Origin of the sequence: Eudoraea algarum (assembly GCF_050589645.1) — a bacterium.
Lineage (GTDB): Bacteria > Bacteroidota > Bacteroidia > Flavobacteriales > Flavobacteriaceae > JBNGOQ01.
This window is the reverse complement of record NZ_JBNGOQ010000001.1, coordinates 972,050-1,012,426: the sequence shown is the minus strand read 5'-3', so window position 1 is coordinate 1,012,426 and position 40,377 is coordinate 972,050. Positions and strand designations below refer to the sequence as shown.

Genomic DNA, 40,377 nt, shown 5'->3' with positions numbered 1-40,377 from the left:
GTTCCGCCCTGCGGAAGTCGCGGTGCGGACAAGCGAAAGCTTCGTCAGCATTCGAATCCCGTTTTTCGCTCATTATCCACGTTCTACCAAGGGTAGAAAGTCTGCTCGAGTGGTGGAATTGGTAGACACGTTGGACTTAAAATCCAATGGCCATTGCGGCCGTGCGGGTTCAAGTCCCGCCTCGAGTACAACGAGAGAAGCTCTTACGACAGTAAGGGCTTTTTTTGTGGAACGGAGTGGAACAAAAAGGGACTTGTGTTCCCTGCCGCCAACGGCGGTACCCGCCTCGAGTACACCCTCGCAGTGCTTCGGTGCACGCGATACAGATGAATGCAAAAGTCAAAGCCCATGCTTTGACTTTTTTTGTTTTGAGCGCTTGTTAAATTTTTTTTATCGGTTTCGGTCAAGACTCAAACCTTAAGTACAACGAGAGAAGCTCTTACGACAGTAAGGGCTTTTTTTGTGGAACGGAGTGGAACAAAAAGGGACTTGTGTCCACTGCCGCCAAAGGCGGTACCCGCCTCGAGTACACCCTCGCAGTGCTTCGTAAATGTGGTTCGGACAAGAACATAGGATTTGTTATCTTAGAGGAACAAGGCAAGCACTATGAAAACCGCCAACGTATACATATTACTTTTCGATGGATTCTCCGACTGGGAAATCGCCTATTTAACGCCCGAATTAAATAAAAGCGAAAAGTCTACGGTCAAATTTTTTACTGTGCATGCCCCGGAAGTCACCTCCATGGGTGGATTACGGGTGAGATCCGATCTATTGTTGGAGCAGCTGGGAATCGAAGCAGTTTCAGCGCTTGTACTCCCGGGCGGAACGGCATGGGAAAAAAACGAAATTGTGGGAATTGATGCGTTGGTAGAACGGCTCAATGCGGCCAACAAAACCATTGCTGCCATATGTGCGGCCACCACGTTCTTGGGGCAACGTGGCTATTTGGACCACATTGGTCATACCAGCAACGACCTCAACTATTTAAAGGCCGCGGCCCCCCATTACCAGGGAGAAAAAAAGTACAAAAATATCCCCGCCATCACCGATGGGAACATCATCTCCGCCAATGGAACCGCTCCCCAAGAATTTGCTCGGGAGCTTTTTATAAAACTCAATATCTATGATCAAAAAGAAGCCGAAAAGTGGTTTCAACTTTTCAAACACGGTATTTGGACGGAAGAATAGCATGCGTAGCTATGTCATTCTTGCCTTCTCTATGCTGCTCTTCGGTAGTTCCAGCCTTTGTCCCCAGGAGCCATCCAAAGTTTCTGTCGATCCCCTTACTGTGAGGAATGCGCATTCCATGGTCTATCATGTGCAGGAGGCCAGCATTTATCTTTTCGCCGGGGCCGATGAACGCGAGGTGAAATCCGACCTATGGGTTTTGGAAAGCGCTAATTGGCAAAAGGTGTCCGTAGAAAATGCACCGCAGCCACGGACCTTTGCCGCCATGGCCTATGACCCACAGGAAAACAGGATCCTCCTCTTCGGTGGTAGCAAAGTCCTATTCGGGAAGGAGGCTAGCTCGAAAAATCTATATAATGACACCTGGCAGTTTAAGGATGGGAGTTGGCAAAAAATACCTACGGAAAATGCTCCAACGGTCAGGGCAGAAGCTTCCATGGTGTACGATGTAGAACGACAAAGAATGGTGCTGTTCGGGGGCTATACCATCCAGGAAGGCAACTATATAAAACTTGGGGATACCTGGGAATTTTACGAGGATAATTGGCATTTGGCCTCGGAGAACGGACCCTCTGCAAGACATGGTGTGGTCATGGCCTATGACCCGGAGATCAAATCCGTGACCCTTTTTGGTGGCAGTACGGTAGACAAGCAGTATGGCCCGTTAAAGGGAGAGACCTGGATTTGGAAGGGAGATAGTTGGGATAAACTGGCCGTTGAACAACCTCCGGGCATGTTCAACGCTTGCATGGCTTATGATACAGACCAAAAGCGATTGCTTCGCTTTGGGGGATGGAACGGAAAATCCAGGACCGATGAAACCTGGGCGTTTCAAAACAATACCTGGACACCCTTACAAACGGAAACCGGCCCCAGTCCCAGAAATCACAGTGGCATGGTCTACGATGAAAAAAACAAAAGAATGCTCCTCTTTGGCGGTCATGACGGAAAAAACGTCTTTGGTGATATGTGGGAGTTCAGCAATAATGCGTGGCAAAACATAACAACGACCAAGCCCCTAAAACGCGTAAAAAATGGGCATTGAGCGGCACCAAATAAACCCGAGTCACATTAAAATACTTGTTGGCGCGGATTTACAATCCGTGCCACAGTCTGACCTTCATTGCCTTCCTAGCATATATAAAAAGAAAAACCACAGCTCCAACTTGGGAGGTCATTGCTTTCGTATCATTATCGCACGGATTATAAATCCGCGCTCTCGGGTTCATGGCTGTGGGGCTGTTAGACATGACGACCACATACATTTCCAACTGCGATAGGAGAAATCATCCTTCTTGATCCCCGCAACCGCCTAAAGGTGTTGTGGTACAGACAGAGTGGGAGATACCAAATTAAAGCAACCAGTACCTCCTATTTTGACCCGAAATCTGTATAAAACGAGATGACAAAAAAAGTAGGATTAATCGGATAGATTTGTTATATTTGAAAGACTGGAAATTTGAACAATCAGTCTATAATCCTCCCCAAAATTCAATATAGTGAAACTAAAATTACCCAAAAACAAGACCATGCTGACTCTTTTACTTTTATTAACTACTGCTATTGGTGGTTCCATTACCATCTTGAGTGTTTATGCCCTTACCAATGTACATGACGATGTGATTGCAAAAGAACATCCTGACAAGGGCGTTGAATCTGAAGAAACAACCAGTCAAGAAGCCCGCAGTTAATCGCGAAAGACCAGTTTGGAAGAAAATTGTTGATAGGATCATAGAAGGCCTACTCAGCTAGCTATGGCCATAAATTAATGTATCGGGCCACTTCCGAGATCGAAACTCGGCCCTCCGCCCCCTTTAAACTTCTGTTAAACCATACAATAAATGGCCATTTTTTGTAGTTTTGTATGCAAATGAAAGCTATCCTTCATAAAATAGCAGCTTTTACCATGGCACTGATCGTGCTCTGTTCTACCATGTCGTTTGCTGTGGATATGCACTATTGCGGGGACCATTTGGTCGATTTTAGCTTTACGGACACCGTGGATACCTGCATGATGAAGGCCAATATGCCCAAACCTTCGGGTGAATGTGCCGCAATGGCTATGGAAATGGACTGTTGTACGGACATTGAAGTCGTAATCGAAGGTCAGGACGACTTAAAGATTTCTTTGGACCAGCTTTCCCTAGATCAACAGCAATTTCTCGTTGCTTTTACCTATACCTATCTGCAACACTTTGAGGGCTATGACGAAAATGTTGTTCCCTATACCGATTACAATCCCCCTCCTCTGATACGGGACGTGCAGATCCTAGATCAGACCTTCCTCATTTGATGTTAAACATTGGACACCTGAGCCCAACAGCCATCGCTGTTCTTGGGCCAAACCTGTTTTTGTACCGTTTTGGCCTAGCCAATTTCCAACTGTTTAACAATCATTCATATGCTCAACAAAGGCATTAAATTTCTTATCGAGAACAAACTGGTAGCCCTCCTGATGCTCCTCCTTTTTGTGGGCTGGGGTACCGTTAACGCACCCTTCAACTGGGATACGGGCTTCTTGCCCAGTAATCCTGTGGCGGTGGATGCCATCCCCGATATTGGCGAAAATCAACAGATCGTTTTCACCCAATGGCCGGGGCGCTCTCCCCAGGATATCGAAGACCAGATCTCCTATCCCCTCACCTCCTCCCTACTGGGCATTCCAGGGGTACGGACCGTACGGAGTTCCTCCATGTTCGGCTTCTCCAGCATCTACATCATTTTTGAGGAAGGGGTAGAATTCTACTGGAGCCGCAGCCGAATCCTGGAAAAGTTGAACTCGTTACCCAGCGGTCTTTTGCCCGATGGCGTACAGCCCACCCTGGGGCCGGATGCCACCGGATTGGGACAGATTTTCTGGTACACCCTGGAAGGTAGGGACCAGGAAGGAAAGGTTACCGGAGGCTGGGACTTACAGGAACTGCGCAGCACACAGGACTACTACGTGAAGTACGCCCTGTCAGGAGCGAGCGGTGTTTCCGAGGTAGCTTCTATCGGGGGCTTTGTGCAGGAGTACCAAATAGATGTAGATCCCGAATTGATGAAGCAGTATAACATTGGCCTACATCAGGTGGTCAGGGCCGTTAAACAGAGTAATCGGGATATCGGGGCACAGACCTTGGAAATCAATCAGGCGGAATACCTGGTGCGGGGGCTGGGTTATGTAAAATCCCTGGAGGACATCAAAAATACCGTGGTTGCCTCGGAGGAATACACTTCTATCCGGGTGAAAGACATTGCCAAGGTTTCCCTGGGCCCTGCGGTGCGTCGTGGTATTCTGGACAAGGAAGGTGCCGAAGTCGTGGGAGGGGTCGTTGTTGCCCGGTATGGGGCCAATCCCTTGGAGGTTATCAACAACGTAAAGGACAAGATTGTGGAACTCAGTGCCGGACTGCCGTCCAAAACCCTGGCCGATGGCCGTACCTCCCAACTGACCGTAGTGCCGTTTTACGACCGAACAGAACTTATACAGGAAACTCTGGGAACGCTCAATGACGCCCTGACCTTTGAAATACTCATCACCGTCTTGGTCATTGTCCTTATGGTATTCAACCTTAGGGCGTCCGTGCTGATCTCCGGCTTGCTCCCTGTTGCGGTATTGATGGTCTTTATCGCCATGAAACTCTTTGGGGTAGACGCCAACATCGTTGCGCTTTCCGGAATCGCAATCGCTATCGGGACCATGGTGGACGTGGGGGTCATACTCTCCGAAAACATCATTCGGCATCTGGACGAGAACAAGGACAAACTTCCGATAAACACGGTGGTGTACAATGCATCGGCGGAGGTATCCGGTGCCATCCTGACCGCAGTACTCACCACCATCATCAGTTTTATCCCGGTATTTACCATGATCGGGGCCGAAGGCAAACTCTTCCGCCCCCTGGCCTTTACCAAGACCTTTGCGCTCACCGCATCCATCATCGTGGCCCTATTCCTGATACCTCCCTTTGCGGCCTATCTTTTCCGGAAGAAAAAGGGTAAAAACATGGGAGGAACTGTGCTGAACGGTTTATTTATCATTCTCGGAATCCTGGGGATGGTGTATGGTTACTGGCTGGGATTGGTCCTTGTGGCCTTTGGTATCGTAGGCCTGCTTAAAAATTCGGTGGTGGCGTCGCAGTTACGCATAGACTTTGTACTGTCCGATAAACGGGCCAACCGGGTCAATATGCTCGTTTCCGTAGTGACCATCGTACTGCTTTTGGCGACCTATTGGCGGCCCTTGGGCTTTGACCGGAGCATTCCTATCAACTTAATATTTGTAGGGGGGATCTGTTTTATATTGTTGGCAGTTTTCACGCTCTTTAGAAAATACTATACACAGATCCTGCAATGGGCCCTGCAAAACAAATTGCTGTTCCTTTCCATTCCCACACTTTTGGTGGTCTTTGGTGTGATGATCATGCGGAATACGGGCAAGGAGTTCATGCCGGCCCTGAACGAGGGTTCCTTCCTGCTGATGCCCACTTCCCTGCCCCATGCCGGGGTAGCCGAAAACAAACGGGTGCTGCAGCAGTTGGACATGGCCGTGGCCAGCATTCCGGAAATTGAAACGGTAGTGGGCAAGGCCGGACGTACCGAATCGGCCCTGGATCCCGCCCCCCTATCCATGTACGAAAACCTGATCCAGTACAAATCGGAGTACATGCGGAACGAAGCGGGGAAACGCCAGCGCTTTCAGGTGGACGAAAATGGCCTTTTTGTACTGAAGGATGGCGGTCTGCTCCTAAATCCAAATGCCCAGGTGCCCAACAACATTTTGGAAAGTCAAAGGGAAAACATCTCCACGACCTTCCCGGTGTCCGGTGGGAAACTGATTCCGGACGCCAATGGCGAATACTTCCGTAACTGGCGGCCCGAAATCCAATCGCCCAACGATATCTGGAACGAAATCGTGCGCGTTACACGCCTGCCGGGGGTCACCTCCGCACCCAAATTACAGCCCATTGAGACGCGACTGGTGATGCTGCAAACAGGGATGCGGGCACCCATGGGTATCAAGGTAAAGGGTCAAGACCTGGCACAGATCGAAGCTTTTGGCCTTGCCCTTGAGGAAATCTTGAAGGAAGTGGACGGTGTAAAGGACGAAGCCGTATTTGCCGATAGGATCGTAGGCAAACCCTATCTCCTTATCGATATTGACCGAGAGGCCCTGGCCCGGTACGGTATCCTTATCGAAGATGTGCAACAAGTACTGGAAGTCGCCATTGGGGGTATGACCCTGACCCAGACTGTTGAGGGCCGGGAACGTTATGGGGTACGGGTGCGCTACCCCAGGGAACTCCGGGAAAACCCGACCGACATCAAGAACATCTACGTGCCCGTGGCCAAAGGCAGTCCTGTTCCCTTAAGTGAACTCGTTAGCCTGCGCTATGAACAGGGACCGCAGGTCATTAAAAGTGAGGATACCTTTTTGGTGGGCTATGTGCTTTTTGATAAGCTAAGCGGTTATGCGGAAGTGGATGTGGTGGAAAATGCCCAAGCCTTGATCCAACAAAGAATAGATCAAGGGCAATTGGTAGTCCCAAAAGGTATTAACTATCAATTCACGGGAACCTATGAAAACCAGTTGCGGGCAGAAAAGACACTCACTATGGTAGTACCCTTGGCCCTATTGATCATCTTTCTGATCCTGTACTTCCAATTCCGTTCCGTGGCTACCTCCTTGATGGTATTCTCGGGCATTGCGGTGGCTTTTGCGGGCGGTTTTCTGATGATTTGGTGCTATGGCCAGGATTGGTTCCTAAATTTTGGCTTCTTCGGGGAAAACCTCCGGGAGCTGTTCCAGATGCATCCCATTAACCTAAGTGTGGCCGTATGGGTCGGTTTTATTGCCCTTTTTGGTATTGCTACCGATGATGGGGTGATCATGGCCACCTACCTGCGCCAGACCTTTGACCGGAACAGGCCAAAAACCTTGGAAAGCATTCGCGCGTCGGTCGTAGAGGCCGGTGAAAAGCGCATCAGGCCCTGTTTGATGACCACGGCAACGACGCTCTTGGCCTTGTTGCCCGTACTGACCTCCACCGGACGGGGCAGTGATATTATGATACCTATGGCCATTCCCTCCTTTGGCGGCATGCTCATCGCCCTCATTACCTTATTGGTGGTGCCCGTGCTGTACAGTTGGAAAAACGAATGGCAACTTAAAAGTGAAAATCGATGAAGAAAATACTGAACATAGCAGTGGCGTTGTTGTTATGCAACGCTACCCAGGCCCAAAGCCTGGAAGCGTACCTACAGGAGGCGGAAGCCAATAATCCTGAGGTACAGGCCTTTGAAATCCGGTACAACATCGCCAAGGAAAAAGTAAAGGAATCCCAAGCGCTGCCCAACACGGAAGTGAGTGCGGGACTGTTCGTCAGTGAACCGGAAACACGTACCGGCGCACAAAAAGCTCGGTTCTCCGTGAAACAGATGCTGCCCTGGTTCGGGACCATTACGGCGAGGGAAAACTATGCGACTTCCCTGGCCGAGGTGGACTATCTGGACATTGCGATCACCAAACGGAAATTGCGGCTATCTGTGTCCCAATCGTACTACAAGCTCTATGCCATCAAGGAAATACAGGAGGCCCTGGAAGAAAACATCCAGCTCCTGAAAACCTTTGAACAATTGGCATTGACCTCAGTGGAGGTTGGCAATGCCTCGGCAGTGGATGTGCTCCGCCTACAAATCCGCCAGAACGAACTGCAAGAGCAGAAAGCTATTTTGGCGCAGGAACAATTCGCGGAAAGCCGTGCGTTCAACAACTTGCTGAACCGAGATGAAGTCCTGGCCATTGCAGTCGTAGATAGTTTATTGATTACCGAAGATTTCCCACAGGCAAGCACAACACTCGGGCTGCATCCCGAACTGGAAAAGTACGATCGCCTGTACGAATCCGTCGCCCAGTCCGAACTCCTGAACCAAAAGGAGGCCAATCCCAACCTTGGCTTTGGGCTGGACTATATCCCTGTGGCGGACAGGGCCGGGCTCAATTTTAGCGATAACGGCAAGGATATTTTCATGCCAGCGGTTTCCCTCTCCATCCCCATCTTTAATACCAAGTACAAATCCCGATCCATACAGCACAAAATGCAGCAGGAAGAAATAAACGCACAAAGGGAACATCGTAGAAACCTCCTGGAAACGGTGCTCCATAATGCCATTGCTGGTCGCGAGGCAGCAAGGATAAAGCATCGTACCCAGTCGGTCAACCTAAAGCAGGCCAGGGATGCCGAGGAAATCCTGGTCAAGAATTATGAGACCGGCACTATCGATTTCAACGATGTGCTGGACATTCAGGAACTACAGTTAAAGTTCCAGATGAACCAAATAGAGGCCGTTAAAAACTTTTACGGACAAACGGCGGCCATCAACTATCTCACGGATCAATACTGAAATGAATTCAGTACAGATAAAAACGGAATACAATTATTTTAAACCCGATAATTCAATTAAATTCAATACCTATGAACCTAAGAAAAATGAAATTCACGTTTACATACAACTATTTGGCCATTGGAACAATCCTGGTCCTGGCCTCCTGTGGGCAGCAAAAGCACAAACAAGAGGCAGAAAAAACAGCGCCGCAAACCATTGCTGTCGCGGATGCCTCCTTTTCGGACGAAAGGGCCGGAAAAGTTTTCCATGATTACCAACAATTGCGAAAGGCCCTGGTGCGTTCCCAGGCCGATGAAGTACTAACGGCAGCCGGAAAGCTTGGAAGCAGTCTACCTGAAGAACAGGTGGAAATGAAGTCCATGGCATTGGCCATGGCCGATGCAGCGGATATTGAAAAGCAACGCGCCTTGTTTTCCGATCTTACCGCAGCGATAGAGCCCTTGTTCGCGGAATCCCTTTCGGAGGGAAGCATCTACAAACAATTCTGCCCCATGGCCTTTGAAGGCAAGGGCGGGTATTGGATCTCCGATGTGCAGGAAATCCGGAACCCGTATTACGGGGATAAGATGCTGAAATGTGGTAGCGTTGTGGAAACCCTAACAAACTAAGATGACACAGCACACCTATCACATACACGGAATGAGCTGTAAGGGTTGCAGCAATCACGTAGAGCAAACGCTCTCCCAAGTGGCGGGTGTGTCCAAGGTGTCCGTAGACCTGGAAAAGGCGGAAGCCACCATAGAAATGGAAGCCGCCATCCCCCTTGACAAGTTCCGGGAAGCCCTGGAAAACCATGGGGGCCGGTACAGTATCCACGAACTTGGGGAACACCACCACACTTCCAAAAAACAAGCAGACGAACCTAAGGGCAAGGGAACGGGAACCTTTTACTGTCCCATGCACTGCGAGGGCGATACCACCTACGACCGTCCGGGGGACTGCCCCGTCTGTGGTATGGATCTGGTGGAAGAACAAAATTTATCGGCTACAACTTCAGTGCAATGGACCTGTCCCATGCATCCCGAAATCGTTAAGGACCAAGCGGGAAGCTGTCCCATATGTGGCATGGATCTGGTGCCCATGGAACCCAGTCTTTCCGCCGAGGAGAAGACCTACAGAAAGTTGTTGAAGAAGTTTTGGATCGCCGTGGCCTTTACCCTGCCCATCTTTTTGATAGCGATGTCCGAAATGCTGGCCCATAATCCGCTTTATGACCTCCTAGATCAAAACACCTGGAACTGGGTGCAGTTTGGGCTTTCCCTTCCGGTAGTGTTCCACGCTACCTGGATGTTCTTTGAACGGGCCTACCGAAGTATCAAGACCTGGAACCTCAATATGTTCACCCTTATCGGTATCGGGGCGGGCGTGGCCTGGCTCTTTAGCATTTTCGGGCTGTTTTTTCCCGATTTCTTCCCGGCACAGTTCAAAACCGCATCGGGCAGTGTACACGTGTATTTCGAAGCGGCCGCGGTCATTCTCACCCTAGTCCTTATGGGACAGGTGCTGGAAGCACGGGCACACGGTAAAACGAATTCCGCGGTAAAGGAATTGTTGAAACTGGCCCCCAACACCGCCATACGAATCAAGGAGGGTGTGGAAGAGGAAATTGGTCTGGACCAAATCGTCCTGGGCGATATCCTTCGGGTAAAACCAGGGGACAAGATCCCCGTAGACGGTGTGCTGACGGAAGGGCACAGTGCTGTGGACGAATCCATGATCACGGGCGAACCCATTCCGGTGGACAAATCCGAAGGGGATAGGGTCAGCAGTGGTACCATCAACGGCAACAGCTCCTTTTTGATGCGGGCCGAAAAGATAGGATCGGATACGCTGCTTTCCCAAATTATCCATATGGTGAACGAAGCCAGTCGAAGTAGGGCGCCCATCCAAAATCTAGCGGACAAGGTATCGGCCTACTTTGTGCCCATAGTGGTGCTTATCGCTGTGGTCACTTTTGGGGTTTGGGCCCTTTGGGGACCTGAACCGGCCTATGTCTACGCCCTGGTCAATGCCATTGCGGTCTTGATCATTGCCTGCCCCTGCGCTTTGGGGCTGGCCACCCCCATGTCTGTGATGGTAGGTGTTGGCAAGGGTGCACAGCACGGGGTATTGATCAAAAATGCCGAGGCGTTGGAGAAAATGCATACGGTGGACACCCTGATCGTGGATAAAACGGGAACCCTAACAGAGGGCAGGCCTACGGTGGAAACCATAGATGCGACTGACGGTTCCCTGTCGGAAAAGGAGGTGCTTCAATACATCGTATCCTTGAACCAATTGAGCGAACATCCACTGGCCCAGGCCACGGTAAACTATGGAAGGGAACAGGGAATTGAACCTTTAAAGGCAGATGGCTTCCATGCCATTACCGGAAAAGGTGTAGCGGGAAATGTAAACGGGAAAAAGATTTTCTTGGGGAACGATAAAATGATGGAAGATACTGGAGCCACTACACCCGAAACCCTAAGGAAAAAGGCCCAGAACTATCAAAAGCAGGGCAAGACGGTCTCCTTTTTGTCCGTTGCCGGTGAAACGGTGGGCCTAGTGGTCATCAGTGACAAAATCAAGGAAAGCAGCAGAAGGGCCATTGCCGAGCTGCAGCGGAAAGGCATTGACGTCATTATGCTTACAGGCGACAATTCGGACACGGCCAAGGCGGTCGCCGATGAATTGAAACTGACCCATTTTAAGGCGGGCATGCTTCCGGCGGATAAATTAATGGAGGTCGAAAAACTCCAGGCCAACGGAAAGGTGGTCGCCATGGCGGGGGACGGTATCAACGACGCCCCGGCCCTGGCCAAAAGTGACGTAGGCATTGCCATGGGCACGGGAACCGATGTGGCCATTGAAAGCGCTACTATAACCTTGGTGAAAGGGGATCTGCAGGGCATTGTAAAGGCGAGGAACTTAAGTGACAAGGTGTTGAAGAACATTAAGCAGAACTTATTTTTTGCCCTTGTTTACAACACCCTTGGGGTGCCGATCGCGGCGGGCGTGCTGTTCCCCTTTTTCGGAATATTGCTTTCCCCTATGATCGCGGCCGCGGCCATGAGTTTTAGCTCGGTCTCGGTCATTGCCAATGCCTTGAGGTTACGTACAACAGCAATTGAATAAATAAAATATTTCATATCATGAAGAAGAACGTTTTATACAGCATTATTGCAGCAATCGTAGGGCTGCTGGCCGGGTATCTGATTTTCGGGGATACTTCCGATGGGGCTTCGGCCGAGGAACACGACCACGGCCAGGAAATGGCATCGGGCCAGATGTGGACCTGCTCCATGCACCCACAGATCATGCAGCCAGAACCGGGCGATTGCCCCATTTGTGCCATGGATCTGATCCCTGCCGCCTCCAGCGATGACGGGCTGGCCAAAGATCAGTTTAAAATGACGGAAAACGCCATGGCTTTGGCCGATATACAAACCACCGTGGTGGGCAGTGGATCAGTGGGGAGCAATTCGCTAAAGCTTTCAGGAAAAATAGCTGAAAATGTGGATGAAATGGCCACCCAACCGGCACATTTTAATGGGCGGATCGATAAGCTGTTCATCAAGACCCTGGGCGAAAAGGTCCATATGGGTCAGGCCATAGCCCAGATTTATTCTCCTGAACTGGTCGCGGCCCAGCAAGAATTGATCACGGCCTATCGGTTGAAGGATTCCCAACCCGAACTCTACGCAGCGGTCAGGAACAAGTTTAGGAACTGGAAGATCCCCGATTCGCAACTGTCCCAAATAGAGGCCTCGGGCAAGGTACAAACGGCCTTTACCATATATGCCCATGTTTCCGGGGTGGTCAGCGAAATCATGGTCTCCGAAGGGGCCCACATTGCCGATGGCCATCCCATTTTCAAAGTAGCCGACTTAAGGACGGTCTGGGCGGTTTTTGATGCCTACGAGAACCAAGTGGGGCGCCTAAAGAAAGGGGAGGAAATCGATATGGTGTTAAACTCCTATCCCGATAAAAAATACAAAGCCAAGATTTCCTTCATCAATCCTGTGCTAAATTCAGCTACCAGGACGATCGAAGTCAGGGCCGTATTGAAGAATAGCGAAGGACAGTTAAAACCCGGTATGTTCGTAGCGGGTACCTTGGCGGTGGCTCCCGATACGGCAACGACTACCCTGATCATTCCGGAAAGTGCCGTTCTTTGGACGGGTAAAAGGTCGGTGGTCTACGTGAAGGTAGATGCCGATGAACCTACCTTTGAAATGCGGGAAGTAAGCCTGGGCGATGCCCTTGATGGGGGGTATAGCATAGTGTCTGGCTTGGAAAACGGGGATGAAATTGTGACGCACGGCACCTTTACCGTGGATGCCGCGGCACAACTGAAGGGTAAAAAATCCATGATGAACAAGGAAGGTGGGCAAACGACGACCGGTCATGAAGGGCATGAAGGTGTGGAATAGATTCCTCGCAGGCCCGGTATTTGGATATTCTTTAAAAATCCGCCAAAGATGTATTTAAAATTTGCCAGGGATTTATTTTAAATCTGCCAGAGATAGGGTTTGAATCTGCCAGAGATAGGGTTTGAACCTCTCAAAGATGTGCTTTGGGTCTTTTAGAGATGTGCTTTGGACCTCTTAAAGATGTGTTTTGCACCTCTCAAAGATATGCTTTGTATTCCCTGGATATGTATTTTAGGAAAGCTGCAGCTTTGTGTTTTTTGTTTTTTGAGGAGGACTAATTCCCAGGAAATTTCTATGTAAAACATAAATTGTAGAAATCCATTTTTTGGTTCAAGAAAAAAGCCACAACTTTGACCGTGGTCTTTTCTCATCATAGTACGTTAGTAATTCCAGGGTATTCGGATATGATTATCCCGATACGGCATGTTATACCCCACTAAAATGATTCCTTACCTATGAATGATATCCTTATCATCATTTTAGTTTTAGGGCTTTACTTTTCTCCTGTATTTTATCAGTTGATAATTGTCATCAGGGAAAGTAAAAAAGGTAATAAAATTCCGCTTAGGAAATTCAAGAGAATTATGAAATATAGTTTTCTAATACTCCTCCCACTTGTCATCGCCTTTTCCATTCTTACCCGTGTAAATTTTCTAGATTACGAAAGTCCAATTACTTATGATAGAGTAGATCAAATAACATTTGAAAATTTCAGGGGACTTGAATTCTTTAAAAAATCATTGTATGGAAATAAACGCTTTGCCTATGTAGTCACAACTATAGAAAGCGAAATCAAAGACGATTCGGTACGTGTCAGGGCATTGTTCCACCCATCCAGGTCTTTTGTTTATAATTCACATTCAAACAGCAAGGAATTGCTTAGTCATGAAGTATACCATTTCAAAATCACCGAACTATACTCGAGAAAGGCAAAAAAGAAAATCGCTGACCTACAAGGACCACTTAAAAATGAAATTCAGGAAATCATAGACCATACTTGGTTGGAAGAACGACAATTTCAAAGCAAATATGACTACGACACCTTCCACAGCTATGTTTTTAGGGAACAAAAAAAATATGAAAGAACTGTGGATAGTTTATTAAATTTATTTGCTGAATACGAAAAACCAAAAGTCCAAATTAATGACTAAAACAAAAATCATAATTCAAGTAGTCATCTGTCTATTAATAGTAAGCTGCAAGACCGAAGAACACAAATTTCCTATTGAAAAGAGGTTCTGGAGCATCGAGGACTATGAAAAAGTTACTCTTGAATTGAACTACGGCTATGAAAATGATGAAAAACTGCCATCACTAGATGATCCCACGACCAGGATAATCGTTGAAAAACTGACCGACCATCAAAATTATAAAGTGGTATTGGACGATGAGGAGTTGGGCTTAAAACATAGAAATGGGGTTGCCTCCGGCTTCTTTAAACAATGGAAGGAAATGCATGATATTTACCAATCGCGAGATGTGCAGGACAACTATTTGTACGGTAAGGAAATGCTCAAAGTATGGCATTTTGGACTAGGCCTTCAGCTAAAATATTTTAAACTGGGAAATGATGAGATCCTGGCAAGTTCCGATGACCCAAATTCCATCCGGGTAAAAAATAACCTTAATTCCAACGTTAACACCCTAATCAGCAACTTCAACATTTACCTGGATGAAATAAACGATGAAAATGCATTTTCCGAGGACGGACGGAAGTTACTTGCCGCAGGAATTGATACCTACTTTACTGAACTGGTCGAACTGAATCCTGACGCGAACTTTGCACCTTTGGAGCGAAAAATTGACCTAATGCTCAAAAAGAGCAAATCTGATGCTATAAAGACAGCATTAATCAAGGTCCAGGCATTGATCAAATCAAAGAAACCCACGGTATAGTTGATTAAACAGGGCACCGGGACACTGCTTGAGCCAATGCATTAAAGTGATTGATAATCTTCATTATCAGCTTTACTGGATGGTACCTATACATCATGTATGCACGCTCATCAATCAGGTAGGTGTCAGACCCACGTTGTACCCTTATTTTGTATGTCTGGAAGCAGGACTACAACCTCCAGTTGCGGGGACAGGGCGCATTGTGTACTTTCCATCCATTATAATCGCTAACAAATAGTAATGAACAAGCGCTTGACCAAAGTTTAATGCTCCGCAAGCATGGATGTCCACCAAAGGCGGACCAATGCAATCCAAAGCAGTGGGCCACAGCGATAAAGCTGTGGCTTTTTTTACGTGCTGGTGTACCGCATAGATTCTTCGCTGGCCCTAAATGACACTATACACCCTTTTGTCCGTTCGAGCGCAGTCGAGAACTCCTTAGGAGTCGTTGTAAGACATCTCGACTGCGCTCGATGTGACATTTTCGTGTAGTGCAGGTCGGCATTTAATAGATTCTCTGCTTCCCGCTTGCTTCGGGCACGGCATTCTGAATGGCACTATATTCTATTCCCCTTTGTCATTCCGAGCCTGCGAGGAATCTCCAGTACGACTAGCAAGCGATATTTCGCCCCCATAACAAAGGGAAAACCCTTCCGATCAATTATCTTTATTCAATATGCAAAGGATTCGCCCTAAGCACTGGTTTGCACCCTTTAAAAACAACAGCAAAAAACATAAATGTCCGTCTATCAAAAACTATTCGAACTAGGTTCAAAATACGTAGGGAAGGGCAAGCTTTTCAAAGTTGGCTTTAACCTATCGCCCATGTACCGGCGCAGCACGGCCAGGGTGGTCCATGTATCCAAGGATCTGATGCAGGTGAGCATAAAACTTCCACTTAGTTATAAGAACAAAAATTATGTGAACTCCATTTTTGGGGGCAGTATGTTTTCGGCCGTAGACCCCATTCCCATGGTGCAACTGATCAATGTTTTAGGGGACGACTACGTGGTCTGGGACAAATCTGCCCAGATTTTCTTTAAACGCCCGGCAAGGGAACACCTCTATGCGGACTTTACCTATACCCCGGACGAATTGGACAGCATCCGGAAACGCGTGGCCCAGGAAACCGAAATAGAGATCTTAAAGACCACCTTACTTACGGACAAGACCAGGACCAAGGTGTATTGTGAAGTACGGAAAACAATCTATATTGCGGATAAGGCCTATTACAAAAAGAAAAGACAAAAATCCAAAAGCAGTAGTTGATAAAGACTACGATGCGCATAAGACTATGGGCAGCAATTAAAACCAGGCAAATGAGTTTAGAAAAGAACAAGGAAAATGCCATAGCCTTCTACAAAATGGCCTATGAAGGGAATCCCAAGGAAGCCATAGCCAAGTATGTGGGCGAGGAATATATTCAGCATAACCCGGACGTGGCCGATGGCATCCAGGGATTTATCGATTATTTTGAACGAATGCAAAGGGAATATCCGGACAAATCCATCGCATTCGTTCGCTGTATTGCCGAAGGAGACTTGGTAGCACTACATACGCACCAAATATGGCCTGGAAATGATGAATATATCACTATGGACTTTTTTCGTTTTGATGAAAACGGGAAAATATGCGAGCACTGGGATTCCATCCAACAGATTCCCGAACGTTCTGCAAATCCAAATACGATGTACTGATAGGAAACAACCGCTATCCACGATATGGACAAGCAAGCCAATAAACGAAAGTACAATATAACTGACCAGGGCATTTGGGATAGCATATTCTCCGAGGTTCCGGAAGCATGGACGCGGACCGCACCCTCGGAATCCATGCGGGATTGCCTGGACCATTTTAAGGAACACCGGGTGCAAACCGTGCTGGACCTTGGTTGCGGTATCGGTATTTGGGCCCTGTTCCTCAGTAAAGCGGGGGTAAAAGTGACCGGGTTCGACTTCTCCCAAAAGGCGATAGATTTTGCCCAGGACTGGGCCAAAAAAGAAGGGCAAGAGGTTGTTTTTAGCTGCGCACCTTTGACCGACCATCCTTTTCAAAACCAAAGTTTCGACGGGATTTTGGCAGCCAAGATCCTGGACAATATCAGCTCCGAAGAACTCAACATCGTCAAGCAGCAGATCAACGCCCAATTAAACCCCAACGGCATCCTCTACGCCCTCTTTAACCCCTATATGGCCCAAGATCAGCTTGCCATCCTAAAGAAGAGCGATAACCCAACAAAGGGAATAACCTCCATCAATTTCAAGGATCGGGAGTTGGAACAACTCTTCCCGGAATATCATTTGCTGCAATTTAAACGGTACGAACATGGCTTTAGGGGCCTGGTCTGGCAGAAAAACCACTGACAAATGCCATAGTTTGAAAATCTTGTGCTACAAACTTTAAAAATATTACCTTTAAATCAGCCCAATTTCGAGTATACAAAGAAATCAAGGTCCAACCTTAAGTAAACCTCATGAAAACGATTATTAAGAGTCTTATTTTGCTACTGTCCGTAGTAGTGATCCTCAGCTGTAAACAACAAAAAAAGGAGCTTCCAAAAACGAAAAAGACCGAAGAGACAGTAAAGAAAAAGCGTCCGGTAGCCCTAGAAAATGGTAAATTCTTTGAGGTCGATGGAAAAAAAATGCTGTACGGCGGAGAAAAGGATGACCAGCATTTTGATATTACTGGATATGAACTCAAAGATGGCCAATTTCATTATGGGATAGGCCGGGAAAAGTTTCCTGCCCTACTTGAACCGGAGTTCACTTCGGTACGGCAGGCCGATTCCATTTGGGCGGACAGTACCAGATTTTTAGTAGCGTATTCCGGAAAGGAGGTAAAAGCATATTCCGTGAAGGATCTTACCCGACACGAAGTGGTCAATGATGTTTTAGATGGAAAACCCATCATGGCCGTCTACTGCATTCTAGCCGATTTGGGAGCAATCTATGAACGGCAATACGGTGATGAGGAATTGACCTTTGCCTTAAGCGGTTATACCTACTATGACAAGGAGGTGTGGAACGGGCTTGACGGATTTGTACTGTGGGACAGGGAAACAGAAAGCCTATGGTGGCCGCTTATCGGAAAGGCGGTTTCCGGACGGCTTAAGGGTGTTGCCCTTTTGGAAATGGACGAAGCCCATTGGATAGATACCACATGGGAAGAGGTCAAAGCCTCATATCCCAATGTCCAGGTACTCATATCGGGTCAGGACTATGAAAGACCATCGCATTGGAAAAAACTGGAGGATGTTTCATCCATTACGGAAAATTATTCCATGGACCCATAGAAGTTGTTTACCAACAATGACCATAAGTTAGCTTGGCCGGTTCTTTGGCCCAAAAGAAACCCATTTTGACCCTGCTTGGATTTAGCTGGCAAATTCCAAGCCATGCCGGGGCCCAACTATTGTTTTTAACAGGACAAAATCTGAATGGCTGTAGCATACGACAATTATTATAAGACAGAAAATCTGTTCGGGGAACCCTATCCCGAGTTGATCGCCTTTTTTTCCAAATTCGCAAAGAAAGGAAAGGTGTTGGATCTGGGCTGTGGCCAGGGACGAGATGCCATACCGCTGGCCCGGATGGGCTTTGACGTCGTAGGAATTGACAACTCCAAAGTAGGTATAGCGCAAATGAACCGGATGGCCAAAACCGAAAATTTGACATTGAGGGGAATTGTTTCGGATATATATATGTTCCATGATTATATCAACTACGATTATGTGCTATTGGACAGTATGTTCCATTTCGAGAAAAAAGACCTGAAAAAAGAAACGGGACTTATAAAAAATATCCTGTCAAAGATCAAAAAGGGTTGCCTGGTGGTATTCTGCATTCAGGATACCGGAAAGAAAGTGACCATTTTGAACGACACGATCAATACCCAGGAAGGACATAAAAGAATTGCCGATGAGAAATTCCCATACGTCTACAAAGATGACGAGAGCGGACATAGCTCCACAACGAAGTACAGCATGATCGTAGTTGAAAAATAAGATGGGTCAGAACCATAGGGTATAAGAAGGCGGCACAACAATGACGACAAATGAAATCTTAACACAAACGGACCATCGTCCTTGGCAACTTCCCAATCAAAAGTGGAAATTTTACCAAGAATGGAATCGCGCCATTTTTCTACATTGGCAGACCGACGTGCAGGAACTGCAAAAATTTATCCCCAAGGAATTGGAAATTGATCTTTATGACGGCAAACCTTGGATTTCCGTGGTCGCCTTTTCCATGGAAAAAATTAGACCGAAATACCTCCCTCCCTTTTCGCCAATTTCAAATTTTGATGAAATCAATATCCGATCCTATGTGAAACACAAGGGCAAAGCGGGGGTCTATTTCCTGAGCATCGAGGGCGGTAAGCGTGCTTCCTGTGCCATTGCCAAAGGAATATCCGGACTGCCATACCGCTTTTCCAAAATGCATCGGGAAAATGGCCTTTACCGATCGTCCAATGCCGTGTTTCAAGACCAATTGGCCATAAGCTATGAACTTTCCGATGGGAAAACTGATAAAACCGAATTGGATGCCTGGTTAACGGAACGATATGCGTTGTTCCAAGATGCGAGCGATGGCATAAATGCCTTTGAAATTCATCATGTTCCATGGCCTACAAACGCCATTGAGCTTAAAAACTTGAACGTCGATTACAAACGATTTGATGCCTTGCTAAAAGGGAATCCGGCCAAGGTCCATTACTCGGAAGGCGTTCAGGTGTTGGCCTGGGGAAAGCATACATACAAATGGGGTTAAACACCGCGCTATCCACCATTACGGCAAAAATTTTATACCTTTAAATGGCTTTCTTTTAGGCCCGCCCTTGGGGTGTCATTAATCAAAGAACGAGAACATGAAATACAAATCAAAAGTAATGGGCATAGTGCTGATCGCACTGTGTTTATCCGTTGTAGGGTACGGCCAGGATTCGTGGTCCCCTGAGCAAAAAGAAATCGTGGATGTCATAAGTCGCTTATCGGCAACCACCGCTCCCGGGGGTGGCGGTGCCGAGGCTTACGGAGACTTACTGGCCGATGATTTCAGTAGATGGACCATTGGCAGTGAGGTCACCAACAAAAAGGAAAAGTGGATCGAGGGCATTGCGGAATGGTTTGCCGATGGGTGGCGTGTTTCGGACCGAAAACAGCAATACCTTGAAATTTTGGTCCTGGATTCCCTTGCGCACACCCGTAGAATTGTCACCGAAACCTATTTAGGTCCAAAAGGGGACACCTCTACCTCAAAAGCGGCCCTTTCGGAAATCTGGATCAAAAGGAACGGCAAATGGTTACTTTATAGGGTGAATATTCATCCCATGGATAGTAAATAAGAACCCCCCGCATGCTTTTTGCTATAATGAAAAGAATACAGGGGGTATTTTTTGTCCTTTTTGAGCCATTAGAAATCCCGGTAGGGCGACTCCAAATACTGATTGGCCTCTTCCTCCGAAAAGCGTGCCGTACTGTTATCCCAGTGCAGCGTTTTGTTCGGGAAACGTCCGGCTATCACTCCTAAAAGAATAGTTTCGGTCAAACGGGAGGCATAGGAAAACGGTGCGGAACACTCCTCCCTGCCAAAGCACGCCTCCACAAACTGGTGGTAGTGTTTTTTTCCTTCGGTCGCATAATCTCTTTTCGGAGTTCCCAAATTAAAGGACTCAACATCCATTTCCTGGTACTTTCCATCTACGATCAACTTTGGCAATTTAAGGAAGTGGGGCAGGTACAGTCTGCCTTTTTCACCCATAAACATAGCACCCTGATCATGGAGCGCTTCACCGTCCGGCAATTTCAGGTCCTTATGGCTTTTTGGTGCACCAGGCCCGTCATACCACACCCATTTGAGGGTTTCCGCGGTATGTTTGGTCCCTGGGAATTCATAGGTAACAATGTTGTTCTCCGGATACCCAAAGCCCGTGGGCTTCCTGCATTCATTTTTAATGGTACGGGGAACATCGAGTTCCAAGGCGTTATAGGGGGTATCAAAAATATGAACGCCCATATCCCCAAGCGTACCACAGCCGTAATCCATTAATTTTCTCCAGTTTCCTGGATGGTAGACCCCTTCCTTATACGGACGTTCCGCAGAGGTGCCCAACCAAAGGTTCCAATCCAAGTGTTCTGGTACGGGATCGCTACCTTCCGGCGCTTTTCCATCGTAACCCCAGTTTTTGGGCGACCAGGCCCGTACGGTATGTACTTTGCCAATAATCCCGGATTGTATCAAAAGCGTGGCCAGTTTATAATCGTAAAAGGAATGCACCTGGATACCCATTTGGGTCACCAGATTTTTCTCCTTGGCCAACTTGGTCATCGCCCTTGCTTCGGACACATGGTGTGTCAAAGGTTTCTGGCAATACACCGGTTTATCCATATTCATGGCCATTACGGATGCAGGCGCATGTGTATGGTCTGGTGTGGATACGATTACCGCATCAATGTCGTTGCCCATTTCATTCAGCATGGTTCTGTAATCGGCAAACACCTTGGCGGTAGGGTGCAATTTATGTGCGGCAGCCAGATTATTGGCGTCCACATCGCATAAGGCAACAACATCCACCAGTTTATGGGAAGAAATCGCCTCCAGATCCTCCACACCCTGAAACCCCAAACCGATATGCGCGGTTCGCAGGCGGTTGTGGAAATTTGTTCTGGCCAACAAGGAAGGTGCCATCGCAATCCCCAAAGCGCCCAAGCTACTTTTTTTAATAAAATCCCTTTTGTTCATTTTCTTGGTATTTTGAATTATAATTTTTTGATTTTGATGTTTTTGAACCATATGGGACTGGCATGGTCCTGCAATCCTATGAAGCCCGTTTTATACTTGCCGTAATCTTCGCTATTTTTCCATTTCTCCGAGTTCTTTCTTTCGTACCAGTCCTCGGACCAGGGTACAAAAGATAGGACTTTTTTGCCATTGAGCCAGTGCTCTACCTTTTCAGGGGTGAACACGATTTTGGAAGAGTTCCATTCACCTATGGGGTTCAGTATTTTTCCATTGGGGTCTGCTGCGTGCATGGCATAGTCCGACCCGGTCTGCTGCAAAGGTTTTAGCTCGCCCGGATTTTCCGTATATCCCAGGCTTTTGTTGTATTCGGTAAGATCGTGTATCCTGGCATAATTGACATCATCGATCAATTGATATTCGGGAGACACTTCGGGAGGGCTTTTATGCCCTTCCTTGAGGTGATAAAAAATACCGCTGTTTCCGCCTTCGGGAAGTTTCCATTCCAAATACAGCTCAAAATTGTCGAACTCCTCGGCACCATAGATGATATCCTTTCCACCCTCGTAATCCTGCTCCAACCCCAATTCGGTGTCAAAGGTCAACGCACCGTCCCTGGCCACCCAGCCGGGAGGTAGGGCATCCCCATTATAGGCTCGCCAGCCTTCTGTACTTTTGCCATCGAACAGGACGATCCAGTCATCCGATTCCGTCACCGATTTTGTATCGGCCTCCGTTGCCGGGTCCGCTTTTTTGGGTTCTGTTTTACAGGCATACATGCTAACTGCAAGCGCTAAAAATAAAATCTTTCTGATCATTTGTATCGGATTTATTGAGTAAACGTTAATGTATTGTTTCAAGCGGTGCCATGGTTCTATCATCCATACTGCCTTGCCTCATTTGATCTTTCCAATAGACCTTGCGTAAGGTCCTGCCCTCATTTTCACTCTAAACCTAGAACTAAATTTCGGGAATTTTTAAACAAAGAAAGAAGCAACCGCATAAAAAGTGGGGTACTAAATGGGGTAATGGAATAAAAAAACATTTTTAAGGCACGCAATGGGGTAGACCTGTGACCCCGTCTGCCCAAAAATAAACCCTATGCATTACCTTTACTATTTAACCCAACCCAAGAAAAAGTTCAGGGGGCAAACCTTGTACGAACAATTGAACAAAAATGTCAAAACAGTTTTTTGAGCATATTAACCGGTTTATAACGATTACCGAGGAGGATTTTAGGGAGATTCTTCCCTTCTTTGATCCACATACCTTAAACAAAAAGGAAATGGTTGTGGAAGCGGGCACCCTAAGCAATTCCAATCATTTTGTTTTGGACGGATGTCTTCAAATGTTCTATTTAAACGATAGGGGAGCGGAACGAACGGTTCAATTCGCCATTGAAAACTGGTGGATGGCCGATTATCTGGCGTACCACCATCGGATCGTAACTGATTTCGCCATTCAGGCTGTTGAGGACACCCAAATACTATCGATTACCTATGATAAGCAAGTGCAACTGTTATCTTTTTTTCCAGCCCTTGAAAAATATTTTAGAATCATTTACGAAATTTCGTACGGCGCTTCCCTAATGCGGATGAAATATATTTACGATCTTACCAAAGAGGAAATGTACTTTCATTTTACCGAGCAGTTCCCTGAATTTGCCCAAAGGGTACCTCAATATTTGATTGCTTCCTTTTTGGGCCTTACGCCCGAATATGTTAGTGAAATTAGAGCTAAGAAACGTTCTTAAACCAGTTTAAGTTTTTTCTGCCTGTCCACCCATAGTTTTACGTCAACTTAAAAACGTACAAAAATGGACAAGAGAATTCAAATTGATGCAGCAGAACCCTTGGCGTACAAAGCCATGTTTGCCTTGGAGGGTTATTTACAGCAGGGCCAATTGAGCAAGATGCATAAGGATCTTATTAAAATTAGAGTCTCCCAAATAAACGGATGTGCCTTTTGTATTGACATGCATACCAAGGAGGCCCTGAAAAATGGCGAAGACCAACAACGTCTTTTTTTACTCGATGCATGGCGACACACCGATATGTTTACGGAAGAGGAAAAAACGCTACTGCAAATTACGGAGGAAGTGACCTTGATACACCTCAACGGATTGACCGTTGAAACCTATCAAAAGGCGATTGAACATTTTGATGCCAACTATTTTTCGCAGATCATCATGGCCATAACAACCATTAATGCTTGGAACAGGATCGCCATTAGCACACATAAACCTATTGGCAACTGACGTACCTTTATAAAAACAAGATTTCAAATGACGGCATCCGCGGCGTATAGACTCTGGAACCAGTACGATCAGCTAGGGGATTTGATCCATGGACTGTCTGCTGCGTTCATCAAGAAAAGACATGAGACCGAAAAATGGTCGATCCATGAAAACATAGCACATTTGGGGCGCTATCATGAAGTTTTTTCGGATAGGGTGGACCGCATTTTGAAAAATACGGAATCCCATTTTGAACGATACAGTGCAGAAGCAGACCCCTATTTTATGAAATGGGCGGATCTGGATACCGCTGTAATTGTCCAAAGGACCAAATTGCTTAGAAATGACATGGCACAACACCTCACCGCTCTAAAGGAAAGCCAAGAAAAAAAGGTAGGAACACACCCTAAATTTGGTGAATTGACCCTATTGGACTGGACGGAGTTCTTTCTGCTGCACGAGGCGCACCATTTTTACACCATTTTTCGTTTGATCAAGGCCTATAGCACATAATCATAGTCTTTGGAAGTGTTGTTTCTCCCTGTTGGGTATTCCTTTTTGGGCGGAAGTTCCTATTTACTGACGTATTCCTTGGTTTTTCCGGCTTTTGTAAATACCAATACCAGTTTGCCTTTGCTGTTGTAATAATTTTTGATCAGCTTCCAGCCCGCATTTTCGGCGGATTGTACCAAGCACTTGAGTACATCCCCATTATGCAGGTCCAATTTGGGTTCTTGTGCCATTAGGCCTAAGGAAAACAATAGCAGGACGGCCAGGTTTAGTTGTTTCATATCTTTGTTTTTGGTTTGGACTTTATACCCATACGGCGCTGTTGGCGTTCCATAAGGGCCATGTCTACTACAAAAAGAATAAAGGAAACGGCAATAAAAAAGTGGGATGTAACAGGCGGGCAACTAGGGCAACAAGTGGGAAAAGATAAAGGTATCTACTTACCTAATTTGATCTTGTGACGTATTTTTGGATAACAATATAGGATGATCTTGGAAGTACCTAAAACTTCAAAAGTAAAATCGAGCGCTTGCCCCCGGCACTGAACTGGGACGGGCATCCAGGTATGCTTTTATCATAAAAAAAGCCTTAACCGCATGGCCAAGGCTTTCGTATACGTTTTAAGTATTCCCCTTATCTTCTTATAATCTCGGAAGCATCGGACAATCTAAGCTCGCGGATTACCGCATCACCCTTGAAACTCAAGGTACTGGCTCCGGAAGCCCTTATATCTATGGTATCCGTTACGGTTAGAAAGGCCTCACTTGCGCCTGACAGCTCGATCCTCAGCCGTGTTACTACCAAATCATCATCACGAAGGTCGCTACTGCCCGATAAATCGGCATCCAAATGGTCAGCGCTACCAAAAATATCGGCCCTGGAAGCCCCACTGGTGCGTAATCGTAGGCGTTCCGTATCTACCTCTCCCTCAAAACCGGATGCTCCCGAAAGCCTAAGGGCGATGTCGGGGGTCACCAATGCATTTTCCAAGGTGATGTTGGAGGCTCCTGAAGCCTCAAAACGTTCAATGTTTTTGGTGGTGATATAAACGTTCAAGGTCACATTTCCCCGGAGGTTGGTGTTACGGTCCAATCTAACGATCAATAGATCTCCTTCCTTGCTGACACTAATTCTATCCTGAACATTCCTGTTGGCTTCCACCTCTATCCGTTCTTCCGTATCCGAAAAGGTCACAAAGGCATTAAACGCGTTTGACACGCGGAGGCCCGAATAATCCGTAAAACCAACCTCCCTGGTCGTGACCTCATCGGAGACTCGTACGGTCTCAAAATCGCACGAAAACAGCAAGCTGCATACCACGATTAGGCTTATATATGTTAATCTTGTTTTCATTTTGATTTCAACTGTTTGATTGTTGCAGTAAATTCTTCCGTAGTTCCATAACCGGTATCCATTGAAAATTTACCGGGAACCATTCCTCATCTTCCATACCCGTCTCCAGGGATATCACATTATTCTTCTTTAAGAAGACGGTATTCCCTTCTGAAAAAACGGCTTGTGTAGGTATTCCCCTAACTTCCAAATCCTTGTTGTCCTTGTTTTTATTTTCCATTGTTTATATTCTTTTTATACCTATTTCTACCCATATTGAATATCCCCACCTTAATGCCGATACCTGCGGAAAAACCACTGATCCGGGTCAAAGGGCCCGGACTTAGGCCTATTCTACTGGCAAACCGATAGCGCACCCCAGCTTCCAACTGCAAAAAGCGGGAAACATTGAACAAGGCGTTCAGCCCTGGCTCTACCACAAAAAAGGCGTCGGACACGTCCGGGTCGCCATCAAAATCATCATCAAAGACCCTATCCCCATCTATATAGGCCACGCCTCCGGCGCCTATTAAAATGGGTACGGAAAGGTTTACTCTGGATTTGCTAAAAAAAATGGGTTCCAGATGTAGTCCGCCATAGCCCCCGGCGACATCCTCGTTGTTGGAAAAAACAAAATCCCTAAAATTTTGTTGCGAATAAAATACGACACCGGCCCAGCCCACCTCAAATTGCTGATTGGCCACATAGGCCATTTTTATTCCTGCCAAATAAGTCTCCTTGCCATCAACTTCACCTATATGGGTGGTTATCCCAAGGTAGACTCCGTGTACCACGTTCTTGCGGTCATTGAATTCCAGATAATCATCAGGTTCCTGGGCCCATGCCAGGAAGCTTGAACCAAAAATGAGAAGCAGGAACGTTAGTATTTGCTGTTTCATGTGTAGTGTGTTTTTTTGATTGATACTCTAATAGACAAGCTACCTCCCAAAAAGTTGCATGTCCCTGAAGTTTTTTTTGATATTTTTTCGAAGGGCCCATCTTCATTGGATTATCCCAGTTTATGTACATTAAAAATCAGCGGGGTCAGTTCTCATTGAGCAGTACCACGCCCTTTTTCCCGTTTATGGAAATCTGCCCTGTTGGATTACTCCCATAGGTGGCCTGGATCTTCCGTATCCTTTTGCCCTTATCCAATACCTTGCTGTCCACATTTTCAAAAGATTTTGGAATCCGCACCAGTCCTTGCTCCAAGGTGGCATCGAACCGAAAAGCAAAATCGGAGATAAAGAGATTTATTTCGGACGATTCCTGTTTCAAATCTATAATTGTCTCTGGGCCGTGGATATGGGCTACTTTAAAATCGGTCACCTTCAATGTTAACCTGGCGTAGGCATCAATGGCCTCCAGGTCTATGGTGCTGAAGCGAATATCGCCCCTGATCCTTTCTACTTCCTCTATGCGGATATCGTCCTTACTGGAATACACTTCCAAGAGCGCAGCCTTCCCCATAACCACATTGCTACCACTGCTATTGAGTCGTAAATCTTTGGAGGCATCCATATGTACACCGCCATTTTTTACGCGGATATTCCCATAGTTGATAGCCCTTGCCCGAAGTTTTCCATACTTCAATGCGACATCTGCATTGTTCAGGTCTTCATTGATCCAAATATCCCCATGCTGCAGATCAACATTTAATTTTCCCTTCCAATCCTCTATGACCACATCGCCAAATTTGTTGGTAATGTCCATCTCGGCATGTATCGGTAGGTACACGGTATAGTCTATCTGTATGTTGCTTTTATCAAAATCAAAGGGATTGGCCTTATTAAAATAGCGCGAAAAGATACTGCTGCTGCGCTCCGCGATTTCCAGGCCGATGCCTACAAAATCCTCTGACTTCTCAAAAATGGGATTGATGCGATCCAATAATTTTTGGGCATTTTCCAATTTCCTGTGATTGGCAGAAATATTAACGGTGACCGCCACCGAATTTTTCTCCCAGCCCGTTACCGTGATATCGCCGTAGCTGTTGTCCAGTTGTAACTCCCCACTGTTGGTAAGCGTGTAGGTGCGCTCAATTTTTTTGGACACTTTTTCCTGAGCAAAAAGTGTATGGCAACATGCCAGCGCAATCGCCAGCAGCAGCGACTTGCTATAAAATGTATACATTCTCATCATTCGGTTTTTTTGACTCGTTAATTTGCCTCAACAGATTTTCTATCAATTCTATGCGCTTCTTGTAATTGCTTACAATGGCCTCCAGAATCCGTTCATTATCCAGGTTTTTTTGCATTTCTATCCTCAAGGTCTCGTACTCAGCGTCTAGCTCGTCCATAAACTCTAGAAATTCCGCTTTCTCCTCCTGGGACAATTTTGGATGGTCCTGTACCAATTTTACCTGATACGAGACCAAGTTCCGGTAGTAACTATCTATATCCTGCAATTCCTTGTTCACCACCGTGGTTGTGCCCTCAAAGTTCCCCCAAGAACCCATGGCCAGGCCAATGACCGTAAAAAGTCCGAGCACGATAAAGATCCCAGCGGCTACCCGCCATTTGGCGGACCTCCAAAGTGGTATCGTTTTGGGTTTTGGCGCGTCTAAGCGGGAGGCGATATCGGCCCAAATTTTTGTCCTATCGGGCCTGTGCTGATCAAATGCCGATTGGTTATCCCGTATGTGTTTTTCAAATTCGTCCATCATAACGTATTTACAATTTCGATGAGTTTCTTTTTGGCCCTGTGGTACTGCGATTTTGAAGTGGACGTTGAAATATCCAGTACTTCGGCTATTTCCACATGATCGTATCCTTCTAGCAGGTACAGGCTTATAATCTGTCTATATCCCGAGGGCAATAGGGAGATTCCTTTATTTATCTTCTGAATATCCATAGTTTTCGGTTTCTCTTCGGGCTCGTCCTTAATATGGTATACGTGCTTTTCCAAGGAGGTAGCCGGCACCCTTTTCAGTTTGGAATAATTGATGCTCTTGTTGATTACGATCCTTTTTAACCAAGAACCAAAAGTGCTTTCGTACCTAAAGGAATCGAGCTTTTTAAAGGCTTCCACAAAACTGTCCTGCACCACATCTTCCGCATCTTCCTTAATTCCCAGCATACGCATACTGATGTTGTACATAGCATCTATGTAGAGCTCGTACAGTTGGTACTGCGAATTTCGATCACCAGCCTTGCTTTTTTCCACAAGGTCGCTGTGAGTGTATACGATGTTGGACTCCAATTCCTTTTTAAACGTATTTGTTATGGGCCTAAAAGTACTTCTAAATTCATTTACTATAAGAGACAATTCGGAATTGCAAAGGTTGCAGCAAGGGAAAATAAACGGGATTATTCAGCCTTCCCTACATCCTATGCATCTCCAGTGGGTTACTGAAAGGTGTAGGATTCCCGTACCACCTGTGATACCCTAAAATAGCCGTTGGCATAGTTCTCCTCATTGTCCACATTAATGCAATTACCCCTAAGGGCAACAGGCGTGGTGCTAAAGAGTCCCGCTCCCTCGGACTGTTCTATTAGTATGCGTACATAGTTGTGATAGGCTTCCGAGATTCCCAGGAGTTCTACGTCCACGATATCGCCCCGGGCAAATTCCTCCGTATTGGTGTCCTCATCTTCCTCTTTTTCATAGTACCAACTGATTTCATTGCCATTTACGAACTCGTCGTCCAGTTCTTCCAGTTCAGGGAGCAGATCTCCCCTTTCCTGAAATTTGAAGAGATAAAAGTTCTTTTCATCTGCCGGGTCGGTGAAAATGACGTTCACCTCCAGAACCTCATCATCAAAACCATCTTCGGTAGACTGGATAAGCTCCGTAATGTCCGTTACGGGCATTAGGGTTTCCGTTGCCCTGTACGTTTCCCCATTGTAAAGTACCTCCAAAGTATAGGCCTGGTTGAGCACGGGAATAAAATCCTGAGTGGTGTATTCCCCGTTATTTTGGTCCGAAAAAACAAATTGTGCGGCAGAGGTGTTGTTGGTCACCACTACCGAGGCCCCCGTTACCGCCGTATTGGTCGTGGTATCGAAGAAAGGGGTGGAAGTGCTCAATTTTATGGTCTGTGCGTTGCCTTGAGTGCCTTTTTCCCAATCCAGGGAGGCTTCAATGGTCAAACGGGCCGGTGCCGTCTGTACATCCACGTCGATTACATCCTCACAAGAGGAAAGGAACAGTATAAAAAGAGGTATGGCGATTCTAAAATATGTCTTCATTGCAATTAAAATTTAAAGTTATAGGTGATAGAGGGCACAATACCGAAGATGGCGGTCCTTGTGGCCTCATTGGCGCCGGTTTCCACATTTTGACCAAAGGAAATGGAAGCCGCATTTTTTTGATTGTAAACATTATAGAGGCCAAAGACCCATTCTCCCTTCCAACGTTTATCGGGTCTTCTATTGGGCCTGTAGGTGGCCGAAAGATCAAGTCTGTGGTAGGCTGGCAATCGATCGGAATTCCTATCCGAAAAGCTGGCTATGGAGAGGCCTTCGTATTGGTATTGCCCATTGGGGTAGGTCACCGGTCTACCGGTCTGGAAGACCAAATTGGTCCCAAGGGTCCATTTGTCGTTGAGTTGATAGGCCCCCGTAAGGGAAAAATCGTGCGTCCGGTCAAAGGGCGTATTGTACCAGTCCCCATTGCTGATCCCAGGGCCGCCCGCGCTACCGCCTGGGGTTCGCTGTTCGGATTTGGACAGGGTGTAAGCAAGCCATCCGGTAAATTTGCCTTCGTTCTTCCGCAACAAAAACTCCAGCCCGTAAGCCCGGGACTCGCCTTTTAGGATTTCGGTCTCAATGGTATTGTTCCCGATAAGGTCAGAGCCATCAATATAATCGATTCTATTGTCTACCGTTTTGTAATAGGCCTCAACTTCCAGGGAATAGCTTTTGTTCATGAAATCCCTGAAATACCCAAGCGCGTATTGATCTGCCAACTGTGGTTCTATAAAGGGTCCACTGGGCGTCCATACATCCAAAGGAGTGATGGAGGTGGTGTTGGACAAGAGGTGAATGTACTGTGCCACCCTGGAATACCCGGCCTTTATGGAGGCCGATTCGTTCAATTGGTAGGCCAGGGAGGCCCTGGGTTCCAAATTCCCAAAACTGCTAATGGTCTCCCTCTTTCCAAAATTGGTCTCCCCTACGGCCGTACCACGCTCATAGATGCCCAAAGTGCTGTTGTATACCACGGGCTGGTTATTGGCATAGTTGGTAATGGGTTGTTCCCCAAAGCGGTGAAATGCGCTGTAGCGAAGCCCGTACTGAAGCGTTAGTTTATCCGTGAGCTTGTGTTCCGCGTTCAGGTACAGACCGCTTTCAAAAGCCCTTTTTCTGTCCAGCGACAGGGGATTGATGGCCGAGGTTTCCGAAGTAGGCCGTATTTGGCCGGGGTCAAAATCGTAATAGATGCCGCTCAATCCGAAATCGAGCTTAAACTTATCGCTGACATAATATTTAAGGTCGTACTTAAGGTTGTAATTACTGATGGATGAGATCCAGTCGAACTGTTCAATGGTGATGCCCAGGTCATAGTCGTATTTGCTGTAGATCAGGGACAGGTTGGAGAACAGGCGATCGTTAAAAATATGGTTCCACCGGAAATTTCCGGACAAGTTGCCATAGCTACTGTCAAAACTATCCCCAAAATTAAAGGCGTCCCGTCCAAAATAGGCTGAAAGGAACAGCCTGTTTTTCTTGTCGAGCTCGTAGTTGGTCTTCAGGTTAAGGTCATAAAAATTAGCACTGTTCTTCTCCCCTGCAGCCTTTAGCAAGAGGTGCGCATAAGAACCCCGGCCCGCAACCAAAAAGGAGCCTTTATCATTGAACATCGGGCCTTCCGCGGCCAATCTGCTCGAAATGATCCCAACACCGCCCGTAAGGGCAAAGTTTTTACTGTTCCCGTCCTTTTGGCGGATGTCCAACACGGAGGAAGCCCTCCCACCAAAACGGGCGGGGATGCCCCCCTTGTACAATTTAATGTCCTTAATGGCATCGGCATTGAAAATGGAAAAAAAGCCAAGTAAATGGGAGGTGTTATAGATAATGGCCTCATCCAGCAGCACCAGATTTTGATCGGCCGCCCCTCCCCTGATATTGAATCCGCTAGATCCTTCCCCGTTGTTGGTCACTCCCGGCAGCAATTGGATGGATTTAATGATATCTACTTCCCCCAGTACCACGGGCATTTGTTTTACCGTTTTGATGTTCAACTTGGAAACGCTCATCTCGGGTTTTTTAAGGCTGATGCGTTCGGGTTCCTCAGCGGTAACCGTAATTTCATCCAAGCGGGTGGCAAATTCCTCGATTTCAACATTTATTTTCTGATTGGCTTCCAATACAATTTCACGGCTGATTTCCCCATAGCCCACATAGGAAATGACCAGGGTATAGTTCCCTTTTGGAGCGGTAAGGGAATAGAAGCCGTATTCATTGGTCACCACACCTATGTTTGTTCCTTTGAACAGCACCGTGGCACCGAAGAGCGTTTCCCCTGTACTGGCCTCTTTTACTGTGCCGCTAAGGGTGTAATCCTGAGCGAAGGAGGTCAGGGTCAACAGAAGCATAAGGAACACTGAATTTTTCGTTTTTTGATCGTTCATTCTAAATTTTCTTGATTTATGACTGCTTTTAAAGATTCAAGTACTACTGACAGTCAAAAGCGGCAAGGGTTGCATGCAAGAACCAAGGAAGTTTTGGCTTGACTTCCGTCAAACCCTCCTGTGTCCTGATATCCAAAACCTTAGGCATTCCAGGCAAGGCGTTAAAAAATGTATAAACAGGGTGCAATTGCAATTCGTAGGGACAGGAAACTTTTAGTACTTTTAAACAGTATACAATCGCAACACATGAAATTAGGTGCCTTCTCCGTAAGCTTGAATGTCAAGGACATCCACGCTTCCAAGCAGTTCTACGAAAATCTGGGTTTTACCGTCTTTGCCGGCCAGCTGGAAAAGAATTATCTCATCATGAAAAATGGAAACGCCCTGATCGGGCTATTTCAGGGCATGTTCGACAAAAATGTGCTCACCTTTAATCCGGGCTGGGACGAAAATGCCCATGGATTGGACGAATTTGATGATGTTAGGGCCATACAACGTCACTTAAAAAGTAAGGGCATCGGCCTGATAAGCGAAGCCGATGAAAGCGGCACCGGACCTGCCAGTTTTATGCTGACCGACCCCGACGGAAATCCTATCCTGATCGATCAACATCTTTGACATTTCCATATAGGAAAGCGTAACTGTAACCTTTCACCCTAAATGAAATTAAAAAATGAAGGCCTTCGAATCCATTGAGACGTCCAGGACGGTCATTAGAAGACTGATGGTAACGGACAAGGAGAAACTCATCGCCCTATTGGGCAACACAAACATTACCGCAAACATGGCCTTCCCCGATGAAATGAAGACTGCCGAGGGAGCAGCCAATCTATTGAAGATAACCATAGCCTCCTACGGTACGGAAAGCCCTTTGCTGGCCTATGCAATACAGGATAAGAACAACAGCAGGTTTTTGGGGGTAACAGGGCTTAACCCCATGAAAAACAAGGAAATAGAAATCTTCTATGCCCTTTTGCCCGAAAATTGGAACAAGGGACTGGCCACAGAAGTGATGGATGGTCTGACGGAATTTATCCTGAATGATGGTACATACCAAGTGGTCTTGGCCTTCATAACACAAAACAACAAGGCTTCGATGCGGGTCGCCGAAAAAAATGGGTTTTCCAACTACGGATTGGTGACCAACCAAAACTTTAAGGATTTGGTATTTCTTTACAAAAAGGAGCGCAACCCTTCCTAAGCCGTGCTGAAAACACAAAAAGCCCGTAGCTTGTTGTATGAAATAAAAGTGTAGTATTGTGGTATCATGCCAAGTAGGATGAACAAACCCGAAGAAAAACAGTCCCACCAACTCGCCGAGCATTTTTTTCGGACGGAATACGGCCGACTCGTCTCCGTGATTACCCGTTATTTGGGCACTGCAAATGTGCAAACGGCAGAGGATATTGTGCAGGAGACGCTATCCAAGGCCGTTGACCATTGGCAGCAGCACGGCATTCCACCAAATCCGCAGGCCTGGCTGTACACCACGGCAAAAAACCACACCCTCAACATCCTAAAGCGTAAAAGCGTGCACCGCAACTTTGAGGCTTCGTCCAGGACCTTGACCGATAAAAGTGCTGAATGGGAAGATTTTGAACCTACTTCGGCGACCCTTTCGGACAATCAGCTCAAAATGATGTTCGTCTGCTGTCATCCGGCCCTTTCCGAAAATTCCCAAATTGCGCTTATCCTAAAAATACTCTGTGGCTTTAGCATTGCAGAAATTGCCCACGCTTTCTTTTCGAGCCATGAGACCATTAACAAACGTTTGGTACGAGGGCGAAGACAATTAAGGGAAAACAAAGTGGCCTTTGAGATTCCACCGGACCTCGACCAACGTATTACCATTGTACTAAAAACGATCTACCTCCTCTTTAACGAGGGTTATTTTCCCTCCCAAAAGAACAGTCTTATCCGCTACGATCTATGTCTGGAGGCCATACGCTTGGTACAGCTCTTGTTAGCGGGCCCGACTACCGAAAACAAGGCCGACTGCCACGCCCTTCTGGCCTTGATGTACCTCAATGCATCCCGCTTTGAGGCCCGCATGGAAGAAGGGGGACTGGGAATGGATATGGAAAAACAGGACCGGAAAAAGTGGGACCAAGACCTAATACAAAGCGGCATTCGGCAACTTCAATGGGCCATGCGGGCGGGAAAAAGCTCCAACTTTCTTATTTTGGCCACCATTTCTGCCCATCATTGCATCGCCCCCAATTTTGAAGCTACCGATTGGCCCGCAATCTTGGCCTTGTACGACCAGCTTATCGTATTGGAAAACTCTCCACTGGTCCACCTAAACCGAAGTGTGGCCCTTTCCAAGGCCGAAGGCAACCAAAAAGCCATAGCCGAACTGCTACAACTGGAATCGCGGACCGATATTGGCAAGCACTACCTGTTCCATGCCACCTTAGGGGAGCTCTACGGCGACGAAAATGAACGGGAAAAGGCGATTGGGTGTTTCGAGAAGGCTATAGCCCTTGCCGGAAACCAAAGGGATATCGCCCTATTGAAAAAAAAATTAATGCAGTTTGTCCCTATTCGTTAAACGCAATTGTATTAGGGGTATAATCCATTAATTTAAAAAGACAAAAATGAAAGAATTCCTATTGTTGATCAGAAGTGAAGAAGCGCCCAAAGCCCATCTTTCCCCGGAACAGTTGCAGCAGCACATTGAAAAAGTAGGTAGTTTTATCAAACGCCTCACGGAAGAAGGGCGTATGAAATCGGCCCAGCCCCTGGAAATGGAAGGAAGAATGCTGTCCTACAAAGACGGGAAAATCGTCGATGGTCCGTACAACGAGACCAAGGAGATCATTTCGGGCTACTACCATCTTTTGGCCAAAGACCTGGATGAGGCCATAGCAATTACCAAAAAAGACCCGAGGTTCCAGGAAGGCATTTGGCGCGTAGAGGTGCGCCCGATCAAAAAAGTGGAAGGTATCAACTAAAAAACATCAGCTAAGGGCAAACGCAATAGTGATTTAGGTGAAAACCTAGGCCGCTATTGCGTTTATTTTAGTAAATTACCGGGAAAAGTTGCTAAGAACCCCCGGCCTCGACTTTCTTTGGACCGGGAACAATACAATGGTACATGGAAAATTTAAAAAACGGGGACCAGGCGGTTCCTTTTAGTTGCCCCGATCTGCACGGTAATCCCATTAATCTGTCGGACTATCGAGGAAAAAAAGTCCTGTTAAGTTTTTTTAGGGGCGCGCCCTGCCCCTTTTGTAATCTGAGGGTCCATCAACTTATAGGCCGGTACGCGGAATTTGAAGCGGCGGGTATAGCCATCATTATCTTTTTTGCCGCCTCCAAGGAGGAAATTATGTCCTATGCGGGCAAACAAGACGCTCCCTTCCCCATTATTCCGGATCCAGCCCTGGAAATCTATAAAAAATACGGTATTGAACAATCTTCCCGGGGCATGATCAGGGCCATGTTACAACCTGGAAAAATGTGGAAGGTAATGACCAGTGGTTTTTTTAATATGAAATCGATTCGGGAGCAACCCATCATCCCTGCCGATTTTCTAATTGACGAGAACCAAGTCCTGCAAAAGGTATACTACGGCAAAGATTTTGGCGACCACCTATCCATAGCAGAAATACTACCTTAAGATGATCCAACTGATCGACACCAACTTTCACCAACATGCCTGCACGATCGCCGATCGGACCAAGGGGATGAAGGTCTTCCATTTGACCAATCTCTCCTTCGTGGACAGTGGCCTGTCTTGCGATACGTTCAATATCATCCATATTTACAGGGGAAGTGCCCTTTGTTCCGAGGAGCTGTCCCAGGCCGTAAATCATTTTAAGAAGCGAGAACGGGACTTTTGTATCTGGATCAACGCTGAAAACCTGAACCGGAACGTGGATCGCTACCTGACTGCGCTTTCATTACATAGACAAAATGAGGAAAAGGGTATGGTATTGGACCTAGAGGCCTACCGACCGGTCTCCAAAGAAGCGGATAAACATATCCACTTGGTATGCAATAGGGATCAGCTTTCTGCCTACGCACAGGTCATTGCGGAAAATTGGACCCCCCTGGATCAAAACGTGCTGAAGTACTATGAAATGACCGCTTCCCACTATTTAGAGCCCTCCAACGGTATTGTGCTGTGCACCTATGAAAAGAATGACCGAATGGTAGCCACCGTGGAACTCTTCCCGACCAATGACGAGGTTATGGGATTGTACGGCCTGGCCACATTGGAGGCCTATCGGGGAAAAGGGATAGGATCGGCACTGATGCGCTTTGCGCTTAACAAGGCCAAAGTCCTTGGGTATAGTCAGGTGGTATTGCAAGCATCGGAAGCGGGCATTGAAATTTATAAACGATATGGTTTTGAGGAACAAACGGCCTATTTTGAATATGCCTAAAACGCAACGCATGAAAACAACGGTTATCCCATTTTTTCTGATGTTGGCCACCTTATGGTCCTGCAAGGAAGAACCTGTCGCCGAAACCACCGAAATCGTCACCTTAATGGAGGCTACAACAAGTTGGGATGGTGCAGCGTTGCCCCCATATCCGGAGGGCGATCCAAAAATTACGATTCTGAAAATCACCATCCCACCGGGTACCGAGCTGGCCCCGCATATACATCCGGTAATTAATTCAGGTGTGCTGCTCAAGGGCGAACTGACCGTAACCTCCGAACAGGGCAAAACCGTATCCTTGAAAGCGGGCGATGCCCTGGTAGAGTTGGTGCATACCGTACACTATGGAAAAAATGAAGGGTCCGTCCCCGCAGAAATCATCGTCTTTTACGCAGGTACCGAGGGCACCCCTACGGCCATCCTTGATAAGGAATGATTACCATGGCCTACCCTTAAAATTCCTATCTTTAAGGCATGGGAACATTGTCCATAACGATGGGCACAAGACAGGCCTCCCACCATACAAACATTTCTTATGAGAACACTGATCACAGCGCTCACCTGCAGTCTGCTTTTACACCTTGGATGTGTAGAAAAAAAACCGGCACCTGAAGAGAATACGGCACCCAAGTCCATTCAAAGTCCAAAAATTGTGGATCTATCGCACACCTATTCCCGGGAAACGGTGTATTGGGTCACGGCAAAGGAATTTGAACTGGATACGGTCTACCAAGGCGAAACGGATAAGGGGTACTATTACTCCGCCTTTAATTTCAGCACCGCGGAACATGGGGGCACCCACATTGATGCGCCCATCCATTTTGCCAAGGGCGGACAAACGGTTGATGAAATACCGCTGGAAAAATTGGTTGGGCCCGCCATCAAAATTGATGTGTCGGCGAAGGCCCTTGACCATCCCGATTATCTGATACGTATCGCTGATCTTCAGGAATGGGAAAAAAGGGAAGGACAACAAATTCCCGATGGGAGCATCGTGTTGTTGCAGACCGGATATTCTGCCTACTACCCCGATCGACAAAAATACTTGGGTACGGACCAACGTGGGGAAGAAGCGGTAAAACTCCTGCACTTTCCCGGACTTGCCCCGGAAGCGGCCGAATGGTTGGTAAAAAACCGTAACATCCATGCCATTGGCATAGATACCCCCAGCATAGACTATGGACAATCGGAATATTTTAAGACGCATGTGGTATTGCTTTCCGAGAACATCCCCGCCTTTGAAAACCTTACCCATCTGGACCAGCTTCCGGCTACGGGATTTGAGGTGGTTGCCCTGCCCATGAAAATTAAGGGTGGTAGTGGTGCTCCACTACGTATCATAGCCCTTTTGGGACCCTAAAATACCGACCATAAAGCAAATAGGATGAAAGCCGTTGTCTATACCCATTATGGCCCTTCAGGGGTGTTATCCCTAAAAGATGTGCCCAAACCAGTTCCCAAGGAAAATGAAGTGCTGATCAAGGTCAGGGCGGCTTCTGTAAATTCATGGGATTGGGACCTCCTTCGCGGGAAACCCTTTATTGCGCGTTTGGCCGGAGGGGGTCTTTTTAAGCCCCTTAAGCCGATTTTGGGCTGTGATGTGGCCGGGGAGGTGGAGGCCGTGGGCGATAAAGCAAACCGATTCCGTCCCGGTGATGCCGTTCTTGGTGACATTTCCCAAAGCGGCTGGGGTGCTTTTGCCGAATACGTATGTGTGCGTGAAAGTGTCCTCACCCCCAAACCGAAAGGCGTAAGCTTTGAGTTGGCCGCCGCCCTACCGCAAGCAGCCGTCATGGCATTGCAGGGTATCGGTGACTATGGCAAGGTAAAGGCAGGTCAGAAAGTGGTCATCAATGGAGCTGGGGGCGGTGTTGGTACCTTTGCGATCCAGCTTGCCAAATTACAAGGGGCCGAAGTAACCGCTGTGGACAGCGCTGCCAAACTATCTTTTATGCAATCGCTCGGAGCGGACCATGTGGTAGACTATACCCAGGAAGATTTTACCAAAACGGATGAACGATACGATTTTATTTTAGACGTAGTAGGGCACCATTCCCTTTTTGATTATAGACGGATCCTAAGCCCAAGGGGCTGTTACCGCATGGTAGGTGGGCCTACCGGCCTTATTTTTCAATCCATGTTGTTGGGGCCCTTTATTTCCATGGTAGGGAAAAAGACCTTGGGCATCCTCGCTCATGAACCCAACAAGAATATGGAACTACTCCTAAATTTGGTTAAAAGCGGTGAGCTGACCCCGATCATAGAGCGCCGATATCCCTTGAACGAGGTAGGCCGGGCACTGAATCATCTTGGTGAAGGTCATGTAAAGGGGAAACTCATCATTGTGCCATAAGTTATGGGGTCTTTTTAATTTGAAAGGCCCGCGAGATATTAAACCCAAAATGGATATCCCCACTAAAAAAATCACCGGTACTTTCCGCTAGAAAACCCTTTTCAACCATGGAAACGGCATTGGTGACAATCAATTGAAAGATATGCCCTCCGGTTTCTATGTCCACTCCGAAGGCCACGGAATTTTTAACGTTCAAGGATTCCAAGGGATTGGCATTGTAGAAGTACTCGCCATTGAGTGATACCCGCTTGCTTATCTTTACCCGTGTACCAACGCCCATAATAAACATATTATGTGGATCCTGTGGAGTTTCCACCGTATTGAAATGCACAAAGGTGGGCGATAGTTGTACCGATAGGTGCGGTCCAAACTTTCGTGCCAACAGGGCCTGGCCCGTATAGGTCAATCGTTCGCTAAAGGTAGGTTCGTTGCCCGGTTCAAAATCGTCTATGGTCCTAATGGTGGTGCTCCCAAAGAGGGTAAGACTCAGGGGCGAGGGTCGTGAGCCCGTTTTTTGCCGCAACAACCGATATTTGATATACCCGTCATAGGTTTTCTCAAAAGAACTACGACCTACGGCCAGGGTAAGTTGATCCGTAAAGGCATATTCAAAGCCAAAACGGATGTTGGAATCGTCCAGGCCAAAAAATTCATCAAAGCCAGAATTGAGTCGCCCGAAGCGATGGGAAATCAGAAATTCCAGAATTCCCTTGTTGCGTGTTTCCACAGAATGGCCATTGAGCAGACGGGTACCGTTAAAGGTGCCAAAGACCAACTGCAGTGAATCCGTGGATTCCTGTTCCAAAATGGCCTCCAGGTCCTGGGAATGGGTATTGTTCGTTAACAGGACAATAATAAAGAAAAGGAGAAGTTGTTTCATGTTGTTATTTATAGGGTTTGTGGTACAGTTCAAAACTGATCCTTATGGTTTTGGATATATTGTTCCTTACCAAGGCAGGAATCTTAATGTTGTAATCGGCCACCTTAACTTCAAAATTGCCGCGAAGGATAATCTCATCTGCCTCCGTTTGTATAGTGGCCAGCGTACTCACCTCCTGTTCCACTCCGTGAATACTAAGTTTTCCTCCAATTTCGATCTCAGTGGGCAACTCGCTTATCGTTTTGAAATGGAGTATGCTCCCAGAGAATTTGGCCTTGGGATAAACGTCCGATTCCACATAATTTTCATTGAAGTGTTCCCGCATCAGGGCTTTTTCGAACATAAAGGACCGCATGAGCAGTTGTATTGCGATTTTCCCTGTTTTACTGTCCAGAACACTAAGGACCTGGTCATTGGTGGCCGTAATATCCTCCACAATGGAATGTGAAAAAAAGGAGATATGCCCATCTTTG

At 46.9% G+C, this 40,377-nt stretch carries 43 protein-coding genes and 1 tRNA gene (1 of these 44 running past the window's edge); 31 read left to right on the top strand and 13 right to left on the bottom strand.

Going from position 1 to position 40,377, the window contains the following annotated elements; genetic code table 11:
* Positions 1–103: 103 nt before the first annotated feature.
* The 19 genes from ACRD67_RS04680 to ACRD67_RS04590 all read left to right on the top strand — a co-directional run bounded on the left by ACRD67_RS04680 (position 104) and on the right by ACRD67_RS04590 (position 20,234).
* A tRNA-Leu gene (locus tag ACRD67_RS04680) sits at positions 104–188 on the top strand.
* Positions 189–606: 418 nt separating this feature from the next.
* On the top strand, positions 607–1,191 hold the full coding sequence (locus tag ACRD67_RS04675; RefSeq protein ID WP_430965878.1) for a type 1 glutamine amidotransferase family protein: 585 nt from the start codon (positions 607–609) through the stop codon (positions 1,189–1,191).
* Entirely contained in the window at positions 1,127–2,236 is a 1,110-nt protein-coding gene (locus ACRD67_RS04670; RefSeq protein WP_430965877.1) for a Kelch repeat-containing protein, read from the top strand. The genes ACRD67_RS04675 and ACRD67_RS04670 overlap by 65 nt, the downstream gene beginning before the upstream one ends.
* A gap of 454 nt (positions 2,237–2,690) precedes the next feature.
* The gene (locus ACRD67_RS04665) at positions 2,691–2,882 is read left to right on the top strand and encodes a hypothetical protein (protein ID WP_430965876.1); all 192 of its coding nucleotides are present in this window, start codon (positions 2,691–2,693) and stop codon (positions 2,880–2,882) included.
* A gap of 179 nt (positions 2,883–3,061) precedes the next feature.
* A complete protein-coding gene (locus tag ACRD67_RS04660; protein ID WP_430965875.1) occupies positions 3,062–3,484 on the top strand; it encodes an HYC_CC_PP family protein in 423 nt (140 codons plus the stop codon).
* 108 nt (positions 3,485–3,592) lie between these two features.
* Positions 3,593–7,360, top strand: coding sequence for an efflux RND transporter permease subunit (locus ACRD67_RS04655; RefSeq protein WP_430965874.1), 3,768 nt, complete (start codon positions 3,593–3,595; stop codon positions 7,358–7,360).
* Positions 7,357–8,577 (top strand): TolC family protein, encoded by a 1,221-nt coding sequence (locus ACRD67_RS04650; RefSeq protein WP_430965873.1) that lies wholly within the window; start codon positions 7,357–7,359, stop codon positions 8,575–8,577. Before ACRD67_RS04655 ends, ACRD67_RS04650 begins: the two co-directional genes overlap by 4 nt.
* A 71-nt stretch (positions 8,578–8,648) precedes the next feature.
* Positions 8,649–9,188, top strand: coding sequence for a DUF3347 domain-containing protein (locus tag ACRD67_RS04645; RefSeq protein ID WP_430965872.1), 540 nt, complete (start codon positions 8,649–8,651; stop codon positions 9,186–9,188).
* Between the two features lies 1 nt (position 9,189).
* Positions 9,190–11,694, top strand: a complete 2,505-nt coding sequence (locus tag ACRD67_RS04640) for a heavy metal translocating P-type ATPase (RefSeq protein WP_430965871.1) — start codon at positions 9,190–9,192, stop codon at positions 11,692–11,694.
* Positions 11,695–11,711: 17 nt separating this feature from the next.
* Entirely contained in the window at positions 11,712–12,992 is a 1,281-nt protein-coding gene (locus tag ACRD67_RS04635; RefSeq protein ID WP_430965870.1) for an efflux RND transporter periplasmic adaptor subunit, read from the top strand.
* Positions 12,993–13,447: 455 nt separating this feature from the next.
* Complete coding sequence (locus ACRD67_RS04630; RefSeq protein ID WP_430965869.1) at positions 13,448–14,143, top strand: hypothetical protein; 696 nt, start codon at positions 13,448–13,450, stop codon at positions 14,141–14,143.
* Positions 14,136–14,888, top strand: a complete 753-nt coding sequence (locus tag ACRD67_RS04625; RefSeq protein WP_430965868.1) for a hypothetical protein — start codon at positions 14,136–14,138, stop codon at positions 14,886–14,888. Before ACRD67_RS04630 ends, ACRD67_RS04625 begins: the two co-directional genes overlap by 8 nt.
* A 738-nt stretch (positions 14,889–15,626) precedes the next feature.
* Entirely contained in the window at positions 15,627–16,157 is a 531-nt protein-coding gene (locus ACRD67_RS04620; protein WP_430965867.1) for a DUF4442 domain-containing protein, read from the top strand.
* Between the two features lie 50 nt (positions 16,158–16,207).
* Complete coding sequence (locus ACRD67_RS04615) at positions 16,208–16,585, top strand: nuclear transport factor 2 family protein (protein WP_430965866.1); 378 nt, start codon at positions 16,208–16,210, stop codon at positions 16,583–16,585.
* A 24-nt stretch (positions 16,586–16,609) separates the two neighbouring features.
* Positions 16,610–17,251 (top strand): class I SAM-dependent methyltransferase, encoded by a 642-nt coding sequence (locus tag ACRD67_RS04610; protein WP_430965865.1) that lies wholly within the window; start codon positions 16,610–16,612, stop codon positions 17,249–17,251.
* Between the two features lie 110 nt (positions 17,252–17,361).
* Entirely contained in the window at positions 17,362–18,183 is an 822-nt protein-coding gene (locus ACRD67_RS04605; RefSeq protein ID WP_430965864.1) for a DUF3179 domain-containing (seleno)protein, read from the top strand.
* Positions 18,184–18,327: 144 nt separating this feature from the next.
* Entirely contained in the window at positions 18,328–18,894 is a 567-nt protein-coding gene (locus ACRD67_RS04600) for a class I SAM-dependent methyltransferase (protein ID WP_430965863.1), read from the top strand.
* 40 nt (positions 18,895–18,934) lie between these two features.
* Positions 18,935–19,660 carry a YqjF family protein gene (locus ACRD67_RS04595; RefSeq protein WP_430965862.1) on the top strand — a complete coding sequence of 242 codons (726 nt, stop codon included), beginning with the start codon at positions 18,935–18,937 and terminating at the stop codon, positions 19,658–19,660.
* Between the two features lie 97 nt (positions 19,661–19,757).
* Positions 19,758–20,234: a nuclear transport factor 2 family protein gene (locus ACRD67_RS04590; RefSeq protein ID WP_430965861.1), complete on the top strand. Its 477-nt coding sequence runs from the start codon at positions 19,758–19,760 to the stop codon at positions 20,232–20,234.
* 68 nt (positions 20,235–20,302) lie between these two features.
* Here ACRD67_RS04590 and ACRD67_RS04585 read toward each other — a convergent pair whose 3' ends face one another.
* Both ACRD67_RS04585 and ACRD67_RS04580 read right to left on the bottom strand, forming a co-directional pair.
* Positions 20,303–21,631, bottom strand: a complete 1,329-nt coding sequence (locus ACRD67_RS04585; protein WP_430965860.1) for a Gfo/Idh/MocA family protein — start codon at positions 21,629–21,631, stop codon at positions 20,303–20,305.
* 17 nt (positions 21,632–21,648) lie between these two features.
* Positions 21,649–22,446, bottom strand: a complete 798-nt coding sequence (locus ACRD67_RS04580; RefSeq protein WP_430965859.1) for a 3-keto-disaccharide hydrolase — start codon at positions 22,444–22,446, stop codon at positions 21,649–21,651.
* Between the two features lie 359 nt (positions 22,447–22,805).
* Here ACRD67_RS04580 and ACRD67_RS04575 point away from each other — a divergent pair, with 359 nt between their 5' ends.
* From ACRD67_RS04575 to ACRD67_RS04565, 3 genes are all read left to right on the top strand, one after another.
* Positions 22,806–23,381, top strand: coding sequence for a Crp/Fnr family transcriptional regulator (locus ACRD67_RS04575; RefSeq protein ID WP_430965858.1), 576 nt, complete (start codon positions 22,806–22,808; stop codon positions 23,379–23,381).
* Between the two features lie 63 nt (positions 23,382–23,444).
* Positions 23,445–23,885, top strand: a complete 441-nt coding sequence (locus tag ACRD67_RS04570) for a carboxymuconolactone decarboxylase family protein (RefSeq protein ID WP_430965857.1) — start codon at positions 23,445–23,447, stop codon at positions 23,883–23,885.
* 27 nt (positions 23,886–23,912) lie between these two features.
* Entirely contained in the window at positions 23,913–24,377 is a 465-nt protein-coding gene (locus tag ACRD67_RS04565; protein ID WP_430965856.1) for a DinB family protein, read from the top strand.
* 59 nt (positions 24,378–24,436) lie between these two features.
* Here the strand turns inward: ACRD67_RS04565 and ACRD67_RS04560 are convergent, their stop codons facing one another.
* The 9 genes from ACRD67_RS04560 to ACRD67_RS04520 all read right to left on the bottom strand — a co-directional run bounded on the left by ACRD67_RS04560 (position 24,437) and on the right by ACRD67_RS04520 (position 32,280).
* Positions 24,437–24,655, bottom strand: a complete 219-nt coding sequence (locus ACRD67_RS04560) for a hypothetical protein (RefSeq protein WP_430965855.1) — start codon at positions 24,653–24,655, stop codon at positions 24,437–24,439.
* A 352-nt stretch (positions 24,656–25,007) separates the two neighbouring features.
* Entirely contained in the window at positions 25,008–25,727 is a 720-nt protein-coding gene (locus ACRD67_RS04555; RefSeq protein WP_430965854.1) for a head GIN domain-containing protein, read from the bottom strand.
* A 7-nt stretch (positions 25,728–25,734) separates the two neighbouring features.
* Positions 25,735–25,947 (bottom strand): hypothetical protein, encoded by a 213-nt coding sequence (locus tag ACRD67_RS04550; RefSeq protein ID WP_430965853.1) that lies wholly within the window; start codon positions 25,945–25,947, stop codon positions 25,735–25,737.
* Positions 25,937–26,605, bottom strand: coding sequence for a hypothetical protein (locus ACRD67_RS04545; RefSeq protein WP_430965852.1), 669 nt, complete (start codon positions 26,603–26,605; stop codon positions 25,937–25,939). The genes ACRD67_RS04550 and ACRD67_RS04545 overlap by 11 nt, the downstream gene beginning before the upstream one ends.
* Before the next feature lie 145 nt (positions 26,606–26,750).
* Entirely contained in the window at positions 26,751–27,839 is a 1,089-nt protein-coding gene (locus ACRD67_RS04540; protein WP_430965851.1) for a DUF4097 family beta strand repeat-containing protein, read from the bottom strand.
* Positions 27,823–28,371 carry a hypothetical protein gene (locus tag ACRD67_RS04535; protein WP_430965850.1) on the bottom strand — a complete coding sequence of 183 codons (549 nt, stop codon included), beginning with the start codon at positions 28,369–28,371 and terminating at the stop codon, positions 27,823–27,825. Before ACRD67_RS04535 ends, ACRD67_RS04540 begins: the two co-directional genes overlap by 17 nt.
* The gene (locus ACRD67_RS04530) at positions 28,368–28,973 is read right to left on the bottom strand and encodes an RNA polymerase sigma factor (RefSeq protein ID WP_430965849.1); all 606 of its coding nucleotides are present in this window, start codon (positions 28,971–28,973) and stop codon (positions 28,368–28,370) included. Before ACRD67_RS04530 ends, ACRD67_RS04535 begins: the two co-directional genes overlap by 4 nt.
* An 80-nt stretch (positions 28,974–29,053) precedes the next feature.
* Positions 29,054–29,896 carry a DUF4249 family protein gene (locus ACRD67_RS04525; protein WP_430965848.1) on the bottom strand — a complete coding sequence of 281 codons (843 nt, stop codon included), beginning with the start codon at positions 29,894–29,896 and terminating at the stop codon, positions 29,054–29,056.
* A gap of 5 nt (positions 29,897–29,901) precedes the next feature.
* Entirely contained in the window at positions 29,902–32,280 is a 2,379-nt protein-coding gene (locus ACRD67_RS04520) for a TonB-dependent receptor (protein ID WP_430965847.1), read from the bottom strand.
* Positions 32,281–32,526: 246 nt separating this feature from the next.
* Here ACRD67_RS04520 and ACRD67_RS04515 point away from each other — a divergent pair, with 246 nt between their 5' ends.
* From ACRD67_RS04515 to ACRD67_RS04475, 9 genes are all read left to right on the top strand, one after another.
* Positions 32,527–32,898 carry a VOC family protein gene (locus ACRD67_RS04515; RefSeq protein ID WP_430965846.1) on the top strand — a complete coding sequence of 124 codons (372 nt, stop codon included), beginning with the start codon at positions 32,527–32,529 and terminating at the stop codon, positions 32,896–32,898.
* Between the two features lie 55 nt (positions 32,899–32,953).
* On the top strand, positions 32,954–33,481 hold the full coding sequence (locus ACRD67_RS04510; protein ID WP_430965845.1) for a GNAT family N-acetyltransferase: 528 nt from the start codon (positions 32,954–32,956) through the stop codon (positions 33,479–33,481).
* 78 nt (positions 33,482–33,559) lie between these two features.
* Complete coding sequence (locus ACRD67_RS04505; protein ID WP_430965844.1) at positions 33,560–34,831, top strand: RNA polymerase sigma factor; 1,272 nt, start codon at positions 33,560–33,562, stop codon at positions 34,829–34,831.
* A gap of 46 nt (positions 34,832–34,877) precedes the next feature.
* The gene (locus ACRD67_RS04500) at positions 34,878–35,234 is read left to right on the top strand and encodes a YciI family protein (RefSeq protein ID WP_430965843.1); all 357 of its coding nucleotides are present in this window, start codon (positions 34,878–34,880) and stop codon (positions 35,232–35,234) included.
* Between the two features lie 143 nt (positions 35,235–35,377).
* Positions 35,378–35,902, top strand: a complete 525-nt coding sequence (locus ACRD67_RS04495) for a peroxiredoxin family protein (RefSeq protein WP_430965842.1) — start codon at positions 35,378–35,380, stop codon at positions 35,900–35,902.
* A gap of 1 nt (position 35,903) precedes the next feature.
* A complete protein-coding gene (locus tag ACRD67_RS04490) occupies positions 35,904–36,671 on the top strand; it encodes a GNAT family N-acetyltransferase (RefSeq protein WP_430965841.1) in 768 nt (255 codons plus the stop codon).
* A 10-nt stretch (positions 36,672–36,681) separates the two neighbouring features.
* On the top strand, positions 36,682–37,107 hold the full coding sequence (locus ACRD67_RS04485; RefSeq protein ID WP_430965840.1) for a cupin domain-containing protein: 426 nt from the start codon (positions 36,682–36,684) through the stop codon (positions 37,105–37,107).
* A gap of 99 nt (positions 37,108–37,206) precedes the next feature.
* Entirely contained in the window at positions 37,207–38,031 is an 825-nt protein-coding gene (locus ACRD67_RS04480) for a cyclase family protein (protein ID WP_430965839.1), read from the top strand.
* Between the two features lie 24 nt (positions 38,032–38,055).
* Positions 38,056–39,024: an NAD(P)-dependent alcohol dehydrogenase gene (locus ACRD67_RS04475; protein WP_430965838.1), complete on the top strand. Its 969-nt coding sequence runs from the start codon at positions 38,056–38,058 to the stop codon at positions 39,022–39,024.
* A gap of 1 nt (position 39,025) precedes the next feature.
* On the opposite strand, the gene ACRD67_RS04470 is transcribed toward ACRD67_RS04475, so the two are convergent.
* Positions 39,026–39,904, bottom strand: coding sequence for a DUF5777 family beta-barrel protein (locus ACRD67_RS04470; RefSeq protein WP_430965837.1), 879 nt, complete (start codon positions 39,902–39,904; stop codon positions 39,026–39,028).
* Between the two features lie 4 nt (positions 39,905–39,908).
* Positions 39,909–40,377, bottom strand: the 3' portion of a protein-coding gene (locus ACRD67_RS04465) for a YceI family protein (RefSeq protein WP_430965836.1). It continues 74 nt past the right edge of the window; 469 of the gene's 543 nt are visible here — the last part of the coding sequence; its start codon lies off the right edge, out of view — the gene reads right to left on this strand; the stop codon is at positions 39,909–39,911.

Coding starts and splice junctions, on each gene's coding strand:
- ACRD67_RS04495 (WP_430965842.1), top strand. CDS start 35,378: ATGGAAAATTTAAAAAACGGGGACCAGGCGGTTCCTTTTAGTTGCCCC.
- ACRD67_RS04505 (WP_430965844.1), top strand. CDS start 33,560: ATGAACAAACCCGAAGAAAAACAGTCCCACCAACTCGCCGAGCATTTT.
- ACRD67_RS04580 (WP_430965859.1), bottom strand. CDS start 22,446: ATGATCAGAAAGATTTTATTTTTAGCGCTTGCAGTTAGCATGTATGCC.
- ACRD67_RS04620 (WP_430965867.1), top strand. CDS start 15,627: ATGTCCGTCTATCAAAAACTATTCGAACTAGGTTCAAAATACGTAGGG.
- ACRD67_RS04645 (WP_430965872.1), top strand. CDS start 8,649: ATGAACCTAAGAAAAATGAAATTCACGTTTACATACAACTATTTGGCC.
- ACRD67_RS04575 (WP_430965858.1), top strand. CDS start 22,806: ATGTCAAAACAGTTTTTTGAGCATATTAACCGGTTTATAACGATTACC.
- ACRD67_RS04630 (WP_430965869.1), top strand. CDS start 13,448: ATGAATGATATCCTTATCATCATTTTAGTTTTAGGGCTTTACTTTTCT.
- ACRD67_RS04540 (WP_430965851.1), bottom strand. CDS start 27,839: ATGTATACATTTTATAGCAAGTCGCTGCTGCTGGCGATTGCGCTGGCA.
- ACRD67_RS04560 (WP_430965855.1), bottom strand. CDS start 24,655: ATGAAACAACTAAACCTGGCCGTCCTGCTATTGTTTTCCTTAGGCCTA.
- ACRD67_RS04545 (WP_430965852.1), bottom strand. CDS start 26,605: ATGAAACAGCAAATACTAACGTTCCTGCTTCTCATTTTTGGTTCAAGC.
- ACRD67_RS04485 (WP_430965840.1), top strand. CDS start 36,682: ATGAAAACAACGGTTATCCCATTTTTTCTGATGTTGGCCACCTTATGG.
- ACRD67_RS04615 (WP_430965866.1), top strand. CDS start 16,208: ATGAGTTTAGAAAAGAACAAGGAAAATGCCATAGCCTTCTACAAAATG.
- ACRD67_RS04510 (WP_430965845.1), top strand. CDS start 32,954: ATGAAGGCCTTCGAATCCATTGAGACGTCCAGGACGGTCATTAGAAGA.
- ACRD67_RS04640 (WP_430965871.1), top strand. CDS start 9,190: ATGACACAGCACACCTATCACATACACGGAATGAGCTGTAAGGGTTGC.
- ACRD67_RS04550 (WP_430965853.1), bottom strand. CDS start 25,947: ATGGAAAATAAAAACAAGGACAACAAGGATTTGGAAGTTAGGGGAATA.
- ACRD67_RS04650 (WP_430965873.1), top strand. CDS start 7,357: ATGAAGAAAATACTGAACATAGCAGTGGCGTTGTTGTTATGCAACGCT.
- ACRD67_RS04660 (WP_430965875.1), top strand. CDS start 3,062: ATGAAAGCTATCCTTCATAAAATAGCAGCTTTTACCATGGCACTGATC.
- ACRD67_RS04625 (WP_430965868.1), top strand. CDS start 14,136: ATGACTAAAACAAAAATCATAATTCAAGTAGTCATCTGTCTATTAATA.
- ACRD67_RS04675 (WP_430965878.1), top strand. CDS start 607: ATGAAAACCGCCAACGTATACATATTACTTTTCGATGGATTCTCCGAC.
- ACRD67_RS04670 (WP_430965877.1), top strand. CDS start 1,127: ATGATCAAAAAGAAGCCGAAAAGTGGTTTCAACTTTTCAAACACGGTA.
- ACRD67_RS04535 (WP_430965850.1), bottom strand. CDS start 28,371: ATGATGGACGAATTTGAAAAACACATACGGGATAACCAATCGGCATTT.
- ACRD67_RS04585 (WP_430965860.1), bottom strand. CDS start 21,631: ATGAACAAAAGGGATTTTATTAAAAAAAGTAGCTTGGGCGCTTTGGGG.
- ACRD67_RS04475 (WP_430965838.1), top strand. CDS start 38,056: ATGAAAGCCGTTGTCTATACCCATTATGGCCCTTCAGGGGTGTTATCC.
- ACRD67_RS04555 (WP_430965854.1), bottom strand. CDS start 25,727: ATGAAAACAAGATTAACATATATAAGCCTAATCGTGGTATGCAGCTTG.
- ACRD67_RS04570 (WP_430965857.1), top strand. CDS start 23,445: ATGGACAAGAGAATTCAAATTGATGCAGCAGAACCCTTGGCGTACAAA.
- ACRD67_RS04490 (WP_430965841.1), top strand. CDS start 35,904: ATGATCCAACTGATCGACACCAACTTTCACCAACATGCCTGCACGATC.
- ACRD67_RS04480 (WP_430965839.1), top strand. CDS start 37,207: ATGAGAACACTGATCACAGCGCTCACCTGCAGTCTGCTTTTACACCTT.
- ACRD67_RS04515 (WP_430965846.1), top strand. CDS start 32,527: ATGAAATTAGGTGCCTTCTCCGTAAGCTTGAATGTCAAGGACATCCAC.
- ACRD67_RS04595 (WP_430965862.1), top strand. CDS start 18,935: ATGACGACAAATGAAATCTTAACACAAACGGACCATCGTCCTTGGCAA.
- ACRD67_RS04605 (WP_430965864.1), top strand. CDS start 17,362: ATGAAAACGATTATTAAGAGTCTTATTTTGCTACTGTCCGTAGTAGTG.
- ACRD67_RS04590 (WP_430965861.1), top strand. CDS start 19,758: ATGAAATACAAATCAAAAGTAATGGGCATAGTGCTGATCGCACTGTGT.
- ACRD67_RS04635 (WP_430965870.1), top strand. CDS start 11,712: ATGAAGAAGAACGTTTTATACAGCATTATTGCAGCAATCGTAGGGCTG.
- ACRD67_RS04655 (WP_430965874.1), top strand. CDS start 3,593: ATGCTCAACAAAGGCATTAAATTTCTTATCGAGAACAAACTGGTAGCC.
- ACRD67_RS04565 (WP_430965856.1), top strand. CDS start 23,913: ATGACGGCATCCGCGGCGTATAGACTCTGGAACCAGTACGATCAGCTA.
- ACRD67_RS04470 (WP_430965837.1), bottom strand. CDS start 39,904: ATGAAACAACTTCTCCTTTTCTTTATTATTGTCCTGTTAACGAACAAT.
- ACRD67_RS04520 (WP_430965847.1), bottom strand. CDS start 32,280: ATGAACGATCAAAAAACGAAAAATTCAGTGTTCCTTATGCTTCTGTTG.
- ACRD67_RS04600 (WP_430965863.1), top strand. CDS start 18,328: ATGGCTGTAGCATACGACAATTATTATAAGACAGAAAATCTGTTCGGG.
- ACRD67_RS04610 (WP_430965865.1), top strand. CDS start 16,610: ATGGACAAGCAAGCCAATAAACGAAAGTACAATATAACTGACCAGGGC.
- ACRD67_RS04525 (WP_430965848.1), bottom strand. CDS start 29,896: ATGAAGACATATTTTAGAATCGCCATACCTCTTTTTATACTGTTCCTT.
- ACRD67_RS04500 (WP_430965843.1), top strand. CDS start 34,878: ATGAAAGAATTCCTATTGTTGATCAGAAGTGAAGAAGCGCCCAAAGCC.